This is a genomic window from Veillonella parvula (assembly GCF_032577575.1).
Taxonomy (GTDB): Bacteria; Bacillota; Negativicutes; order Veillonellales; family Veillonellaceae; genus Veillonella.
Genome location: NZ_JAWFVO010000003.1, coordinates 230,686 through 288,356, shown reverse-complemented (window position 1 = coordinate 288,356; position 57,671 = coordinate 230,686). Strand labels below are relative to the sequence as shown.

Sequence of the window (57,671 nt, the reverse complement as noted above, 5' to 3'; positions counted from 1 at the left end):
CCCTATGAAGCACCGCCGTAAGTCCATAAGCAAGCGCCAGAATTCCAACGATAACTAATAGCCACAACAAAAAGAACCGCAAAAATTCTCCTTTAGACGCGCGGCCATCTGAATTCATAAATTTGTGGCCTACCACATAAAGAAATGTATCCTTATAACTCAACTGATAATGCGCCAGCGGATAGATAATATCCCCTTCCGGTGCAATTCTCTCAACCTCCACCGCAGTCGTATACTGCCCGCAATGCGGACAGAACATGGCCGCCTCGTCACAATATTGACGGCAGGATTCACAATAACGTTTCATATGTAATACCTTCTATCTCAAAACTCTCTCTCTATATAGCTTCAACAAGATCTTTACGGTATAAATTGGCCTATAGCTTTAGCAAAACCTTCACGGTATAAATTAACCCCACCGTTAGCGGGATGTCTAAGACCGATGGCTGAAAGACCGAATCGCCCCATCGTGTCCGCCGATTTTTGACCGACAGCGAGCACGAGCGACTTCGGTCCACCTAATTCGGTATGCAATGCCAGCAGTCTTTTCGTATATTCCCAACCTAGCTGCTGCTCCGACTCGGTCGGTGTCCGATTAGTGAGCGGTTCGTCCGCCTTATGAGGATGAAAGGGAAATATATTCCACAACAGTGCATCGTACGGATCGATTCCCTGTTCAATGATGGCACTCCATACTACCGTATCCGTAGGTTCGTTGAACCCTTGTTCCTGTTGAGTCCGTTTCAGCATTGGACTCACAGGGGAGCTAGTTCTTTGTAATGTAACAGGCGTTATCTGATGCGCCCGAATTGTTTTATGCTTATCCAACAACATGCGCTCACAGGTAATGGCAATGCCCGAAAAACGCCCGCCTTGATATCCGACAGCCTCTGCCACTACAAAGATTTTGGAGCGTCCCAACCGCGGCAGCAAATACGCCGTCAAATTGTTACGACGCACCTGCGCCGCATCAAAGTCAGACCGAACAATTTCGAGGTCGGAATTCACCTCACCCCACGGATTGTGAACAAGCTCGCCTCTATATTGACCGAGCCAGTCTACAAACTGCTGTACTTTTGCTACCCGATCCGCATCAAACGAGGCCATATATTCATCAAAAGACAGCGTTTTTTCTTCCTCTGGTGCAAATAAGGACATAGGATTTCCCCCAATTTATACTACCGAACCATATAATTAATAATGCTGTATATCATGATTATCAAGCTTTTATATACTGTATTTATACACTAAAACCTATAGTAATACAATCCATATATTACGATGCCCAATCATGATATGTGATACTATATCCGATAATCACGCACTACCTAAAATGTTGCTGTTACTATATTTATAATAGCACCCATTTCTGAAAGTTTGATGCAAAATTAATATTCAAAATATCCACATACAACGGAATATAAAAAACTGTAATTTCAAAGCGACTTAAGATTCTCTACCATCAAAGCCTCATATAACAACCTTGATGGTAATGAATGATTCTACTATCTTTGAAACTACAGTTTTTGTCAGACTTCTGTTGCTATTAATATATACAATATCACAATTATATATAAAACTCGATTTTGTCTTCTTTGGCGAGTTGGAATTGTTCAAATATGTGGTTTCGAATATTGACGAAGGACGCCGAGGTCCGGTCCGTCCTATCGATGAGATTGACGGGGATAATGGTTTGCACCCGTCCCGGATTAGCAGCGAGCACTACGACGCGATCCGCAAGAACCACCGCCTCTTCGATATCATGCGTAACGAATACGACCGTTTTACCCTCTTCACGGCAGATACGGGAGATTTCATCCTGTAAATTGATGCGTGTCAACGCATCGAGGGCCCCTAGCGGTTCATCCATGAAGATAATGTCCGGATCGACCGCCAACGCCCGCGCAATGGATACACGTTGCTGCATCCCACCGGACAACTCCGCCGGATAGCGATTGCGCGCATGGTCGAGCCCCACCATTTTCACGTATTTGTCGATGATAGCAGGTCGCTCTTCCTTAGGCACATTCTTACTTTCAAGGCCCAGTTCAATATTACTTTCCACCGTTCGCCACGGTAGCAGTCCGTAATTTTGAAAGACCGTTACATACCGCAGTTGAGGTGCTTTCACCTCCGCGCCGTCGATGGTAATAGAGCCCGAAGTAACGAGCTCAAAGCCGGCCATAGCATTTAAAAGCGTGCTTTTACCGGACCCGGAAGGACCTAAAAGGCAAATAAATTCACCTCGTTCAATGTCCAGATTAATATTTTCAAGGATGGTGAGCGGTTCTCCATCTTTCATAAATTCCTTGTGTGCATTGCGCACCGAAATGTAACCCATGCGTCCACCTCCTATTTCTCAATGCCCCAACGTCTATAAATCCATTTTTCGATGAGGGACACGCCCCAATCGAGCAAAAGTCCTACAAAGCCAATCGTCAAAATCGCCACCATCAGAAGATCGTTACGCAAATTGTTCCGCATATCGATGATGAGGAATCCAAGACCCGTCTGAGAGCCTACCATTTCCCCCGTCACCAGGAAGATCCACGCCGTGCCGAGCGCGATGTGAAGGCCCGATGCAATACCGGGAAACACGGCGGGCAATACAATTTTAAATAACAGTTCCGGCTGTTTGATGCCAAAATTTCGAGCCACCTTGATATATACGGGATCGATATTCTGAATCGCGGACACCGTGGACAATAGAACCGGGAAAAACGCCGCAATAAAGATGATAACGATGGCCGGCGCCTGTCCGATACCGAAAAACAGTACGATAAACGGCAACCATGCCACCGGTGAAATAGGACGAATCACCTGAACGATGGGATTTATATAGTTCCAAATGCCTTTATACCAGCCTAAAATAAGGCCTAAAAACACGCCGGCTACGACGGAAATGACATAGCCTATGAAAAAGCGCACCAAACTGTCCGCAACATCCTTGAATAACACACCGTCTCCGATGAGCTCCCCAAAGCCGAGCAACACTTTGTACGGCGTCGGCAACAAGGCTTCGTTAAATCCGCCGAGGCGAACAACCAGCTCCCAAATTAGCCACGCTGCGATAAATGAGCCCGGCACATATGTATATTTCTTCATGGTCCCCCTCCTATGGTAACAATGTTTGATCTACAAACTCTGAATAGCTCGGCACGTTTTTGATTAAATCAATATGTGTCATGTGATGCACGAGCGCATTGTAACGCTCCTCTGTAAGGGCTAAATCTTTAAACCCAATCACTTTGAGGGAACGTTCAATAACAGGATCCTTAAACTTCATGTATTTTAAGGAAATCTCCTTTTGCGCCTCCGGATGCTCGTCTAAATACGTACCTGCATCGAGATAAGCTTTTGTGAAAGCCTTCGCCAAATCGTGGTGTTCATCGACGAATTGACCGTTGAATACGAGGGCGCAGCAAATATTGTCATGCCATAAGTGATCAGGGTCTTCAAAGACCTTCCCAGCTCCCATTTCTATAGCAAGAGAACCGAAAGGCTCCGCCACGCTATAGCCAGCGATTTGACCGACCGACAATGCGGACGGCATTTCGGGAGGACTCATCTCCACTATCTGTACGTCCTTCTCGCTAAGACCCGCCCGTTCAAGCATGAGGTCTACAAGGATTTTTTGAGTTGATTGCTTATGAGGGATAGCAAAGGATTTGCCTTTTAAATCCTGTACAGAGTTAATATTGTTATTTACAACGATAATGTTACCTTCCGTATGACCTAATGCCGCTGCGCGCACATCAATTCCCTGTTCACGAGCCTTTACACCGAGCTCAACGAGAACGGCTGCAGCGTCTACTTTACCGGTGTTGAGCGCATCCATGAGTTCCGGCCAGGAACCGTATTTAACAAGCTCTACATGAACGGGACCATCTGCTGTCTCCAGTTCCTTCATAGCAAATACGGGTAGCGCATGCGTAATCGGTAAATACGCAACGCGCACGGTTTTTAATTCTTGGGCGGTCTTTGGTTTACTGTGTTCATGATAACCATACGCTAGCCCACTTACTATCAACAGCACGATAGCAATGAATAGATACCAAAATTTCTTCATAATGTCCCCTCTTTCTACCTCACAACAAGGGGCGTTTATGACTCATATCATTTTCCGCATTTTTCTATACCTTAGATGAAATCAGGCTTTAGAACACCTCGTCTTCTAAACTTAATATAACCTACTATATCAATATGTATTAATTATGTCAATAAATCATATTAATATTGTAGGTATTATTATTTATGTACGAAAAATGTCAATATAGACAAGATCCTATTCATTTAAATAAGCATTTTAATATAAAAGGCAAATAAATAGATAGTATATATAGGATCAACACCAGTAAACTTTCAGATAACATAAAACCGCAAGATTTTAATTAACCAAAAACAGCAAACAACTAATTAACGAAAAGTGGTAAGGTGCTAATTAACAAAAAAACAGATAGTATTCGTTGTGATATGTACCCCCTTTACTAGACAACCAGTAAAGGGGATACATATCATTGGATACTACCTGTTTTTAATGTTTATTAAGTTTTCACAATTATTTGAATAGAGTCTTTTTATTTAATACGTAAACTTCAGATGTACCTGCTTCACTAGACTCAGATACATGTGGATAAATGGAGGACTGATGGAAATGCTTAATTTCCCCTTTTGAAACGATTAACATAAGTGGCTTACCAGATTCGATAATCTTGTTAAATTCCTCTTCACTTACTTGTTCCATAAGATATTTTTTCTGCCATTCAGCGCTACGTTTTTTTAATTTATCTCGATCATCCCAGCGACTTTCATCACCATTAATCTTGATAACCTTATGACCCGTATAATACACAACAGCCGTACTATAGCCGTTATAGTAATAGACATCCCCTTCATAGGAATCCACTACTGGAACAACATCAATATTACTACGTTGCTTAACGAATGGCTCTAAACCTTCCATAACAACTATAGAAGATATAACCATCGTACCAAGGACAATAATTGTAACTAAACGATATCCTCTTTTCGTATACCATGTATAGAACATAGCCAATATTGCCATAGCAACCACGACATAGAGCAAACAATAAAAACCCCATGGTGCGAAGAAAGAACCTGCTACATAAGCAATCCACAAAAGCAACGTCGGCCCCATAATAATCCATTTTAAGGCTCTAGATTTGCCTTTGCGAATAAGTTTCATAACGCCCAAAGCACCGATAGCACTAAATGGGACTAAGCTAACAAAGGTATATAGAGGGTATTTTGTTGCCATCAAGGTGTAGAATAGCACAATTCCAACACCCCAAGTCATATTATAGATAAACCCTGTATGACGTTGTTTAAAACCATCGATTATACCGTAAATAACAGCACCCGTCCACGGCATAGAAGCACCAAGGAAGATAGCGAGATAATACCACCACACATTATCTTCTGGATGCTCCGATTGAGTAGCGCGAGTCACATTGTGAAGCCCTAAGAAGCCATTGATAAAGTCTTGACCATGAACACTGTACATGTACACATACCACGGCAAACAAACTACACAAAAAGCTAAAATGCCACGCCAATCGAAGATGGCTTTCACCATAGACCAAGAACGATTAATACCTGCAAAAACAAGTAAAATCATACCAGGCAACACAATGGCTACCGGACCTTTAGTGAGTACGCCTAACGCTGCGAATACATAGGCTACAATCATGGCATACGGTTTCTGTTCTACCAGTCCCTTGTAGGAGTAAATCATGACCATCAACGTCGTATAGAGGAGCACCATATCCGTAATAACGCCATGTGCTACGGTCCAGAACATGAGAGATGTGCCTAGAACGGATGCCCCAATGAGACCAAGTGCCCACTTACCGCTCATGGTACGCGTAGATTGATACATGGTCGCCACCGACAAAGCACCAAAAATAGCACTCGGTAGGCGCACCACCCAATCAGCAATTCCAAAGATTTTAAAGCCAAGAGCAATGAGCCAATAAATCATGATGGGTTTATCGTACCAATAAGTACCATAAATCTGCGGAGATAGCCAATCACCTGAAAGAACCATTTCCTTTGCTGTTAACGCATAATTAGATTCAACGGGATCTGTAACAGGCAACATATTATTGCCAAACATATAAAACACTAGCCACACAATAAATACGACTGGTGTTAATCGAGAGAGTTTCATAAGGGCCTCCTTATCGACGATTACGATAGTATCTAAAGCCCAGTACTACAGCTATAATGACAAATACAACAATCATAACAATCAAGAACTCATGATTGTACTCGATAAGGTCTTGCCAATTTTCACCAAGCACCTTGCCTAAGTAAACGAGCAAAATCGTCCAAGGAATCGTACCGAGTACCGTCCAGATGATGAAATGCCACATGGGATAGCGTGCCATTCCTGCAGGGAAGGAGATAAAGGTACGAACACCAGGTAAAAGTCGACCAAAAAATACAGCTACACCGCCATATTTATTAAACATCTTTTCTGCCAGTTCAAATTTATGTTCATTAAAGAATATATATTTACCATATTTCAATAATAAAGGGCGCCCACCATGCTCACCCATCCAGTAGGATACCATAGAACCAACAATACCTGCTAAGATACCTACCACCATTGTTGTATGCATATCAAATATGCCTTGAGCTATCAAATACCCCGCAAAACCAAGTACGATTTCACTTGGAATAGGCACGTTAGCATTTTCTAGAACCATTGCAATAAACATGGCCGTATAGCCATATGTTTCCATAAACGAAATAATATATTCCACTATTTTACCTCATTAAAAATCCCCATCCGGGTTCTATAATGTACTTATTCTGGTACATCATTTCGTGAAAGTTTCACCCAACCATTTAGTACACTATATATTTTACCATAATAAAGAGACCCTCACCACAGGTGGGGTCTCTTTAAGGTATAAACAGTATGCAATTTTCGAAATAGCTTTTTTGCTATTGTGTACATTTCAGTAAAAACAGCTAACAATTAACTAGTATATAGCATTTAAGTTCCTCTATTTAAGCAAGACCATATGGTACACATATAGGACATGTTTCTTCACTGCGAGGACTTTGTAAAATATCCGCTTTAATACCGAACCACTCTGCTAAATTCTCTGGGGTCATCATCATATGCGGAGTTCCATCACCTACAATAGCTCCCTCTTTAATAGCAATAATGCGGTCACTATAGCGCAAAGCTAGATTCAAATCATGGAGCACCATAACGACCATAATATTTCGTTCCCGCTGTGTGCGTTTAACTAGCTCCATCAACTCAATTTGATGGCGACTATCGAGATAGGTAGTCGGTTCATCGAGGAGTAGAATATTCGGTTCTTGCGCCAAACTTAATGAAAGCCATACGCGCTGCCGTTCACCGCCGGATAGTTCCCCTATTTGCCGATACCGATATTTCCATACATCTGTGCATTTCATCGCCTGCTCCACAGCAGCTAAATCCGCATCAGATAGTTCCTTAAAAATCGATACATACGGATTTCGTCCGGATCGAACCAACTGCTCAACTAACATTCCTTCAGGGGCGGTCGTAATTTGCGGTAACAAAGCTATATGACGCGCTAATTCCTTTGTATTCCACGAATGTAAAGATTTTTCATCTAACGATATAGTCCCTTGTTTTATCTTGATAAGCCGCGCCAAAGCTTTCAAAAACGTTGATTTTCCCGAACCATTTGGACCAATAATAGATATTATTTCCGGTTTATCAAAGACGATAGATTGATTCTCCAGTATCAATCGTTTTCCATAACCTACCGTTATATTGTCGACTATTAACACACTCATCTTCGCCCCACCCCTTTCAATAGATACAAGAAGAATGGAGCACCCAAGAAGCTCATCAGTACGCCTACAGGAATTTCACCGGGCGCAATCATCATGCGCGCCAATGTATCTGCATAAACAATTAATATGCCACCAAAGACCATAGACGTAGGAATCAAGTAACGATAATCCACACCTACGATGAGGCGCGCCACATGAGGCACGATAAGGCCTACAAATCCCAACATCCCCGACACACTCACTGCTGATGCGGCTAACAAAGAGGCTAATACGAGCAACAAAAGTCGGCATCTTTCAACATGCACACCCAAGGTGCGTGCCGTATCATCGCCTAAACTAAGCAATGTAAGCCATCTGATAGATATCATAGATCCAATAATGCCTATAGCCGTATAAGGCCAGATCATCATCACATCGTCCCAACTGCGCCCTACAAAACCACCTGCCATCCAGCTCACCGTTCCTTGAACACGATCTGGATAAAAAACGGACAAAATCGTATTAAACCCGCCGAAGAAAGCCGCTACAGCCACACCGGCTAAGATAAGGCGCAACGGATTAAGTCCACCTTGCCAAGAAATACCGTAAACCAAAAACGATGCCACTAATGCACCAACAAAAGCACCAATAGGAACAAGCATAACGTAAGTAGGCATGAGAATCATGATGATCATAGCCGCCAAAGCACCACCAGAGGTAATGCCAATAATGCCAGGATCCGCCAAAGGATTTCGCAAGATACCTTGTAAAATCACGCCAGCTAAGGCAAGATTCATGCCCGCTAAGAATCCCACTACAACACGTGGTAAGCGTATAGTCATGATAATTTGACCAATTTTTGATGTATCGCCACCCGTTATGATTTGGTATAATTCGCCCCAAGTTAATGGAACGGCACCCAATTTCATACTCAGCAACACACCTGCTATTAACAGAATCAGCGCAGCCACAAAAACGCGTAAGCCACGACGTTCCTGCACATTAATGAGATTGTCCATATAACACCTTTTCCGCATATAATAACACTTGATCCATTCGGGCAGTCGGCACCGACGCAAACAACGGACCCGGCAAGACCTCTATATTCCCATTAGCAATAGCAGGTACATTCTGCCATGCCGGCGTTTTAAAAGCCTTTTTAAAAGCTGCTATATCTTTCTCACCGCTACTGCCATGATTAATCAAGATAACCTTGTCACAATCAAGAACGGCCATCGTCTCCAGATTAAGCGGAATATATCCATCCAAAGCATTCTCCGATACATCCTGCGGCAAATATACATCAGCCACATTTTTTGCCCCTAATCTTTGGAAAATATCTCCCACATATGTTTTACTGGAGGCTAGTTGGTAACTCGTAGGCGTCCCAAAAACGATGAGGACACGCGGTGCAGACTCATCTTTATGACGCTGTATGATTTCCGTTAGGATATCATTATATTTCTGGACCAACGCAGCCGCCTCCCTATCATGACCAGTCATGGTGCCCACATGTCGAATATGGTCCATGATGTCATCATAATTGGAGGACAAGTGGTAAAAGCTAGGAATATGATTCGCATTAAAAGCTTTGCGCAACGCCGTTTGAAACGGCATGGCAATGCCGATAACGAGATTCGGGTCGGACATAATAATTCGTTCAATACTTGGAGATACAGCACTATTCATATTCGGATACTGTGCAATTTTAGCCTGCACATCTGCCGGTAATTCCCTTGAATTTACTACGCCTACGGGGCTAACACCTAAAGTGATAAGCAATTCACTATCCGCCGAAGAAATAGATACTACACGACTTGCTATGTTTGGCAACGACACAATTTGCTTCGTATCATCTTCAATCTGAATAGCACCAGCCTCGCTGAATACCTCTCGCTTGCCTTCAAAACTTGTAGCCGTAGTGAAAACCCCCACAACAGTAACAATCCCCAATAAACATAATAATGGCTTATTGATAATGATCACCTCGCAGATTACTTATGCAAGCTAAACCTCATACATTATAGTTTCAAATTAATGCCACTATATTACATACACCAATACATATGCATGTATTTCATTCATACATTAAAGCCTCAGCATTTCATGCGTACATTAATATCTCACTATTACATACGCAAGTTAAGGCCCATGCGATAAGTAGCGCCATGAATATCCCGTAAGTCTTGTTTTTCGCCAAATATATTTTCAACCCCTACATACATGGATGCATTATCATTCAACTGACGAGTCACCATAACATTCCAAGTTTGAATGTTTTTCTTCTTCGGAATGCTGAGACGTGGGTTAACAACGATAGCATCAATGCCATCAAGGTAGTTAATATAATAATTACCCCAGAACGCGCCAGTCCAGCGACCTTGATGATAATTAACACCACCACTGAATACATGACGACCACGGTTTAACAGACGATTATGGGTAACGTCATTCTTCGCATCCAAATAAGTATAGTTACCGAATACATCCCATTTATCATTGAGTCTATGATTTACAGATAATTCCACACCTTGCAATACAGCACGAGGTAAATTGGAATACGAAACATAAATACGGCGATTCGCCATATCAATACGATTGGCACCGCTTTCAATATAATTTTTAATAACATTGTGGAAATAGGACGCCTTAACATTTGTCCGTTTCCAATCTTTTTCGACAGAGAAATCAAAGTTATAAGAGCTTTCAGGTTTCAAATTAGGATTACCTTGCAAATATATATCGAAAGCCCCTAATCGCCCTCTTGGCACATTAGATGCCATAAGCCAATGATGATACATTTCCGTCATACCAGGTGTGGAGTAGCCTGCACCATAGTTCATTTTAAAGCGAAGACTATCATTTGCTTTATAGGTAACACCAATCTTAGGCGACCAATGGCTATCAAATGCATTTGACGTATCGTAGCGAACAGCAGGAATAATTACCCATTTACGACTAGGTTTCCATTGATGTTGCACAAAGTAACTACCGTAATTAATGGTTGCCTTACCCGCAGTATCTGTAATGCCTTCTCGAGTTCTTGACCATGCTATGGAGCCATTATTAATACGCGTACTAATCGCTTCTTGACGGCGGAATTGAACGCCATAAGTCAAGAGATTCTTCTTATCGATTGATGTATTAACCTGTGCGTCTGTAATCCATTCTTTATTATAATATTCATCCCAAATGGATAGTTTTTTTATGCCACCCGTGCGCTTATATTGATCATAGGTGTCTTTGTAATGATTGTAGTAAGACTGCACCATAAGCGATGACCGACCGCGACGACCATTCCAACGAAGACCTGTGCTTGTAGTAGTCGTATTTTTATCAACCGATTGAGTTAATGAACTACCTTTTTTCGTATTCATATCCAAGTCTTCAGTTTCTCGATCTATAAAGAAGAAAAATTTATCTCTTTTTCCCGCTTGATAAGATACGTCAAAATGAAGCGGTATCCGATCACCATGATAATTATTATCCGAGCCAGAATCATTATTACCCGCTATATTCCTGCGAATACCTGCACCAATCGATCCGTTCCACTTTCCTTTTTGCCCACTACGAGCCAATACATTGAAGTTATATCCTGTCGCACTCGATGCATCACGTCGGGAAATTTCAGTATTAACCTCTACACTTGGCTTTCTAGATTGCTTTGTAATAATATTAATAACCCCACCATTCGCCTCAGAACCATAAAGGGCACTCGACGGTCCACGAGTTATTTCGATGCGTTCCACATTATCCATGCCTTGGCGAAGCCAGCCCATGGCGTTAGCTCTCGTTTTCGTCAATTCTCCCGTAACACGTCGTCCATCAATAAGAATTAATGTATGACGAGATTCGGCACCACGCATCGTAATATTTTGTCCACCGTGGGCATCGGTGCTGAAAGCAACGCCTGGCACACTTTGTAAGGCTTGCTCTAAATTACGATATTGGCGATCTTTAATTTCCTCTTGTGAAATAATCGTTGTCGCAATTGGCACATCGCGAACTAAAGCCTCCGTACGAGTAGCCGTAACCGTAATATCTTTCATGCGTCTTGACTGCTCATTACTCACAGTATTTTGAGATTCATTCACACTATCTACACTTGTAGAACTATTATTTTCTGCACCTACCACACCTGCAACAGACGTTAGACATACAACACACAATAGTGCTGCCCATGACTTTTTCATCACACACCTCCAGAAAATATATTAGGGCTCTAATAGTATAAAACGATATCTAATCTCAATTATATATTCATCAGGAATAACTATCAATATTATTTTATGTTATCAAAGTAATATATATACATATAAAAAAACTAGTATCCATAAAGATACTAGTTTTTCATTATACTTATAAATTATAATGAATTGTGATATCTGCATATTGTTGTGTACCTGTAGAATTTTCAGCACCGCCCACACTATAAGCATATTCCCTAGCATGTTCTGATAACATAGGGTCATCAGAATTAAGAATTTCCACACTGGCAACACTACCACCTGGGGCAAAATAAATCCTTAGTGTCACATCACCTTGAATCCCCATAGTGTATGCATCTGTAGGGTAATTACTATTAATTGCACTTTGTAAATTACTCCAATACCCATCATAGCTAAATACGCCGCCACCGCCGACATCTGCTTCAGTACCTCCGGTACTTTCACGATCGCTAAGCCCTTCTCCACTTCCTGTTGATGCATACCCAATTCCAGGACCTTCAGGCCCGACAAGTCCACTCCCCGTATTGCTACCGACAGAAGATTGTTTAATAGTACCTGTTTCACCAGCACGCGCTTGTTGACTAGACGGACTTACATCACTTTTTGTAGGAACAGCAGAGTTCCCATTTTGTCCTCCGTGACCGGCTCCACCGTTATCAGGTTGAACTTTATTATTTTCCAATTCTTTTTGGTATTGAAGTTCATGAACCTTCTCTTCTTTAATCTGCTCTTTAATTTCTTCTACTTGTTTCTCCGCTTCCTGTTCCGTTAGAAAATTAATTTGCAAAGATCCGATCATTTGAGATTCGATGTAATCAGAAAAGGAAATAAAAGCAACACCAACCGTAATAATACTGATAATAGTAGCAATAACAAAGGCTTTTTTATAGGTCATATGTGGATATTTCCACACATCTACATATTTTTTCGGCATAGCATCACCTATTTATTAACAGTGGCAATACTAATACTTGCAGCGCCGGCTACTTTCATATCATCCATTAACTCCACGACCTTGCCATAGCTCAAATCCTTATCGGCACGAATAAGGAAATTTTGATTTTTATTCTCTCCAATCTTGGCTTTCACAGAGCTAATAAGCTGTTCTTTCGTCACATACCCATCATCTATCATCAGCTGCCCAGATTTTTCAAAATCAATTAAAACCGGGCGCAACTCAGCGGACTGCTGCGTTTTCGTTTTTGGCAGCATAATAGATAAGGATTGTTGTGGAATTGTATATATGGTGCTAATCATAAAAAATACGAGCAAGAAAAAGATGATATCAATCATAGGAATAACCATTAAAGTAGGCTTTTCTCCCTCCATACGACTCATTCGTTTCATGCAGCATGCCCCCGATCATAAGAATCTAAAACACGAGAAAATGAATCTTCTAAACGAGATATCGTCATGCGTACATGATGGGTAAATGCAGCATGGAAACATAATGCTACAATAGCCACGCAAAGCCCGGAAGCAGTTGCGACAAGGGCTTCCCCCACACCACCGGTAATAGCAGTAGGTACCGCACCGTCAGCACCGAATACCTGAAAGGCACCAATCATACCCGTTACAGTACCAAGTAAGCCTAATAATGGTGCTATCGTAATAATGGTAGAGAGCCAATCAAGGCCACGAGAAGCGTGCGTATAAACATGAGCCACCATATCCTCCATTTTGGATTGCAATACATTACGATTCTGACACTGTCCAAGCACGCGAGGTAGATTATACGAAATATTAGCTGTATATTTAGATCCTAAGGTAGTTAATAAGGATTGCCAGTTCATTTCGCTCTCTTCTAATGCATCATTCAGAGCAAACATTTCCCGCTTCAATTGTCGATAATAAGCTATACGTTCAATCGCTATAGCTACGGCAATGATAAGGGCCACTAGTAATGGCCACATAACAAATCCACCATGTAAGAATAATTCCCAAGCCTCTTTCATCGTAAACCTCCTTTATTAACAGCTTAATTCTATAAACTTATTTTCTCCCCTACTAAACTAGTTTTAAATAAATCAAGTTACATTAAAACGATAATTAAAATCACTTAATAAGTCTACCATATCATACTATATTTTCCAACATCATATAAATACCAGTCATTATAAAGGATATTATAAATTATAAATCTGAAATAAATTTGAACTTACGTCTCAATTGCAACGCAAAAAGAGACCTTGCTTTGATCAAGGTCTCTTTTTATTAAATTATATTTCCACTAACAAAATCACATCGTACATAATCAGTACTATTGCAATTCAGTAGTTTGTGTCTTTACTTCACGAGCCGTAGTAAATGCTGCTAATTCTGCATCACCAGCACCAAGAATGACTTTGTTAGCCACTAACGCATTAGCCGCTGTTTTAGCATCTTGTAAAGTAATTCCAGCACGAGGAGCACTAATTGTGACTGATGTGCTTTTACCACCGACCGTAGAAAATGTAAGATATACAACGCGTTTTTCCGCCATGTGGGCGCCTCCTTTCACGTTTCATAAACAAGTTCATCGAATCTAAATAGACTATATAAACAAGTTAAATTACAAATATGCCTATCTTCGATTCATATCAATAAGGATGGGAATGTGTGGACTTGCTATTTCTACACCTTTTTACGACTATATAAGAATGTACGAAACCAGCAATTAAAAATGTGTTTGGATCACCTAAAACAAAATGGTAGAAAACCTACACTTAATGTCCTAAGGATACTTCATTGACGCGGACCACGTCGGACAAGCTGTGGTCATACAAGGCTGCCAGCGCATTACCAACGGTTTTCACATGATCGTCAGACGCTTCTTCCGCAACACGAGTATAGGTTACGTCTTTGTACTTCGGCGCATCTTCGGTACCGATGTTAAAACGCAACACCAATTTAGTGCGTTTAATATTGGCCATCGTATCACCTCCTTTCACCCTCTTATATTCCTGAGGCCCTCATTCGACAACCCTCTTACCGTTATTTAAGGTACTTATGGTGAAAGTAGCTGAACTCTGACTGTAATACTATAAATTGAAATAGAAAAAGACCTCTACCTAATGTTATCTAGAAGTTTATCAATCTAGATAACACCGGTAAAGGTCTATAAAGTGCTCTTACTACGAGTACTATCCATATACATATTATTCGGTTTTCAAAGCCAACATAAAGTCATATGCTTTAACAGCGGCTTCAGTGTCCACAAAATGTAGAGGATTTAACATACGACAGAATTTAAAAAGATATTCATGTTTACCCAGAATGTCTTTTATATGTAGAACGGTCTCACGGGCTGTACAAGCTGAGCTATAGCCATTCATCATAGCATATAGATAACATATAGGTAAATTATCCTCTCGGAAAAAACTGTGAACAAAGACGAGTAAATCCCAGCCTTGCGGTGTTAACTCAGGCCAACGACGGCTATTTTCCCAATCTAGCAGAGTAATCTTATCTTCTTCTGGCTCATAAGTAATGTCTCGCATGGCAGGACGACCATGGCTTAAACCATAATCATGCAAGCGACCCAATGTCTTGCCAAACATATAAAAAATATGACTTAACATATCTTGCAAACTATCATCCTCTGGATGTTGAGCAGGCAATTGGCTATAATATGTTAACGTTTTGCCACAATCTTCTGTAACAAAATAATGTTCTCTAAAACCAGCAATAACAGGAGCTACTGGTAATTGCGTATTCACAAAAGAAATCTTGTAAAACTCATAATCAAAAGAAGCTCTAGGTGCGGGCTTAATCCAACTAGAGCGATGGTTACTTATATCCTGTTTTACAAAGTACTGTTTGTTGTTAAAATCCACAGAAAAAACACGATGTTCTGTCTCTTGATCAATCATTCGATCGATATATTCTAATAGCATATCATTCATTATTTTCCCCCCGTATATACACTCTATAATGCTAATCACCCTCTCAAAGCATAATAACTAGTATTTCCAATATAATATCTCCCAAATTTATATTGTATAGTCTAGTATATATAGCATTATAATAATTTATGAATTACAACATATTAGCTATTACTCATATAAGTGTATACAATTTGTGTACTTATTATACTACAATTATCAATCGATATCAAAATCAAATTTATTTATAAAGTTAGTATTTTACTGTATTTATTTTACATTTATCGGTTTATATATATTTCACGATTAATATTTCAGTACACTTAAATCCAAATCTATTACCATTAACATTACTGGAGCTCTATTTATAAAAAAGAAAAATCCCCTAGCCTAAGCTAGGGGATTCTTCTGGTAATTATGATAATAGGTTTAGATTCAGACTACTATATAGACCAACTCTGATCATGTCTAAATCAAACGAATTAACCTACAAATTTTGTCACTGCCGCAGTATCAGTTAAGTGACGTTTAGGCATACCCATTTCAGCAGGAGAAATGCCAAGAGCAAGACCTACTAATTGGGACATGTGCAAGATTGGCATATCTTTGCCACCGCCAACAACTTCTTTAGCTTCTTTTTGGAACATATCAAGTTGCATTTGGCAAAGTGGGCAAGGAGTAACTACGCAATCTGCACCTTCTGTTGCCGCATCTTTATTGATAGAGCCAGTCATTTGCATTACGGAATCATGCGCAGGGTATACAGCATGGAAACCGCAGCAATCAAGTTTACGGGAGAAGTCGATTGGTGTAGCACCGATAGCAGAGATCAAATCTGCTAAGGATGTAGGCATTTGATAATCTTCGAAGCCCAATTCAGTTTGAGGGCGAAGAATATGGCAGCCATAGTATTCAGCTACACGTAAACCAGTTAACGGTTTAACAACTTTAGCTTTCAATTTGTCCAAACCGTAGTCGCGGATCAATACCCATAAGAAATGAGTAATATCAGTTGTACCGCGGTATTGTTTACCGATTTGAGCTAATTTTTTGTTAACTTCGTTCTTTTCTTTTTCGTTTGCATCAAGTTCATTTTTAGCTTCACGAAGCATCAAAGTACAAGTATTACATACAGTTAAAAGGTTTAAACCCTTTTCTTCTGCCAATGCAATGTTACGTGCATTTGTAGCGAGTGTAACTTCTGGAGCGATATCTTGAACGTGGGAAGCGCCGCAGCAAGTCCAGCCGTCAAGTTCTTCCAACTCAATACCTAATTTTTTAGCTACAGCAACTGTTGCTAAGTAATCTTCTTTGGCAGCGCTTTCAAGAACGCAACCTGGGAAAAATGCGTATTTCATTATTTGCTTACCTCCTCAGCTGCTTTCATGAGTCTGCGAACACCATCAATACCGTTTACAGGTTTTTGAGGTACTACAAGTTCAAATGGGTTGATTTTGCTGTGTTTCCACAAACGCAATGCATAGAATGCTTGTTTAGCGGAATCTACAACACCATCAGATTTCAAGCTCATAGAAACTTCTTTCAAGCGACCAGTTTTGTAAAGGTCCTCTTTGAAAGCAACTGCATGGCGAACGCCTTTGCTGTTAGTAAGACCAGCTTTTGTAGCTTCTTTACGCAAGTTGGAAATGTCTTGAGCAGGTTTTAAGTGTTTAGGGCAACGGGAGATACAGTTCATGCAGTGAACGCATTTCCAAAGGCCATTGTCGAATGCAGGTTGAATGTGAGCCATAGGTGCATCATCACGGCTATCCAATACGAAACGGTTAGCTTTTGTGAATACATATGGTTCCAAGAAGTCGTCTTCGCGAGCAGTCAATTTGTTACATTCAGACGCACAGCAACCGCAAAGGATACATTCTGTACCAGCAACGAATTTTTTGAAGTCAGCTGGAGTTTGGCGAACGATTTTGTCCCCTTCGTTGAATTCAGCTTTAAGGAAAATCCAAGGAGCAACTGTTTTCAAACGATCAACTTTGGATTCCCAATCAACAACTAGGTCACGGATAACACGGAAGTTGCCGATTGGAGCGATTGTCAATTCGTCTGTGCCATAACGTTCTGTTAATTCATCGATTTTAGATTCACAGCCGAGCATCGCTTCGCCATTTACACGAATGGAGCAAGCGCCGCAAACTGCGGAACGGCAAGCTGCCAAGAATGTCAATGTTGGATCTTGAGTATCTTTAATTTTTTGAAGGCCCCAGAGGATTGTACGGTCAGGTTCGTAATCGAATTTGAAAGTCTGTACAAACGCGCGACCTTGTTGGTAACGGTGAATATGGTAGGTGATTTGTCTCATCTTAGTACTTCCTTTCTTGTGGTTCGTATTTAGTGAACACTACGTCGCGTTCTGTTAATTCGTATTGACCGTCAGCACCTAATTTGATCAAGGAATGTTTTAAGTATCTTTCATCATTACGTTTAGGATGGTCTTCACGAATATGAGCACCACGAGATTCACGGCGGTGTAAAGCGCCCATAGCAATAGCTTTTGCTACTGTTAACATGGAGCCAATTTCACAATAGTTTACGAATGCCATGTTGTAAGTACGTTCAGGGTCACCTACATAACAAGTTTTATAATCTTCAATCAATTGTTCGATTTCTTTTAATGCTTCAGTAATACCTTCTTCATTACGGAAGATACCTACTTTATTCCACATTGCATCAGCCAATGCATCGCGGATTTCTACAACCGGACGACCGCCTTCACGGGATGTTACTTCTGTGAAACGAGCTTCCCAAGCTTTTGCAGCTGCAGCAAGTTCCGCATCTACGTTAGGTTGTTCATGTGTTTCAGCATAATCAGCTGCGCCAGCACCGGATACTTTACCGAATACTACACCGTCTGCCAAGGAGTTACCACCCAAGCGGTTCGCACCGTGGATGGAGATACAAGATGCTTCGCCAGAAGCGAACAAACCAGGCAATTCACATGCACAAGTTTTGTAATCCACTACGTCGATACCGCCCATTGTATAGTGACATGTAGGACGAATAGGTACCGGTTGAGTCAATGGATCGCAATGTTCGAAGCACATAGCTAAGTCGCGGATACCATGAAGTTTTTCGATAATAACTTCAGGGCCCAAGTGACGAAGGTCAGCTACTACATATGCGTTAAGGCCAGAACCGAAGCCACGACCTGCAGCGATTTCATCTTCGATCGCTTTCGCTACAACGTCACGAGATGCCAATTCCATTTTGTTAGGCGCATATTTTTTCATGAAACGTTCGCCTTCAGCGTTAAGAAGGTAACCACCTTCACCACGAACCGCTTCGGACATCAAGATACCAGTACGACCAAGACCAGTTGGATGGAATTGGATCATTTCCATATCTTTCAAGCCGTTACCAGCGCGGAATGCTGCTGCCATACCATCGCCTGTGGAAAGGAATGGGTTTGTAGTACGAGTCCAGAAGATACGGCCTGCACCACCAGTAGACAAGATAATAGCTTTCGCTTTAATTTGTTCTACTTTACCTTCTTTCATGTTCCAAACTACAGCGCCACCAACGTGACCTTCTGCAGATTTAACAAGATCTAAAAGATACCATTCTTGTAAGAAGTGTACGCCTTCTTTCAAGCATTGTTCGTAAGTTGTGTGCAAAATAACGTGACCAGTTTTATCCGCAGAGTAGCAAGTACGTGGATAGGATTGACCACCGAAGTTACGTTGCGCAATTTTATTCTCTTCAGTACGGGAGAATGGAGCACCCATGTGGTCCATTTCAAGTACGCCTTCTGGACAACGAGAGCAGAAGAATTCGATTGCATCTTGGTCGCCAAGATAGTCAGAACCTTTTACAGTATCGAAAGTATGAGTTTCAACTGTATCTTCAGCTGCAACGTTGTTCAAACATGCATTTACACCGCCTTGCGCCATTGCTGTTGCAGAGCGAGTTGGGAAAATTTTAGTAATAAGAGCTACTTTTAAGCCTTTGCGACGACCTACTTCAAGAGCCGCACGCATGCCGGCGCCACCGCTACCTACTACTAGAACATCAAACTGTTCCATAATGACCTCCTCATAACTACCTATTAATAAGAAACCTGTTAGACTATCTCATTTCAAAAACTTATAAAAATTTTTGATAACCTAATCATTTTTCTTTCAAGAAAAACCCCATACTTATGCGATTTTTCTTATTTCTTTACCTATAATTATAGAGAGCATTTCAGGTCATGTCTAAACCCTATTATGCATAATTAATTTTGATTAATCTAATTGATAATTTATTTCACTTAGCATTTTTAGGGTAAAAAGAGGAGTCAAAAAATTACCTATATGAATAATTTTTACAAGAAGTTAAGGATTTTACGAAAGTAGTTCGGTTCCGAAATTTTTCTACTTTTTTATTTCCTTTGATATCTATATAATTCGCATAGATACTAGCTTTTTAATTGTCGCTAACCGTTCATAATAATTAATATCCATTAAATTCCTACCAAATCTACCTCGAATTTAATTATCGAAAATTATCGTATTTATCCGTTCATAACAAGCATTTATTTCTGTGATAATAATTATCATAAGTTTTTTTAGTGATTTATCGCACATCATCTAAAATCGATAAAATCATTCTCATCTATGCGCATACGGCAATCTTCGATATAGTTAAATTTTATTCATTAGCAGAATTCATTAAGTTTCTGTCTTCCACCATTTTTAAGGCTTTTAAAGATGAAGAAAAGTCTTGTAAACTCGCATGTACATTCATCTTTTGCTCATTACTATTGTATAAGGTATGATAATAGATAAATAAGTTATATAATATTATATATATAGTCACCTTATATGGTGTTGTAGCTTTCAAAAAAAGGAAGTTTATATATATATAATGACTATAATTAATGTAGTTGGAGAGCTATATTTTTAAATCATACATAAGGAGAACAGAGAATGAAAATTTTACTTGTAGAAGACGAAGAAATGCTGAATGGTATCACGGCTAAATATTTACGTGCAGAGAATATGACAGTTGATACATGCTTCAACGGGCAACAAGCGATCGATTACGTTAACACATCCAGCTATGACGTTATCGTAATGGATATTATGATGCCAATCCTCGATGGTATCAGTGCTCTTGCACAAATGCGTAACGACGGTAATACAACACCGGTATTGCTTTTAACAGCAAAAGATTCCTTACAAGATAAAGTTACAGGCCTTAACACTGGCGCGGATGATTACCTTGTAAAACCTTTCGATCTTGAAGAGTTAACTGCTCGTATTTATGCATTGGCTCGTCGTAATGCGCGTCATGCACAAAACGATATCCATGTAGGTCCACTTACCATCAATGTTCCTCAACGTACAGTTAAACGCGACGGCGAAACAATTACATTGACTGCAAAAGAATTCGACCTATTATTCTATTTAGCAAGTAACGAAAATATCGTATTATCTCGTCAACAAATCCTTGACCATGTTTGGGAATACGATTATGAAAGCTACTCTAACCTTATCGACGTATACATTAAAGATTTGCGTAAGAAAATTGATACTGATGAAAATGTAAAACTCATTCAAACGGTTCGTGGAGTAGGGTATGTCCTCAAAACAGAAAACTAATGATCCTCACCGAGATCTAGATACCATGTCTGGGGCAGCCACCGATTTATTTAATCGGCTGCCCCTAACCTTTAAAATTATGTCGTGGTATACCATCTTTTTGCTTATCATTTTGATGGTTGCATCCGCATGGATTTACGCATATACACATGAATCCGATAACAAAGAAGTGCGCGAGCGCTTACAGCAGCAAGCGATGATTATGGCTACGGATATCCGCAAGTTTAAACCGTACCAAGATAACACATTCTTCTTTGTATCAACTCAAGACGGCTATATTATTAAAGGCGCCTTGCCGGATGGGTTTCCAAACCAAACAATCCTTTCCTTAGGTCAAGTTGGTGAAATTGCTGCTGGTGATGATACCTTCTACTACTACGATACTCCGGTCAACGAACCGAACTATCGTGGTATTTTGCGTGCTGTTACAAAAGTAAAAACAGCCTCTAAAAAGACGGAAAACCTTTTATACAGCTTACTATTAGGGAATATCATTTTCTTACTAATTTCCTCCCTAGGCGGTTATCTTTTCATCAAAAAAGGACTTAAACCGGTCCGAACTTTAACAAAAACAGCTAAAGTCATCGGTAAGAACAACGACTTGAGCCGTCGTATCGACATTCCAGCTCGCACGGCAAGAGATGAAATCTACGAACTAACTACAACATTTAACCGTATGATTTCAGGTCTTGAGGATTCTTCCAATCGTGAAAGACAATTTAGTTCTGACGTATCTCATGAGCTACGTACACCAATTGCCGTTATTAAAGCAGAAAGTGAATTTGCTTTAAAATACGGTCGTACAGAAGCAGATCTACGGGAAGGTTTAACACATATCTTAGAGCAAGCCAAGTTCATGACTAATCTTGTAAGCCAACTGCTTGATGTAGCCCGCCTTGAAAATGCACAAGGTCTAAGCTTTGCACCTGTCAATGTATCATTGATGTTATCCAATATGGTCCACGACTATACAAGACTTTGTACAGAAAATACAGATAAACAGATTACGATTACATCTCATATTGAGCCTAATTTACATATGAATGCTCACGAAGTATCATTACGTCGAGCTATCACAAACCTAGTGGACAATGCCATTAAGTTTACAAACTCTACTATTGATATTTCGGCTAAACTCGTAGGCAGAGACTTAGTCATTACCGTAACAGATAATGGTATTGGCATCGAACCTGAAGCTCTGGATCATATTTGGGATCGTATGTATCAGACGGAACAATCGCGAAACAAAAAATCTAATCACGGTATAGGTTTAGGCCTCTACTTTGTAAATAAAGTTATTAACTTACACCATGGTACAGTAACGGCCACGAGTGAACCACAAGTAAAAACTACATTTACAGTGCGATTGCCGTACAACACAACTGAAGAATAACACAAAAGGGACTGACCATTTGGTCAGTCCCTTTTCTATATTGATTTTAATCTTAAAAGCCCATAATGTAGAATTAATTAAACCATAATAAACTAGCATATAGAAGCTTTTTCTATATACTAGTTTTATGTATTTAGTTTTAAAGCAACTTATTATAGATAATTAACTTTAGCCTACAAATTGTTGCCAGAACGGCATATATACATATTCGAGAAATGTCCACACGAGTAGTCCCGCTACAGCACCAACGACGGCACCATTAATACGAATCCAACTGAGATCATCCTCCACCTTAGATTCGATAAAGTAAATAAATTTATCTGTACTAAGGCCGCCTAATACTTGACGTATGATAGTTTCAATGAGGTCATACCCTTGTTCAAGGACGTAATCCCCAATATCGTGTAAGGTTTTTTCAATACGATTTCTAAGATCTTCTGATTGACCGTATACATTCCATAATTCAAGAGCAATATTAACTAAAACCTGAGCCGGAGTTTCTCCGTTTTCATCCCCTACGAGCAATAGTTCTTCTATATAAGGGCATAAATGGTTTTCAATAACAGATTCCCAATCTTGTTCGCGAATCCAACGTTCCCACGCTTCATCAAGAGCATCGCAGACTTCATGGTTCTCTTCAATATTACGAATTGGTTCTACCCATTGTCGCAACCAAGCAGTTCGTTCGGGGCTATTGGGTCGCTTCCAGCTTTCCAGCATCGCATAGGCCTCTTGGACAATAGCCTCTGCCATTTCTTGATAGTTTACTACATCGGTAGCTTCGGACATAGAAATAAGGAAATCAGACCAGAACCCTTTTCGCTTTTTCTTATGTGCCTCTTCTGCTACGACAGCGGTAAGCCAGGTAACCATAGCCGGATGATTGATTCGTTCTTGAATCACGTTTAAAACTTGTACTACCATGCTTTCATAGCGATTATGCTCACATAAATCGAGTAATACATGTTTCAAAACGGGTACGAGAGAATGTTGTTGAAGCAATCCACGAATGCGTTTTGCCCCCCATTGTGCCCATTCTTCATTAGTTTGAGATTTCCATAAAAGGTGTAGTCCTTGATGAATCACAAGGCGTGCTGCTCGCTGTCCCTCAGGAGACAACAAGAACTTTTCAAACAATGGCACAAATTGCACATTTTTCAATAATACTTTACAACGCTCCTTGGTAAGCATCTTCGTCTCTACAAGTTTAATAACGCCATTAATGAGACGATCTTTATTGCGAGGAATTAGCGCTGTATGATATGGGAAACCTAGTGGCTTACGGAATAATGCTGTTACAGCAAACCAGTCAGCCACACTACCGATGAGGGCAGATTGGACAGCCCAGTACAACGGTTGATACCAACTTTCATAGCCAAAGAAAAATTGTCCTACAAAAGCAAAACAATACAATACGGCAGTCAAGCCTAAAATGCGATTAGCACGCTGTTTCAAGGTAAGGGATTTCAAATAACTAATCATTTGAGCACCCCCTCTACAATGATGGTCAAACCGTATAAGATGCCCCCAAGGACAGCCCCTATGAGGGAACCATTAATACGCACCATTTGAAGGTCATAGTACATTTTGCCACGAACAATTTGAGTGATTTCATCAGGCGAGTAACGAGATAACTCCTGACCTACCACACTGTCGATGAGGGGGTTCAATTTCTGCAACCACGGAATACTACGCAACAAGAAGAACCGCTCAAACGGCGCCTGCTTATCTGGATTCAACAAAATTTCGGTGCCGAGAACATTAAAGCGCTCCATAACGATGTCCATGAGGCGTTTCCAATCCAATGTATCCCCATCGATAAGTTTGCCTTCCCATTCTTCAAGAACCATTCTAATCCACTGATTTTTATGTTCTTCGATGAAAGCTTGCCACTCTGTATTAGTTTCCAAATTATTAAAAAAGCGAATTGCTTGGCCCCATACATAGCGTCCCAATGCAGAGTCAATAGATTCATTTTCCTTCAAGAATTGAACGGCTTTTTTCTGTACCGTTTCTACCAATCGTTCTGGTGAAAGTCCATCTCCACCAAAGGCGATAGCCAATTCGCGAAAGAAAGAATCCTTTGTATAAGTTTTCATAATGTCTAGCATGACGCGATACAAATACGGATATACTTGATTTGATGCGATAACACGCTGACATGTGCGGTTAAAATAAAGCCAAAACACGCTTGCTGTGTGACGTTCTAGCATACAACGGCCAAAGAGAATAACGAGGGGTGTTGCTTTCCAGTTTGTAACCCCCTTATAAATGGCCTTATTAATCTCTTGGCGCATCGGTTCAATATCCATATGAGATAAAACTTGATTGCCCACACCGTACAAGAGATTTCGAATTTGAACTTGTCCCACATCGCTCATGCCGTATTCAACGATACGGACCATAACGCGTTCTTTTTTGATAGCATAATACATCTGTGGCACGCGCAATAGCTCTTCGCTGAGCATAGTGCGGCCTATTTGAATTAATCGTTCCTTACTGCGCGGCAAGATTGCCGTTTTGAAAGGAATGCCTAAAGGCTTCGTAAAGAGAGCCGTTACTGCATACCAGTCCGCAAGGCCGCCTATCATAGCTGCCCCAGAGATATGCATGATAAAGGCCCAAAATATATCATGTCGCTGCGGATATGAAATTAAAAATATAATAGCCATGACAACCAACAGGGTGGTTGCCACTGGTTTGGTTTTCATCATCACTTGATCCTAACTTACTCAATTACGCATATAGACTGTTCCTATATAACGTAGTGACCTCGAGGTCTACGGACTTTCACACTTATATCTACAATCTAAAATGTAGCCTCATCGCCATCTTTTTGAGGTTCCCAAATCGGCACCTCCCCAAAGAGAGCTTTAAAGTACACAGACGGTGTCCATAATGGACCATTCAAATGCATTGGAATAAAGGCTTTATTCACCTGTACACGGCGCAAAAATTCAATACTACCCCACTCCATAGCGTCTTCCAAACGATTGTCGACAGGGAACATCGCTACATCTACGGACAAACCATCTAATTCCTTGAACTCACGCCAAGCCATACGCTTTGCATCCGCATTGTTTTCTGGCGTATCGCCAAGCCAATGCCACCAATTAAGGTCGCCTGCATGGAAGATAGAGTCAGAGTCGATATTCGCCGTATTTGTCTTTACGTAAAAAGAACCGCCTTCATCGGTGCTGCCATACATATGGATGCCTACATCATCTAATATCGCATCTTGGCCAGGACGCATGGTAATACATTTTTTTACCTTGCCCTCTAACGGCACATCTTGATGACAAATATAGCGCGTTTGAGGACCATCAAACTCCGTAATGGATGGGTTAAAGTGATCTCCATGAGTGTGGCTCACGAAGAACCAAAGTTCACGACCTCGTTTAGCCAACTGCCAAACAATATTATTAGGATCCTTATAATAATCAAACACATAGCAACGCTTACCATCCTCTACGAGGAATCCGCTATGCGCTAAAAAAGTAACATGTAACATTATTATCAATACCTCTAATTTATTGAGAATTTATATCATTCGTGTATTTTATTATACCATATTTTTCTTAATACATGGCATAAACAAAAGACCTTTCATACTTCGTACAAAGAACTCTATATAACACATGTAACGGATTATGAATACCTATATAAGATTATCATGATATGTATAGAGGACTTTTAACTCCTTCTTAAATCTATATAGTGCCACATATGTTTAATCGTAATAGGGCAGAAATGCCGCTGGCATTTCTTACATGCGGCCAGCGGCTTTCATATAGTCGATATATTGGTTGCCCCAATTTTCAAGGGATGCGAGAACTGTTTTAAAACCGGCCCCCACTTCGGTAAGACTATATTCAACCTTAGGTGGAATTGTACCATATACTTCACGATGTACAAGGCCATCATCCTCCATTTGACGCAACGCTCTTGTAAGAGTTGCTTGCGTGATTGGATATAATCTTCGCTCTAGTTCACGGAACCGCACAGGACCTTCAGATAATTCATGCATGATCAACAAAGACCATTTGCCGGCTAATAACTTTTGACTCGTTGCAAAAGGACAGCGGCCCACTAAATCATGAACATTTACGAGTTGCTCTGCCATTGTAATTCTCCTTATATATCTAACTTAAGTAGCTTGTTATAACAAAATTAATATCTATAGCTATGCTACTCTTTATCGCTATACTACAATTTCTATTTCGGTATTAGAAATATTTCCACTTAATGTAGTTCAAATCTTATCATAATTTTTTAGAATTGCAAGCACTTTATAGTATCTTTTTTTAGGGTACAAAAATTTTTGAAAAAATTTTAATCAGTAAACATCACAATTCTATCATTTTTGATAGTACCTATCTCAAATAATTCTACTATTCAAAATATTTGCACCAATATATAATAAACTGACTAACTAAATACAATTATCGGTTGGTAAATCAATAACTATTAGATTTAGTCATCAACATTTATAGCTAAACAATTGTATCAATTTTACAACATTAAACAGATTACACATTATCAATTGAAGGATTAGGTGATATTATGAAACGCATGCCAACATTATTCGTAGGCCATGGCAGTCCCATGATGGCCTTAGAACATACAGAAACAACAACTACTTTCAAAAATGTAGGACAAAATATAATCAACAACTATGGCAAACCAAAAGCCATACTTGCCATCTCCGCTCATTGGTATGCAGATGGCACTTACATTCAAAGCACAGAGAATCCAAAACAAATTTACGATATGTATGGATTCCCTCAAGAACTCTACGAAGTTGTATATCCTGCCAAAGGAGACAGCAATTTAACGAAAGAAGTACAAAAATTACTGGGTAACTCCGTTTCTATAAATGATACTTGGGGCATCGACCACGGCATGTGGACCGTATTAGTTCACATGTTCCCTGATGCATCAATTCCAGTTGTCCAACTATCTATCAACAAATACCTAAGCCCAAAAGAAGCCTATCAACTAGGAACAAAGCTTCAGTCATTACGCGATGAAGGCTATCTTATTATGGGCAGCGGTAATATCGTTCATAATCTAAGACGCATAGAATGGAACAGTCCATCCGGCACCTCCGCCACAATTGAGTTTGACCAATACATTTCTAAGGCAGTCTTAGGAAACGATATAGATGCTATTGTTAATTACACTCGACATCCTCAAGCAAGCTACGCAGCACCTACACCAGATCACTATCTGCCATTAATCTATATTATGGGTGCTAGTGAAAATGCAAAACCGACTATATTTAATCAAACCTATAGTTTGGGCTCCCTATCGATGACGGGATTTATCTTTGAGGATGAGCCTCAAAACATACTTTAAGCCCATAAAGATACCAAAAAATCTCCTAGGAAATTTTTATTTCCTATTCACATAATAACCTTACATTACTATATATAAACAAATATATATATATTTTTTATATACGCAAAAGAACCGCTAGGTACAAAAACTAGCGGTTCTTTTCTTTACCATATTAATGACTCTACTAAACGAGTTTTTTAATGAAAGCTTCCATTTCCATCGGTTTTACAACAGGCTCGAAGCGCCCTACCACATTACCTTTACGATCTATAACAAACTTAGTGAAGTTCCACTTTACCTCATCATCTCTTAGATAATTAGGATCGATGCCATTGAGATAATTTGTAAGCATTTCAGTTTTATCACTAGGTGGGAAACCTTGGAACGGTTGTTCTCGTATCATGTATTTAAAAAGGTCTAATGCACTTTCATCGCGTACATCTGCTTTCCCCATAACTGTAAAAGTGACACCGTAATTCAATTTGCAGAAGGATTGGATTTCGTTATTAGAACCAGGTTCTTCCTCTCCAAATTGATTGGAAGGAACCGCAATAATTTCTAATCCTTGCTCTTTATATTGCTTATAAAGAGCCTCTAGTCCCTCATATTGGTGAGTAAACCCACATTTACTCGCCGTATTAACAATGATAAGAACTTTACCTTCATAAGTTTGTAAGGATTGTAATTCCCCAGACTTAGTAGGCAGGGAGAATTGATATACAGACATGGAATCTCCTAATTTAAATTAAAATTCTCTATTATATTTATAACGCACATCATAATCAAAGGCAGCTGTTCTATCAGCCGCAGTTTTCTGCCATTCTGTAGGTGCCGTACCATCCTTATCAAGGAAGAATCCCGAGTCAAGATAGCGAATAATAATATAGTTAGAATCTTTTTGATCAAAGCCATTACCGCGGGAGAAGTCGATACCATGTCCGGTATTACGTGTTACGATAGCTTCCAACAAAGGCAACGTAATGGCATTCAACGTGATTTTCATATCACATTTGTCGAAAATCTTTTTGAAGAAGGAACTAGGTTTTTCTTCTTTATACACTAGTAGTTTACTAATTGTACCATTAGATGCACACACTACGCGACGAATCTCATTAATAGGAATCTCCACCTTGCCATTTGAGATAACACCGTTTTTAATAGTAATTTCTCGTTTCCCCATGTAGGAGTAATCTAGTGGCAATTGAAGAGTGTCTAAATTTGCAGGGAAGTCCGCTGTCAATTTATTTCGAGCAAATGCTGCAATGATTGCTTTGGTTTCACGAATATTATGACCAGTATTATAATCTGTACGGTCAGTATCTAAATCTTGACCTTCTATATTTTTCCAATTGTGGTCTCTAAATATAATCGAATAGTTACTATTTGAATTTAAATATCTTGTAAGATGAAGCTCATTTACATCATCAAAATCAATGTCAGTTATAACTTGTCCATTCGAATCTTTACAGAGTACACCATTGTAACTAACCGTCAATATACGATCCGTACTTTCAAATACAACAGGATTTGTGTCGAATACAGAAATCATAGCCCTCTCCTTTTCACGACTTCAAACATAACTACACCTGTATATATCAAGTGCATTTACTCAATATATTGATTAAATATATTAATCAAATATATTTAATTTAATCATACACCTTCTATATGTATTTACGCAAACCGCATATTTCACCATAATATAGCTACAAACTAATATAGCTACAAACTCATAATTTTTAAGAAAACAAAAGACACCAACCATTCGATTGGTGTCTTTACTACATACAAGGAGCCATTTTGCAATAGAGCCTTGTCGTTATACAGATGATATTATAATCTATTTCATGTCAAACAAAACAGAATTTTCTAAGAAAATATGTTCATGCAGGCCTTCTTCTAAGGCTTTCATGGTCTTAAATACATAGACATAAGTAGCACAGCCATCTGCTGGTGCTGTGTACTGGTTGGTCAATGCACTTAAGGATTCCAAAAGTACACCTGCAGCTTCGTGTTCAGCCCGAAGTTCATCAAAGTCTATTGGTTTACCCGCTTTAAACTCAGGAAAGTCTACATGTTCTTCATGCCGGAAATGAGGTACAAGAGCGGATTTGAGTTGCAAAAAGGTTTGATAAATCTTTGTCAATTCCTTACCATGATGGTCATAATGTACATTTAGTAGTTTTGCCAATCCTTGGTCAATTTCATCAATCATATTCAATTGTTCTCGATGATAGGTATGAACGATGTAGTCAATCAATTGATCTTTAGAATAACTAAGCACCTCTGCACGAGAAGATTTCTGAGCAACTTGTACATCATTTAACATAGCAATGTATGCATCCACATCTTTACCTGTTTCTGCAATAGCCTCTGCTAAAGAATGTCCACCACCACAGCAAAAATCAATTCCATCTTTTGCTAATACATCCATTAACTCTGGATTTACTTTAACCGCATCAGCTACGGTCATGGATTTATTAATAGTTCCAAAACTCATAAGATACACCTCCAATGGTTTACGCCGATCTATATTCTTATAGTGATACTATACGATCAACCATGGATTCTGTCTGTCGCAGTGGCTACGAATTTGAAAGTAACATGACAACAATGGTAATGCCGTAGAAAATAACATAAAGTAATGAATATAAAAATACATAGATATATATTGAACATACAAAAAGCTGGCCCCATAGAGCCAGCTTTCAGCATATCAAAACATGTACGACATATGTTTATATATAATTGTGTGAGTAACTATTAGATGCTTTCAACAGCAGCGATAGCCGCAACATCTACAACGTCTTGAGCGGAGCAACCACGAGAAAGGTCATGGATAGGTTTAGCCAAACCTTGAATCAATGGACCAATAGCGTCAGCTCCAGCGAAGCGTTGAACCAATTTGTAACCAATATTAGCAGATTGAAGATCAGGGAAAATCAAGATGTTAGCTTTACCAGCTACATGAGAACCAGGAGCTTTCTTTTCTGCTACGGAAGGAACGATGGAAGCGTCCAATTGTAATTCGCCGTCGAATTTGAAGTCCACATTACGTTCTTTCAACATGTTAACAGCTTCTACTACTTTGTCTACTTCTGGAGTGGAAGCGGAACCTTTAGTGGAGAAGGACAACATGGATACGCGAGGATCAGCCATGCCAACAACTTTGCGAGCTTTTTCTACAGTGGATTCTGCAATATCAGCTAATTGTTCGCTAGTTGGGTTAGGCAATACGCCGCAGTCGGAGAAGATGAGCATGCCATCATCGCCATATTCTTTTTTATCTGTGAACATAACCATTGTGGAGGATACAGTTTTAAGACCTGGTTTAGTACCTACAACTTGTAATGCAGCGCGCAATACAGATGCAGTTGGAGTAGCAGAACCAGCAACCATGCCATCTACTGCGCCAAGACGAACAAGCATAGCGCCGAAGAATAAGCAGTCGCCTTTCATAGTTGCGTCAGCTTTTTCAGGAGTCATACCTTTTTTAGCGCGCAATTCTACGAATGTATCAACCATTTCTTGGTAACGATCGTAGTTAGCAGGATCGATGATTTCAGCGCCTTCGATAGAAACGCCAGCAGCTTTAGCCGCTTCAGCGATTTCAGCAGGATTACCTACTAATACAGGTGTGCAGAAACCTTCTTTTAAAATGATTTCAGTAGCTACCAAAACACGTTCATCTTGGTACTCTGGCAATACGATTTTTTTACCTAATGGTTTTACTTGGTTTTTCAAATTTTGAATTAAATCCACGATTTTTGCCTCCTTAACATTGGCATTACGCCATATCAATACTATTATTATAGCAAATTCAACCTATTGGTAAAAGTAAAAATTATTTCTTAACATATCATTCCTAGTATTATACTCTTTTTGTGAAAGTTGAAACTCATTCCAACTTTTCTCAATTTTAATTATCAACTTGGATTTCATTCCAACTTTTTATCATTTTAAATATAAGATTGGATTAGATTCCTAATTTTTTAATTTAAAACCTAACGCCTCAAATAAGTTTTATCTACGAACTACATACCAATAATTGAACTCTTTACACATACACGCTACAATAATAGAAACAAAATACGGATAGCCAAATGCCAATTTATATTCCTTATACACCCATTTAGGAGGGCTTATGGCAAATACTGAGACAACAATCAACGCCGTTATAAATCCAGAAAATAACGAAACGCCTATAGACATAGAGAAAACGATTAAAGCCTTGGAGCGAAATAAATTTGTAGTTCATTATTTTGAAACAGGCGCAGAAGCTATTTCCTATTTAAAAGGTCGTATTCAAAATAAACGTGTAGCCATCGGTGATTCTCACACCTTATTGGAGCTCAAGGTTCATGATGTCTTAGCCCAGGTCAACGATGATATAACAGATATTCAACGTCCCCTTCCTGGTGAAAGCTTCCGCGACACCGCATTGCGCACCATGGGACGTGATGTATTTCTCACCTCTGTAAATGCTCTTGCTCAAACGGGGGAAATGGTCAATATTGATGGTACGGGTAATCGTGTTGCCGCCTCACTCTTTGGCTCTCAAGAGGTATTTTTTGTGCTAGGCATCAACAAAATCACACCAGATTTAGCTTCCGCCATCTATCGTGCACGGAATGTGGCCGCTCCGCTCAATAGCAAAAAGAACAAAAAGAGCTCTCTCAATCCATGTTCTAGATTAGAAGAAAAATGCTATGACTGTGGTTCTCCAGATCGTATATGCAATGCATTAACGATTTACTATAAAAAGATGCGCAATATGCAAACCATGGAAGTCATCATCATTAATGAATCTTTAGGCTTCTAATAGCTTGAGGTCCATTCAAAAAATCTTGTACACTCATTTCTCCGAGTCCGTATACAACCCGATAAATTGTAGACCACCTCGGATCGATAGAACCACTTTCAAGATCACTAATATAAGATTGGGCTAGACCAGATTTATCTGCTAATTGATACTGGGTCATTCCCAATTGTCTGCGCCAAAGTAAAATCAATACGCCAAGTTTATGAATTTCTTGTCGAACTTGTAAGTCTTGACAACATACGATAGGATTCATGCCAACCTCTATCTACTTTCTCCCTCAACACATACTTATGCCTTTACTATACGGCTAGGCTCAGTCAGTGCCTAGTAGTAGTTGAAATGCAATAACACAAAAGCCTTAACAAAAACTAATGTCTAAATTAGTTTAGTTAAGGCTTTTTACTATGTAGATTACGTTTCGTAGGATTTCATCATTTCGTGGAATTTTAGTATATATAAAAATTATTATCATTAAAAATACAGTGAATAAATCAAAAAATACAGGTATTATCTATATATTACCATTTCTATACAGCATTCATACATTATGCATATACTTGATTTATAAAATCACCTAGTTCTATTAATACTACAAGAAGACTATACGATGTATAGTAAATACGCAATATTGTTAACATACATTGAGAAATAATAAGTCTATTAACAATACAAAAGGACTATACGGTTCAACTGTATAGTCCTTTCTATGTATTTATATAAGATTATTGAGTAATGCTTTCTTGTGCTTTTTTGATTTCCATGTATTTAACCATGCCATCAACAGCTTTTTTAGCTTCACGCATCGCTAATACTACAGTAGCTGGTTTATGTACAACGTCACCGCCTGCAAATACGCCTTTACGGTTAGTCATGCCATAAGGATCTTCTGCAGTAATGATGTAACCTTTTTCGTCTACTTGTAGGTTATTACCTTCCCCAACAAGACGAGCATTTGGTTTATGACCTGCAGCGATAATGATTTTATCTACAGGCATTACTTGGAAGTTACCAGTGCCGTGGATACCTGCACCATCTTCGTTAAGTGCCATCACTTCGTATTTAAAGCCTTCTACCTTATCTTTACCTTCTACGCCTACTGGAGAAGCGAACCATTGGAATTGAACACCTTCAGCGCGCGCTTCTTCGTATTCAGATAACAAAGCTGGCATTTGCTCTTGGCTACGGCGGTATGCTACAGTTACCGCTTTACAACCTAAACGCACGCATGTACGAGCTGCATCCATCGCTACGTTACCACCACCGATGATAATTACGCGATCGCCTTTTTTAACAGGAATTTGTTCTTCATCAAGCTCGCCATTTTCTACCAATTGTACATTCGTCAACAAATACATTGCTTGGAATACGCCATGCACTTCATCGTTTTCCATGCGCACTTCTTGAGGAATATGCGTACCAGTACCGATAAAGATAGAGTCAAAACCTTCAGCAAAGAGATCATCCAAAGTTTTATCTTGACCGATAAATGTATTGCATACGAATTTAACGCCTAAGCCTTCAAGACGAGCGATTTCACGACGTACAACGGCTTTAGACAAACGGAATTCTGGAATACCGAATAAGAGTACCCCACCTGGTTCAGATTGGCCTTCAAATACAGTTACATCATAACCAAGTTTAGCTATATCACCGGCTACGGACAAGCCTGCAGGGCCGGAACCTACGACAGCAACCTTACCAAGATCTTGTTTGATTTTCTTAGGTTTGCGAAGTTCATTGATGCTTTCAAAATCAGCAGCAAAGCGTTCCAATTTACCGATATTAATAGGCGGTTTTTTCGCCTTATTCATGATACAGTTGCCTTCACATTGATTTTCACGTGGGCATACGCGACCACAGATGGATGGTAAGTTTGTGCGTTCCGCCAAAATATCATTGGCCTCACCAAAGTTACCGCGTGCGATGGCTTGAATGAAACGAGGAATTTCGTTCTCAATAGGACAACCCATTTTACACAATGGTTTCGGACAATTCAGACAACGTTTCGCCTCGGCGAGCGCTTCCTCCATCGTATAATCCGCATCAAAATGTAGTGGTTTTAATTCGTTACTCATGGCACATGCCTCCTAACAAGGATCCAGTACTATACTTACAGCCTTGCATGCACCTAAGCATTCCGATGAGCCCTCTCACATAGGGATGCCGCCACATGCTGCTAACATTTATCTTTTGTAACCATTCGATAGACGTGTGGTCACTGGTCAGACTCACACTATTCTATAGTATATTCTAAAATGTGAAAGTCCCAACAGTCAAGCAAATCTAGCAGGTTTTGTATACGAATATAGCCCCTATACTTGCAAGGATTGCATAGAAAAAGAGATGAGCCACCCCTTTCCATAGTGATGTGTTAAGTTCTAAATTTAGCACTACCTTTACAAAGCAATTATGTAATTAATAACATAATTGTTTTAATATTATATGCAAGATTAAACTATATTAATGTTAATATTTACATATAACTTGATACATATACTGATATAATATGAATAGAGATTTACGACTTTTACACGCTAACCACAGCCAAATCTATTCTGAATTATGACTAATGCGAGGTTCCCCATGAACACAGCAGAGTTTACCGAAAAATACTATATTGACCGCCGAGGATCTCATTCCCGAAAATGGGACGGGCAGCATTTAAAATTTAATCGCACCGACTTATTGCCTCTATGGGTAGCAGATATGGATTTTATGCCGCCTCGGTGCATACAAGAGGCTATTTGTACCTATGTGAAAGCCAATACTTTAGGCTATACCATGACAAATCCCAATTACCTAAAGGCTGTCATTAGTTGGTACAAACGTCATCATAACTGCACAATCGTTAGCGACTGGCTTACTAGTGCCCCCAATGTTATTACAGCCATCATGTGGTGCATAGCAGCTTTCACAAAAACAAATGATGCCATCGCAGTGTTAAGCCCTGTGTATGGCGCATTCGACAGTAGCACCAGCGATGCGAAGCGGCAAATCATCGCCGTTCCAATGACGCGCAACGAAGATAATCGCTATGCCGTTGATTATGAAGCCTTTGAGGCCGCTATCATTAAACACGATGTAAAATTGTTTATTCACTGTAATCCACACAATCCAGTAGGCCACGTATGGACTGCAGAAGAAATGGATCGACTATTTAGTATCTGCCAGCAACATAAGGTCCTTATCATTAGTGATGAAATCCATCAGGACCTCATCACGGGACTTACACCATTTACATCTGCATTAACTGTGTCTAAAGGAGCGTATACAGACAGGCTCATCGCCATGTCCTCGTTGTCAAAATCGTTCAATATAGCTAGCCTGCACCACGCAGAGGTCATTATCCCTGACGAAGAACTGCGGAATCATTACAACGCCTTTAAAGCCCTTGTATACCATACAGATTCGGACGTTCTTGCCGAGGCAGCCATCACAGCTGCCTACACGCATCCAGAAGCAGAAGCATGGCTAACGGACCTACTCAATGTAGTGAAAGAAAACTATGATTATATGTGCAATAAACTACTTGCCAACTTGCCTGAACTTCGCATTAGCCCTATGGACGGCACCTATTTGGCTTGGATCGATTTTAGCGCTTATCTTAAACCAGAGGAAATGCATGATTTCTTTGAAAATAAATGCGGTATTGCACCAAGCTTTGGTGAATGGTTTGGTGGTGAAAGCTACGCAACCTTTGTGCGCTTGAACTTGGCCACAAGCCTTGAGAACATCAAAATTGCTACGGATGCTATCCTACAAAATATTTAAATATTTCAAACCTAAAATAATAGTTAACTTTCAATATCACTATATAATCAAAAGAGGCAGTCACAGCTGTTTATAAAACGTCTGTGACTGCCTCTTATTATATTTAAACCTACTTTTAGCTAATCATACGTTACTATTACCGACATCTAAAGCCTTTATTAGGAGTATTAAAGCAATTATTTATCAGGAGTATTTGAAATAATCGATTATTCGGAACGTTTGAAAAGCCTTTTAGCAGGGATATTTAAATAGCTTTTACTAAGAATGTTAAAAATCGTTTTTTACTAAGAATGTTTAAAATGGCCTTTTAGTAAAGATATTTAAAATAAAATTTACTAAGAACGTTTGAAATGGTCTTTTGCAAATTGCATGTCTTGCACTAACTCTAATGTACCAAGGTAATTATTGTTTTGGTCGCGCACCGCCATATAGTTTACATAGAATGGACGACCTACCTTTTCAAGCCATACCGCCACATTATCGCGTTCCCCTTTGCGGAAGGATTCAATAATACCGCGTACGATAGGCTCTATCTTTGGAGGATGGCAAGAGTATACATCGCGACCGATAGCTGTAGTAGGGCGTTTAAAGACCTTTTCACCATCGTTGAAGTAACGGTTAATGTCTTCGTGGTCAACGAAGGTTACTTCCATTGGCATTGTATTAAGCATGGCATTTAATTGATCCACAGTTAAGCTACCACCTATTAGAGCAATAGTATTATCATCGCCACTTGCTTTTGTTATTTGTGTAGCTAATGCGGCTTCAGCCTCTGTCCAAATAGTGCGTTTTACCCCAAGGATTTCTTCATACTGCGCTGTATCTTTGTAAATTTGATACCACTCTTCAGTACTAAAGTTCTCTGCACAGATTGGGAACAAAATATTTTGCTCTTTGTAGATCATCTCTTGAGCACGTGTGAGAAGACCATCAAACTCTTCGTACCAAGCATCATCAATAGACTTAGCACGAGCTAGACGACCAAAGCCATCGCGAATATCGTCATCAACAGTCCACATAACCATGGATGGACCAGAAATATCATAGGCTACTTTCAAATGAGGATATAAAAGGTCTCCCTTCTTAGCGTAGTGAATAGACACTTGGCGCACTTCGTTCACATCATCTACCGTAGCAGTCTTATCGGCCACCTTAACCTTTGTAGCTTCAATCAATGCATCGAGAGCCTTGTTTTCTTCTGTTAATCGATTGAGTGGATGACCTACTGTTTCGACTAGCGTTACTACGCTTTGACTTTTTTCTTGTGCTTCTAGTACAGCCTCAACCTTAGCGTGTTCAGACTCCATTTGTTCATGGATAGTGGAGCCGTGGAACAAGGCAGAGTGAAGGTCACATAATTGTTGAACCTCTGCTAGTGGTGTGCCTTCACGCATAAGGCCTTGTTCAGCTTTCATGATTTCACTAGCCTCAACATGGGCGAATTGACTAGCAAAGTCTTCACGAACCGCACCAAGGTCTTCACCTGTGCCTAAACGTTTCAAGAAGCCTTTGAGCTGCTCTACTCGTTCGCTATCTTGAACTGTATCTTCAGCCTTAGTTTCGGAATCTTCATCAGTATTAGCTGTCGCTGTAGTAGATACTGGTTCACTGTTTTCTACTGCATTTGCTACAACTGTACTAGATGCTACGTTAGCAGATGTATCCGTAACATTAGACTTTGTAGCCGTTGCAGTAGGCGCTACGCCAGGATGACCCGCAGTTTCCGCATCATCACCAGATAGATTTGGCATTTCACCTTCTAAGGTAAAGCCAGCTTTCATGAAAGCGCCCACGATATCGATCATGGATACGCCTTTCATCTTAGCCCCTTTCGGGATGGTCATGATTTTACCAACAGAGTTCAACATCACCTTGTTTGTGATTTCGCTGAACCCTAATTCTTTCATAATATCTGCTACTTCAGGATATTCTTTTACCAAATCATATACAGATTTGGATAGATCTAATTTCTTTTCCATTTTGAGCCCCTCATGTCAAAATCTTTATAAAATACTTACTAATATTAATGAGCCCCTATACGTAAAAATCTCGCATATAAGACTATCTATTTACTGTAAAAGGTCTATATATAATGACCTATGAATCTATGATAAACGATATCGATTAGAAAATCTGTATCCGTGGCAATACTTTTGAAAGTAATTCAAAAATTTTCAAAATGTCATGTAACGCTTTACCAATAGTAACTCTTTACCAATAAAATAAATTATACGCTTATACGCTCGAAAACAGTAAAAAAAGATAAAAATAACGGATAGATGATTATCCATCCCACCTCATACATGAAGGGAGACACATCAACTATCCGTTATATATTTAAATTACTTGTCTATTACTGTTACTGTTACTGTTTCTGTTTCTGTTTCTGTTTCTGTTTCTGTTTCTGTTTCTGTTTCTGTTTCTGTTTCTGTTTCTGTTTCTGTTTCTAACAAGTGTACCACTTAATCATGATGTGGTTTCAATGCTTTTTCGTAGTTTTCAGAAACTTTGTCCCAATTAATAACTCGGAAGAATTCCTTGATATAGTCTGGGCGACGGTTTTGGTAGTGCAAATAGTATGCATGTTCCCAAACATCTAAGCATAGAATTGCTTTTTTACCTTCCAATAAAGGATTATCTTGGTTCGCAGAGGATGTCACTTCTAGCTTGCCATCTTTGTTAACTACAAGCCAAGCCCAACCAGAGCCAAAACGTGTAGCTGCCGCAGTAGAGAAGCTTTCAACAAAAGCATCGTAGCCACCAAGTTCAGCATCGATAGCCTCTTTCAAAGGACCTTGCAATTTAGAAGTATCTGGTTTTGTCATGATGTCCCAGAACATGGTGTGGTTCTTGTGACCGCCACCATTGTTGATAACTGCTTGACGGATATCTTCAGGCACATTAGCAATATCGCCGAGAATACAGTCTACACAACCATACGGAAGATCAGGGTATTTCGCGATAGCAGCGTTCAAATTATTAACATAGGCTTGATGATGCTTGTCATGATGCAATTTCATTGTTTCAGCATCGATAACAGGCTCAAGGTAATCATAAGCATACGGTAATGGTGCCAGTTCGAAAGGTTTCATAGTAGTCCTCCTTAAATTTAGGGCATAGAACAATGCTAACTATTTCGTATCATCGTTCTTGTGAAAGCGATTCGATGCACCTGCATCGGTAATATAGAATCAATCTACTAGCATAGCATATATACTTCAAGAAGAGACTGATTATCCTAACGTAACCAGAAGTTAGGATATAATCTTTTAGCTAACAAATTGATATGAATTATCATTCTTTATCTAATTGTACACATTATATAGAAAAACGTCAATATAAAAGACGAACATAAAAAGGCCATAGGAACTCCTACAGCCTTTAATTAGTTAATTGTTATGTGACTTTTGATCAGCAAAAACACATAGTTTTATATAAATTTAATCTACAAATTAGTCAATAATGCACTGACACATTCTCATCGTTGTTAATGCCGCTTGATGGGACTCCTCTGTTACGCCAGCACAGCAATTCGAATCAATATGAATAGGAATCTCTGGCAAGCCTGCTTTCAACAAGATTGCATTGGAAACAACACAAATATCCGTGCATAAGCCGATGAGAGTAATAGACTCGATAGGATTAACGGTATTCATCCCCTCTAGTCGATTCACCAATTCAAAAGATGCGAAATTGGGTTTATCCACAAAGGATACGGGGCTCATAATTTTACGGTTCTCCGCCGCCTCGATCAAGCCGTCTACAATATGCCATCCCTCGGTATTTTTCACGCAATGTGGCACTGGTAAAAGCTTCCCTTCTTGACGCTCCAAGTAATCCCTATCATGTGTATCGCGAGTAAAGATAATAGGACCATCAAAGCTTTCAATTTTCTTACGCACATTATCTACGATTAACTGTGCTTGCGATGAGCCAAGTGCACCATCGACAAAATCATTTTGCATATCGATTACTACCAGAACCTTTTGCATAGCTCCTCCTGTATATAGCTACAAAATAAAGTATTTATTTCCAATCAATATTAGTTATACTCTTTATTCTTTATAACATCAATAGTATCTACCAACTCTATAAATTGTTATCAAGTTTTTATCAAAGTATTATCAATGAGTCATCGAAGCCCACCTCATACTTTACAGATAAGTAGATATATGACGGACTTCTATTCTTCTGCTATAGCATGTCGTACCCGATTTGGCTCATTATGTGCTAGTTTCCCTGCCGCTGCTGCCGCTACGGCACCTACCAAATCATCGAGAAATGTATTACAATGCCCGCCCTCTTCACTATCTAATTTTTTGATGATACCTGGCTTCACCTTGTCTAAATATCCATAATTTGTAAAGCCAATGGATCCATACAAATTAACGATGGAAAAGGCTAAAATTTCATCAATACCATATAGGCTTTCATCATTGGCCACTATGCGTTGTAATGGTTGAGATAATTTATTTTGCTCTGTCAACTTATCCAGCTCTATGCCCGTAATAATTGCATTATGTACCTCCCGTTTAGATAGTACAGAAGCCACGCTATTGCTACACTCTTCAAGTTTTAAATTCGGCATATATGGTTTTTGTACGTAAAAAACGAGTTCTGCAATGTCCTCTAATGTGACTCCCCGTTCAGCGAGAAGCTCGTAAGTATATCTCTCTAAGTCTTTTGTATCCTCCATAAGTCCTCCTTTATCATTTCTTTAGATTATTATCAGATAACATGACAATACTAACGGGAATCGTTACAACGAGCGCTTCATCAGTATCAACACGTTTAGTATCCCAAGCCGCTTCTTTAGCAGCTTCCTCAAAGATAGGGTACGCTTCACGATCTAGTTTCCAATTATTAGGACCCGCTTCAACAGCCACAATATTGCCCTCATCGTCCGTCTTAATCTCTATAGGAATGATTAATGTTCCATCTGCACTCGTTTCAAAAGCCTCTGGTGGAATGATCACATTATAAGAAATCTGTTGTTGCAATTCATAATTACGCTTGTCCGCAGGCTTTACCTCTGCAGCTATAGAACTAATAGGACTCATCGCAGACACTAATAAAGCCAACAATATAACACGGTTAACCATAGTTTCCTCTCATCTAAATACTCTCATACTATATGCATTATAAGTTGATTATACCACGAAAAAATCCCTACCGAATTTTTATCGGTAGGGATTTCTTAGATTAGATTTTCTTAACCATTTCGGATTTCAATGCCATCGCACCGAAGCCATCAATTTTACAATCGATATCGTGACCATCACTTGCATCGGTGAGGAGGCGAATATTTTTTACGCGCGTACCTTGTTTCAATACGCCCGCGCCTTTTACTTTGAGGTCTTTTACAACAACAACTGTATCGCCATCATCAAGCTCGTTGCCATTAGCATCGCGAATGATACCCGCTTCAGCTGCAGCTTGTGCATCAGCCGCTGTCCATTCGTTGCCACACATAGGGCAGATAAACATATGGCCGTCTTCGTATGTGTACTCATCGCCACACTTAGGGCAGTTAGGTAAATTTGCCATTTAGATCTCCTTTTTCACTACATAATGAAAGTATTATACCATATGATAACTATGATTATAAAAGTCTTATAGATGGTTCCATGATGATACATTTAAGCATTCCCAAACACTATTGTAAGCCAAATTCAAAATTCACCATTACAGTTGTCGCTTTCTCAACACCAATATTACCTACATTCCATACTATATTTTAGCAGTCTGAACTAATTCAAAATATACCGTGTCATTAGATAGATGCTGATAAGGATTTAATTCAACAGAAATAACATTTCCTTGAGCATCCGTATTTATAATCAACTGAACTCTATACATTCCATTGCCCATCTTTTTCATGACTTCTGGAGGAATATATACCTGTTCTTGTATTTTACCAAAAAATGAAGAAGGTACACCGTCATATAGTTCTAAATCATCAGCAAATGCATTAATAGGACTCAAAACAACTAATAGTAAAAATAGACATAAAACTCTAATCATAAACTTTCACCAATTACAATACACTATACACAACTCACAACATAATAATTTCTATAAAGGTATCTTCTAACAAAAAAGCCAACTAACGTGAGTTAGGAAAAAAAATAAACCTAACGTTTAAGACTAAGTACGGCAATACTTAGACACGTTAGGTTTATCAAATTCACAATTTCTTTGATGAGCCTAACGCCTAGAACACGTTAATTGGCTCTTTTGTACTTATAGTATAGTCTGAATTCTAAAGACTGTCAATTTACTATCCAAGTCGTTTACGCAATATCGCATAGAGTATTATGCTAATAATAACGCTCATAACAGCTTGAATAGTATTAGTTAAAATACTTGCAATCGCTACGCCTGGGTCGAATACAAAGTATTCGGCGATAAAGTAGCCAGCTACGATAACAATACCGCCTACGATAGTTGCTACCAAGGCAGAGGTAGTTGTCTTATTCTTATAGACAGTACCGACAAGATAGCCTTCAATGCCTTTCACAACGAAGGTGATGGGTACAAAGACTGCATAGCCGAGGAATAAATCAGCTAGCGCCGGGCCGAGAGCACCAATATAGGCGCCATATTTTCGACCTAATAATAGAGCTGACGTCATAATAACGACATCTCCTACATTGAAATAGCCGCGAATGCCAGGTACTGGAATTTTCGTGTACATGGTAAACAATGTTGCGAGGGCAATCAATACGGCTGTGAGTACTAACGCGGACGTAGTACTACGGGTTTGAACGTGTTGCATAGCGTCCTCCTTATAAAAAAATAGACATGTGACTATATCCATCACATGTCTATACTATATACCTTTATAGTAACACCTGCAAATAAAAGAAATTAACAATACTTCCTTAGCAAATTCTATTGTCATTTACTTTCAGAATAAATACTCTTCACTAGACTTTAACTTAATATAGATACCATTTTACTATATAAATTGCTTCAATCTGACGATGATTAAATAGAAAGGAACTAGCCATGAATATTTTAATCATTTACACCTATCCTAATCATCAAAGTTTTAATGACGCTATTCTGAAAGTAGTGCAACAGAATCTTTCAAAAGACCACAATGTGAACACCTTGGATTTATATGAGGAGCAGTTCGATCCTATATTGCGATTTGATGATACGCACAAACGTCGAGATTTAAGCACTGTGCCGGACATGGAAACCTATCGCAATCTGATTACTTGGGCAGACCATATCATCTTTATCTACCCAATTTGGTGGAGCGGTATGCCCGCAATGCTCAAAGGCTTTATTGATCGCGTATTTACAGCAGGCTTTGCCTATTCATACGGCAAAAGAGGCCTTATAGGTCATTTACAAGGGAAATCAGCCTGGATTATCACCACACATAACACTCCCGTCTTTTTGACGCCGTTTATTCAGGACTATGGCAAGGTATTAAAAAATCAGGTTCTGAAATCCTGTGGCATTAAACCTGTTACACATACCCAGTTGACGGGCACAGAAAACAGTTCGGACGAAAAACGCCGGCGTTTCTTAGATAAAATCGCTAAGATCGCCAGCAGTATTTAACATTTCTAGTATACTATGATTTTTTACCAAAGATTACTTGGTTACCAAAATCACAAATAAATTTACATTAGACTGCTTACAGTTTGCGCTAAGTCAAAAACAAACTGTATACGAAAACCTTCCCAATTACATAGATATTACTCTTCAAATCTCTCTTCTACATTGTAGAGAACCTCACAATCACACCCGCCACCTTCGTTAATAATCCAGGCTAGTACACTTTCAACATCTACGCTCTGCTTTTCCAAAAATTCTCTTGTGAAAGTCAAACTATGATCGCAACCATCATTTGTCTCTAATTTCTCATCTACATAGTCAAAGAGATTCCAAAATAGCTCTTCATCCATAGGCAGATTATCTTTAAACGATTGCCTTTGCTCATCAGCATAAGCCTTTAGCAATTCCTTTTTACGCGCTTTGTCCATTATAACCACCTTTTTAACAAATCGAAACTACTGCGTGGCCCTTCGCTTCTAGCACTTTTTTATAGAACACCTTCATCTGCTCGAAGTCATGGAGAAGCTCATCTATGATTTCCTCCTCTTCTTCGTCATAGTCCCAAATATTTGGGTATAATTCAGCCTCTTTACAGGCTTTCATATCGAAAGATTCGAGTGCTTGATCCATATCAAACTGCTCTAGAGCCGCTACGATATCAGCTATTTGAGAATGTTCCGTATAGGCCATATAGTCTGATAAATCCTCTATAGACGTTACACCAAGCACAGCTTGACTAAGTGGATTATCATCTATTCTATGATCAGTACTCACACCAGTAAGCACGAAGTGAAGGACATCCCACATCTTATCGATGTCGAGCAATAACTCGTCCTCATCGCTCCACTCTTCAACGGTTTCAAAAAGATCCTTCTTTGATGAGCCTAACCCTTTGAGTTCTTTTAAGCTTTCATCACTTATACAATTATAATTTGCAATGAGTCCCATACTCTAAAACCTCCCTAGATACTCAGTAATCTAAAACTTACATAGTTACTTAGGAATCTATAATCTCCATAAATGCCGAATAATTCGAAGCCTCCACTGATAGTTAGTTCTCTATCTCTGTCAACAATTCTAGCAACGTAACCTCATATTTGTTATTTTTGTCTAACAATGGCTTACATAATAGAAGCACTTGTAAAGAATAGTAGTAGAAGCTAAAGAACAGATCATCCGGAAATACCTCTTCTTCCTCATATCTAAGAACATCTTCATCTTCATCATATTCTTCAGGCCAAAGATACTCTTCGTTGAGCATATCCTCAAAGTTCGATAATTGATCTACATGTTCTAGCATAAGACCATCTCTAATGCACTCAGCAATAATGATGAATAACTCAGTTAATTCGTCTACTAAATACTTTGCTACCTCATTATGACCTTGTTCTTCAACGGCTTTTTTAAAAATACGTAATAGAAAAATCAACGCAAAGGGCGTAGCATGCCATAAAGTCGATTGATGCTCAATGTTTTGGGCCAGCTCTTCACCTGCCGCATCAATGGCATCAACGTCCTTCATATCCCACAACACCTCAAGATGAGCAGGAAAATCTGTAGCACGGCCGTAAGTTGTGGTCAAACGATGCCAGGGTATATCACTGACTTTCACAGTTTCTATATATGTTTGAGTTGTTGCATTCATCGCATCTACTCCCTTTTTTAGCGCAATAATTATTGGTGAACAATATCTTTCACCAATTCATTAGTATCTATCAGGCGAATTCTACCTCTTCTAGGCTCATCTGTAATCTCGGTGTAGATATCGTCCAATGTGCCTGCCGGTGCTAGTTTCCACAGCTTGCACGGATACAGTTCAACAGCCCCAATGATTTCTAAATGGTCTAGCAATAGGCCTAGATCTTTATGATTAAACCAACAGTCGGTATCGATACCGAAATTTGTATTATCTTTACGACAGGAAATTTGACTATTTAAAAAATCATCCATACTAGGTTTGTGCGCTTGTAAAAGTCTTGTACAGGCCAAATGGTACTCGATTTTCCGCGGTGATTGATCCACGTCAGATACAAAAATAGCTCCATACTCATTTTCAAACTTAACAGCTAATACGTCGCCCACCTTAAAATGAGGTTCTCGCTTTGTTTTAGATTTACGAACCTTTAGAGGCTTTGGATTTTCACTTTGTAGTTGTACGGCTAATGTATCTAACACCTTTTGCCGTTGTTTGAGCGCCTTACTATCAATTTCTAGCCAAAACTCATGAGCGCCCTTCGCGATTATGTCTAATGCTTTCTCTTTGATATCCTGCGGCAGATGACCTATCTTCCACAGCGAATAGGCTACGGCAGTCCAATAAATTTCTGTATAGAATTCGTCAGTACAAAAATTCTGTTCTTCAGCCAGAATTTCTGAAACAATGGTATCAATACTGATACCATCTCTATAGCGCTCAACAATCAAATTATAAATATCATGGCCATCATCACTATCTATGATTTTTACTCCATCAATAGCCATATAATTCTCCTTTTAAACAATACGTCTAGAAAAACAGATTATGTGATTCTGTAACGGTTCCATCATCTTCATGGAAATAACAAATATATAAAGGAGCTCGATGTGCAGCGTCATAGAATTTTTGTAATTCAGCAGCCACATTTGCTTCTAAAGGCATGCCTAGCACCTGAACAACGGTTTCCCATACATCCATTTCTGTATAAGAAGCGATTTGATCATGTCGCTCATTGGCATAGGCTTCGAGAGTAGATATGTCCGTATATTGGCTGGCGTCACAATAATCATGCCAGCAAATGCTATACACCAACAAATGGATTAAATCATCTACACTTTCAGCTATACGACCACATTCCCCCTCGCTACTCATATATCCGATAGAGCCATCCTCTAATTGATGATATTCGCCACCGGCACCATCACGAGCAAAAGCTACTCCGTCCACGGAAAAGGTACATCGCCCCTCTACCTCATCACGTTTTGTAGGTTCATCGAGTAAAAAGAAATCAAATAGAGCATCAAAATTTGCTACCAAGTTAGAATCTTCACACAATAGTTTTAAATAATCCATATTCTTCCCTCTTATTGATTCTCTCATCTCTCTATTTCATCTATTATTTTCTCGTAATTCTAATAATGCAGAAACTTCATCCATGTCGAGATTAAACATATTACTTTCAAGATCAATTGGCTCAAAATAGTAGCGAACCGTATCCGCCCCAAATTCATCGTCTAATTTGGACCATTCTGTCCCTGAAAGCACGGTAAATCCGAGCGTATCGTTTCCAAGGCTTTCAGCAAGCCAGCGTACCTCATAATCAGGTTTAACGAAGTCGTTGAAATATTTGATGGTAACGTCCCGATCTTTCTCATCACCGTAAGGAATTAAGAGTTCTTTATCGCCTTTTTGTAGCATAATATCGTCACCATAGGGCTTGCCATTACTAACGGTTTGAATATCGATAGGCTCATCTATCATATCATTGAAATAACGCACCACATCTTCGTCATCCTCGCGCCAATCAATCCAGATGATAGCTTCGGAATCAAATAAATCATCTAAATCCATATCATGACTGAAGAAATCTTTGACTAATGTATACATATCTTCCATAGTCTCTCTCCTGCATATCACTTATATCTTTAGGTAGAATACAACACCAGTATCACCACTTTAAAACAACTCTATAAGGTTTCATAAATCATATCTTGTTGAGCCGTAAAGTTTTCATCAAAAGGAACCAAAACATATAGATGTCCTGCTGGGGATTCTCCCACATCATAGCCTAGTGCAAATGCATCGTAACAACCTGATTTATCCAGCATTATATCCGTTAGCGTTAGTACAACAGACTCTTCTTGCGGTATTCCCTTTTGTATGAGCCCCTTCGCCAGTTGGTCTAATTCATCTAATTGGACATATAATTGCTCCCATATTGATAGTGAAAGTACATCATCCTCAGTATAACCGGTACAACTAATATTAAGTTTTTTAAAGGCTTGTCCTACAGTCTCTAAACGATTAGTGCCCAATCGGCAAGATACAAAGTAAACACCATAAGGTTCTTCAAACCAGCTTTCAACATTCCATAATGTCATTAATTCCGATTTTCTCATTAGGACTCTCCATTAATTGATTATCCTGCAATATCTGCATCAACAGGGTTCCCATCCGCATCAATATGAGCCATGATACAGTGCCCCCAGAAAATATCATCATCGTCATAATAGACCTCTATGGAGCCATCGTTACGAAACGCCAATTCACCCATCGTAATACGCTTAGCAAATACGTCTGACGTAATCGGATCTTGATCGTCATTATCGAGCCAATCATTAGCAAGGTCTAGCAATTTTTCACTAATATATGTACTAATTCGTTGTTCAAATGCTTTGAAGTTATTGATTTTATTGAAAGCAGCCAATGCTACGGTACAGCTTTCATTAGAGCCCTCATCCACATCAAGGGTGAATGCATAATCATCAATTCTCGCTGTGTAATATTGATACTCTCGATTTAACAGGAAATCGCCCTTGTCGGTATGAAGGTATTTAGGGCTTTTCAAATAAGCCGACAAAGCCTCCAACTCGCTATGTTTATCATGTTCCTCTAACACCTCAAGCACATAATAGCGATTATTCCAAGAAGGACGCATATAACCCAAGTCCTCTATAGGTTTTGCTTTCTTAACCAATAATTTGTAAACGCCATGGGGCTCAAAACTATACCCCCAACCATTATCAAAACCTTCAATAATCCACGTCAAAATGCCTTCGCTACGGTCAAGCACGCCAGTTCGAGTATCTAAGATAGCATCGGTAGACACTAGTGGTCTATGGTACTTCTCTAAATAAGGACTAGCCCCATTTACATCACTGCGCGGCAATGCATAGATTTCAAACTCTTCCGATTCAAACTCTGCTTCATATTCTGGTAAACGTACAATACTCATATGACTCTCTCCTATTCATCACAAGCGTTCAGCTACATCGATTCTATGTAATAGTTCTTTTCCTAGTTCTTTGGCTGTTTTGAATTCCTCATTTGAAAGCACCATAAGTACAAAGCTATCGGTTCCGATGTCCATGCCTGCTAACGTATAGTTTTCCCATTTAGAATTAAGATCAGCACACCAGTCCATAATAACTTGATCTTCATCTAATGCTGATAGGTCAATAATTAGATCTTCGCCGGTATCTAAAGACTTGTTACGTATTAATTTCTGTACATAATAAATAAAATCCTCTAATTCACATTTACAGCTTAGCTCTACAGCATATCCTTTAGCTACTAGTTTCTCATAGAAATTCCACCAACTATCTTCTAATTCTTCCATGGAGCGCAACTTAGCCTTGGTCATAAACGATTTAGCTTGTTTAGCATCGCCTAGCAACAACGTTGCTAACTCTGTAAATATAGGTCGCATCTGATTGATATCTAGATACGCTGCTTCTACACCCAAACTACAATCAGGTACTCTGCGTTTTTTCACAAAGGCCCGCATCATCTTCACTGCATCAGGATAACTTACATCAGCCATACGATACGTCTTACCATCTATGTCTAAGAATATATCGACTGCATCTGGTGTTTTTCCTACACGCGCTTTCATCGCAGTGCAACCATCGATGGCATGAGGTGGATACAATTCTATATACATGAAAAATCCATCATGCATAGCCTTTAGAGTATTATCTATTCCTACTATATTAAAACCATTTCGATTATAATCAGGGCACTTCAAACGCCATTCTTCGTAATCATCAAACAGTTTTTCTTGAATCCAATTGTAAAAGCTCATATACACTCTCCCCTATACACTGTTGCTTACATATAATGTCTAACTGAATATGTAACTAAATATGTAACTGAATATATATCTTAATTATATCATTATTAAGGAATACTTATCATAAAACTTATGTTTAATTAGCATATGAATAATTTTTGATAAAAGCAGGTTTTCAAACCTATTCTGCTCTATAGAAACGGTGTTTTAAATTTCAAAACTTAAAAAGAGCCAAGAATTAAATCTTGGCTCCTAAAAAGGCATAATACTAAAAAACATATGCTCATTAATTATTTTTTTGGTGCGCCTAACCGGAATCGAACCAGTGACACGCAGTTTAGGAAACTGCTGCTCTATCCTACTGAGCTATAGACGCATGTATACTTTATTATATCGTTTTTAATAAAGTATACGCAAGGCGTCCTTATTGTTGTAGGTATTGGTTATTTACTTGTTTTTGTTCTTCTGGGCTGAGGTTTTGGTAGCCTTTAGCTAATGCACTTACCCAAGATCCGTAAGCAGGGTTTGGGAATACCACAAAGGTAGTACCAAAGTCTTCTTTATGAGCATCGATGATGCTATTTCTTTCAGCTAGTGTCTTACCTTTTGTGCCGATTGGGAAATCACCGGCGTTATCGCCCATATATACAATGACATAATATTTTTTAGCAATCATATCAAAGCGAGGTTGTTTGTCAGAGTCTTTTTCGAATAGTAGTACATGGTCTTTATCAACAGATGGAAAGCCTAATTCTTTAAAGTTCTGTATCGTTACATCAAGGTTTACTGGGGCGTAACGGTTTGATACGTAGAAAATTTCTACCCCTTGTTTATGTACTTCATTTAGGAATTCAACAGCGCCAGGCATGGCTTGCGATTTGCCTTGATACACGGCTTGACGCCACCAAGGAGCATCAAAACGGCCATTACCATTTACAATGCTTTCACCCATCAACTTGGTATTATCCACTACGGTTTCGTCCGCATCAAGAACGATAGCTAAAGGTTTTCTTTGATGAGATGGATCAGTAACGGCCATCTTAACGGCATTCATTGCCACATTATACCCTTGATACGCCAACGCTCTGTACTCTGCAGAGGTACGCATCCATAGCAAGCCCATCGTTTCAGTTTCGGCTTGGTACTGTTGCTTTTGATTGAGGGCTTCCTGTGCCGCTACATCATTAGCTACTACATTATTAGTTACTGTATTATTTGTTGTAGCACTAACTCCATCATTCTTAACTGCTGTAACAGTAACAGGCTGAGCTGGTTGAGCCTGCGTTACAACAGCAGCAGAAACAGGGCTATTTGTTTTTACCTTAGTCGGAGAATCCGCTTGTACCACAGGCCCCATACAAAGGCTTCCTCCAATACAAGCCACCGCCACATACCATGCCAAACTACTAGATTTCATAACTGCCTCCTATTCACATGTAACATTTCGTGTAAATTCAACACATCATATAATTCTACATAGTTATACTAAAATCCTTTTAAAATTTGTATATTTTTAACACAGCAAAAGAGCCCTTGCTACACATCATTGATGACTCTTAATTTAGATGTGCTTAGCAAAGGCCCTTTAAAGGATTTTATTTGTTTTTGTTTATAAGATAATTGGTGTCAGTGTATAAAAATTTTGTGTGAATTTAGATTTTTTATAGATTTGTTTTTATATAAGTGTAAGAGAGTTATTAGTTAAGAAAGTTCTTTTCAATCGTTAGTATTATTTAGATAAACTATTTTAATGTTGCTTAAATAATATCTTTAGTCTTATTTCACATCACTAAAATCAATGTCCATGCCCAATGCTTTGGCAACGCCTTCACCATAAGCTGGATCACATTGGTAGCAATGTTTTGCATGACGTTCTTTGATGAAATCAGGTACACCATTCATAGCCGCTGCCGTATTGTCAAACAAGGCTTGTTGTTGTTCAGGGCTCATGAGGCGGAACAATTTACCTGGTTGTGTAAAGAAGTCAGAGTCGTCTTCATAGAAGTCATATTGGTAGGCTGCACCAGATACGTCGAGAGGAGGATTTTTGAATTCCGGTTGTTCAGCCCATTCACCAAAGCTATTTGGTGCGTAGCCAATTGTAGACCCATGGTTTCCATCTATACGTCCTTGACCATCGCGATGATAGATATTTACAGGACATTTAGCGGCATTAACAGGGATTTGATAATAATTTGCCCCTAGACGATAGCGTTGCGCATCCGCATAGGAGAACAAACGACCTTGTAGCATTCTGTCAGGAGAGAAAGAGATACCAGGAACGATAGTTGTTGGTGCAAATGCAGCTTGTTCTACATCTTGGAAATAATTTTCTGGGTTGCGGTTAAGTTCCATCACACCAACTTCGATTAATGGGAATTCGTCATGATACCATACTTTTGTTAAATCGAATGGATTGTATGGCATATTGTTAGCTTGTTCTTCGGTCATCACTTGGATGCATAATTTCCATTTAGGGAAATCGCCTCTTTCAATAGCCTCAAAGAGGTCACGTTGATGACTTTCACGGTCACTAGCTACCACATTAGCCGCCTCAGCGTCAGAAAGATTTTCAATCGGTTGTTGGCAAACCCAATGGAATTTAACCCATACGCGCTCATCGTTTTCGTTAATAAGACTGTATGTATGACTGCCAAAACCATGCATTGTGCGGTAGGATTTAGGAATACCACGGTCACTCATGACGATTGTTACTTGGTGGATCGCCTCTGGCAAGCTAGTCCAGAAATCCCAGTTTGCTGTCGCATCGCGAAGATTTGTTTTCGGATTCCGTTTTACAGCGCGGTTCAAATCAGGGAATTGCAATGGATCGCGGATAAAGAATACAGGTGTATTGTTACCTACGAGGTCCCAGTTTCCTTCTTCCGTATAAAATTTTACGGCAAAGCCACGAATGTCGCGTTCTGCATCGGCCGCACCACGCTCACCGGCAACGGTGGAGAAACGTACGAATAACGGCGTTTGCTTGCCTACTTCAGAGAAAATTTTTGCTTTCGTATATTTTGTAATATCGTTAGTGACTGTGAAAGTACCAAATGCACCGGATCCTTTAGCATGCATGCGGCGTTCAGGAATCACTTCGCGCTCAAAATGCGCTAATTTCTCCATGAGCCAAACATCTTGCATCAATACAGGACCACGTTTACCTGCTGTAGCAGAGTTGCGATTATCTGGTACGGGAGCGCCAAAGGCGGTTGTTAGTTTCTTTTCATTATTCATGTTACAAACTCCTACTTAGAGATCAAAATTAAAGTAATTTACTTTACATAATTTTTAAATCATATATCTCAATTACGATAAAATTATTAATGGATAATTATTATCCATTAATATGTAATTAGAATAGCACAAATTTTTTAACATAACAACCCTAAACCTTTATAAATTTTGTATACACGATATCATTTATAATTTTAAAATGAGAATTTCAATGTTATATATTTAAATTCTGTTAAGATATACCTACAAAAATACGCAAAACAAAAAACACCTTGTTTCTACTAACTTGTAGATCACAAGGTGTTTTCATTCAATTTATGCCGGACGACTCCAATCAACTTGTACGTCGATCGCTTCCCACATACGTGTTAAAGCTAACTTAAGATTATCCAAAGATTCTAATGGTTTTACGGTCAATCGTTCATACGTATCAAGACCTGTAGCATGCTCAATAGCATGTTCATTATTCAAGTAAGCGATTACCTTATCAACCCACTCTTGTTCAGGTAAATCTACGGACACTGTTTTTGTTTCTGTATCATAGGACAAGAAACCATTGCTGTTTACGCCATAATGAATGGCCACACGAAATAAACTCATATCTATACCTCTCTTGCGGTAATTTATTAACACTACACCCATATTGTAACACGAACAATTATATTAGCGAAAGTATTCAATATAATCTTTATAAGTCCTTTTTGATGGTCTTTTTAGGTCCTTCAATAGATGCGTGTGTATCTGCAATTATAGACCGATTAGCCGCTTTAGTCGAGCCTGCATCAACTTTAGTAGATACCCCATCCTCTTGACCAAGCTGTGCATCTACGGCCGCTTTCAACTCTGACCGTTTTCTGCGTATTCCATTGTCTCCGTGAAAGCGCTGCCATAATGCGCCACTCATAACAGCAGTCTCACCAAATTTAGACTCTAACGAATCTAACACACTAGCAAGCTTGTCCTCTGTTTCATCCTGTGGGGAATCAAAGAGACTATCCTGCATAGGAACCTCCTCATCGAGGCCACTCACAGTAAGACCTAATAGTCGTATAGGGCCAGGCGGATCCATACAGGTAATCCCTTTAGAACTACTACATTTAAAATTCGTAGACTTTACCTTTGTAGTGGCCCCTAACGGTTCCGTATCTTTCTTAGACTCTTTAGGCCGCTTACTCGTCTTATCCTGCATCAATTTATTCCACAAGATCAATGCTGTTTCGAAAAATACATGTTCCTGGTCTGATGGTGTATCTAGCCGCTTCTGCCGTGATACGGTGGTAAAATCATCATACCGAACCTTAATAGATACAGTATGTCCATGAAGGTTACGCCTCCGAAGCCGTTTCGATAGACGGTTTGCAAAGTACCTAAATTCTAATTCAATAGCACGGCCATCGGTGAGGTCTTCTTCGTAAGTTTCCTCAGCTCCAATTGATTGTATCTTGCGATCTGTTTCAACAGGTCTATCGTCGATACCATTCGCCAGTTCCCATATGCGCTTTGCCTGATTTCCCACAAGAGGAATTAAAGTACTTTCATCAGGCAAAGACTGAATATGACGTATCAGATGAAAGCCACCAGCTTTCAAAATTTTCTCTGTCCGAGGGCCAACACCCCAAATACGTTTAATAGGCAAAGGAGCTAGCACCTCTTTTTCACGACCGTATGGGATGACCACAAGACCATCTGGCTTATCTAAATCAGAGGCTAATTTAGCAAGAAATTTATTGGGTGCTAAGCCTGCAGAGATAATAAGTCCTGTTTTCTCGAATACACGATCTTTAATGGCTTGTCCTAGTGCTTTAGGACCACTATACATGGTAGACATGCCGCTCACTTCAAGAAAGGCTTCATCAATAGATAAAGGCTCAATATAAGGGGTGAATTCTTTCATGATGGAAAAAATTTGGTTCGACACTTCTTTATATCGATCCATCCGAGGATATACATAGATGCCATCAGGACAGAGTTTCTTAGCCCTCGAGATTGGCATCGCAGAGTGAACACCAAATTTTCGAGCCTCATAGGAACAGGTAGCTACAACACCACGTGAAGAAAGACCACCCACGATTACGGGGTGGCCTTTATACTCTGGATGATCCAGTTGTTCTATGGACGCGAAGAATGCATCCATATCAACATGCATAATCCAACGTCTCATTGTTACGCTTCTTTTTCGTGCTCAGAAATGCGGCAGTATTTAATTTGCGCGCAAATGCACTCATCTTTAGTTTTGTATAATTGAGGGAGAATATCTAAAATATCCGCAAATGTAGCTTCATTAATGGAGTAACGCGTCCATAAACCATTACGTTGAGAGTTAACTACACCTGCATCAATTAAGATTTTCATGTGGTAACTCAACGTAGATTGAGACAAATTGAAGCTCGCTAAAATATCGGCTGCACATAATTCATTGCAAGACAACATATCGATGATGTGTAATCTTGTTTCATCGCTTAATGCCTTAAAAATCGTCGCTAAACGTTCGTAAGAAACTTCAACCATATCTTTAACTCCTCAGATCCTTATCAAAAAATATCAATCTACTTCTTGGTACTATTATATACTATTTCTTAATGTAAATCTATTTTTTTCTTTATATTTGTATCTTAATAATTTATTATGAATACAAAAAAATTATAAATAAGTAAATTTCGCCTCATTATAAACTAATTTAAGCACGTAGCTATTTGTATAAAATGAATATTTTAAACAAATTTTTATTTGATAGATTTATTTGGATATACATTTCCCTGTATATATAACAATTACACTCTATTATTTGTTATATATTTCTCGATATGCTCACACTTTAATAACTATATAGCATACTTCGATATACCGCACTACTGTAGCAACCTAAAGGATTAGATATAAGGATCCACGTTTGTATTCTGCATCCATTCAATACAAAAGACCCCTCTGTGAGGGGTCTAATCTGTATAATTCTATAAATCGATTGCATAGCAAAAAATGTTAAAATATATAACACTCTATCAATGCTACCAAATGCAAATTTTCTATTATATCAAATTAGTATAGCTTAGAATACATTTACTAGATCGATAGTTTGGCTGCGGTTAGGACCAACAGATACAATGCCTAAAGGCACGCCTGTTACTTCTGCAATACGTTCTACATATTTACGAGCATTTTCAGGCAATTTATCATATTCACGGATACCAGAAATATCTGTTTCCCAACCTGGCAATGTTTCGTAAACTGCTTCGCAGGCTTCAAGATCTTTTAAGTTAGCTGGAAACCCTTCTACGTCTTTACCATTCAATTTGTAACCTACGCAGATCTTCAATTCTTTAAAGGTATCAAGAATATCCAACCGTGTAATAGCTAAGTAATCAAGGCTATTAAGACCTGCTGCGTATTTTACAACCATGAGGTCTAACCAACCACAACGACGAGGACGACCCGTTACAGTACCGAACTCATGACCAAGTTCACGGAGATTATCCCCAGTTTCGTTAAGAAGCTCTGTAGGGAATGGACCTGCACCAACACGTGTTGCATACGCTTTTACAACGCCAAAGATGTTTTTCAAGTAGTTAGGCCCCACACCAGCGCCTGTGGAAGCGCCACCTGCGATTGGATGAGAGGATGTTACAAATGGATAAGTACCATGATCAAGGTCGAGCATAGTAGCTTGAGCACCTTCGAACAATACCTTTTTATCCTCTTTTACAGCTTTAAGAACAGCCGCATTAGTATCTGTTACATAAGGTTTCAAGGCTTCAGCGTATTTGATGTAATCCGCTAAGATTTCATCGTAGCTAACAGGTTCAGCATCGTATACCTTAGTAAGCATTTTATTTTTGAACTCTACATTGTACGCTAATTTTTGTTTAAATGTTTCCATATCATACAAATCGCAGATACGGATACCAATACGATTGATTTTATCAGCGTAGCAAGGACCAATACCATTTTTAGTAGTACCGATTTTAGCATCCCCTTTAGATGCTTCTTCCGCAGTATCTAGAGCGATATGGTATGGCATGATTACATGTGCACGGTCGGATACTTGAAGGGATTTAGCAGATCTGCCTTGCTTTTCAAGACCTTCAATCTCTTGTAGCAGAACTTTAGGGTCGATAACAACACCAGTACCCACGATATTTTGCTTGTTATCGTATAAGATACCACTTGGTAACAGGCGAAGTGCAAACGCTTTGTCATCTACTACAACAGTATGACCTGCATTATTACCACCTTGACTGCGCACTACAACATCCGCACGTTCTGCAAT

59 protein-coding genes and 1 tRNA gene (2 of these 60 only partly in view) are annotated in these 57,671 nt (G+C 39.3%); 6 read left to right on the top strand and 54 right to left on the bottom strand.

What is annotated here, in order from left to right; genetic code table 11:
- The 20 genes from E7K77_RS07150 to E7K77_RS07055 form a co-directional block, all read right to left on the bottom strand.
- Positions 1 to 307 carry the beginning of a DUF805 domain-containing protein gene (locus tag E7K77_RS07150; protein WP_058948253.1) on the bottom strand. Its footprint begins 770 nt before the window's first position, so 307 of the gene's 1,077 nt are visible here — the first part of the coding sequence; its start codon is at positions 305 to 307; its stop codon lies beyond the left edge, outside the window.
- A gap of 53 nt (positions 308 to 360) precedes the next feature.
- Positions 361 to 1,158 (bottom strand): uracil-DNA glycosylase, encoded by a 798-nt coding sequence (locus E7K77_RS07145; RefSeq protein WP_120054997.1) that lies wholly within the window; start codon positions 1,156 to 1,158, stop codon positions 361 to 363.
- A gap of 409 nt (positions 1,159 to 1,567) precedes the next feature.
- The gene (locus E7K77_RS07140; protein ID WP_004698211.1) at positions 1,568 to 2,341 is read right to left on the bottom strand and encodes an ABC transporter ATP-binding protein; all 774 of its coding nucleotides are present in this window, start codon (positions 2,339 to 2,341) and stop codon (positions 1,568 to 1,570) included.
- 11 nt (positions 2,342 to 2,352) lie between these two features.
- Positions 2,353 to 3,105: an ABC transporter permease gene (locus E7K77_RS07135; protein ID WP_060919135.1), complete on the bottom strand. Its 753-nt coding sequence runs from the start codon at positions 3,103 to 3,105 to the stop codon at positions 2,353 to 2,355.
- Between the two features lie 10 nt (positions 3,106 to 3,115).
- Positions 3,116 to 4,069 (bottom strand): ABC transporter substrate-binding protein, encoded by a 954-nt coding sequence (locus E7K77_RS07130; protein ID WP_123138168.1) that lies wholly within the window; start codon positions 4,067 to 4,069, stop codon positions 3,116 to 3,118.
- 489 nt (positions 4,070 to 4,558) lie between these two features.
- Entirely contained in the window at positions 4,559 to 6,190 is a 1,632-nt protein-coding gene (locus E7K77_RS07125; protein ID WP_325306168.1) for an ArnT family glycosyltransferase, read from the bottom strand.
- A gap of 10 nt (positions 6,191 to 6,200) precedes the next feature.
- A complete protein-coding gene (locus tag E7K77_RS07120) occupies positions 6,201 to 6,788 on the bottom strand; it encodes a DedA family protein (protein WP_060919138.1) in 588 nt (195 codons plus the stop codon).
- A 250-nt stretch (positions 6,789 to 7,038) separates the two neighbouring features.
- On the bottom strand, positions 7,039 to 7,827 hold the full coding sequence (locus E7K77_RS07115; protein ID WP_060919139.1) for an ABC transporter ATP-binding protein: 789 nt from the start codon (positions 7,825 to 7,827) through the stop codon (positions 7,039 to 7,041).
- On the bottom strand, positions 7,824 to 8,825 hold the full coding sequence (locus E7K77_RS07110; protein ID WP_004694675.1) for a FecCD family ABC transporter permease: 1,002 nt from the start codon (positions 8,823 to 8,825) through the stop codon (positions 7,824 to 7,826). Before E7K77_RS07110 ends, E7K77_RS07115 begins: the two co-directional genes overlap by 4 nt.
- Positions 8,809 to 9,741 carry an ABC transporter substrate-binding protein gene (locus E7K77_RS07105; RefSeq protein ID WP_325306169.1) on the bottom strand — a complete coding sequence of 311 codons (933 nt, stop codon included), beginning with the start codon at positions 9,739 to 9,741 and terminating at the stop codon, positions 8,809 to 8,811. Before E7K77_RS07105 ends, E7K77_RS07110 begins: the two co-directional genes overlap by 17 nt.
- A 194-nt stretch (positions 9,742 to 9,935) precedes the next feature.
- A complete protein-coding gene (locus E7K77_RS07100) occupies positions 9,936 to 11,999 on the bottom strand; it encodes a TonB-dependent receptor plug domain-containing protein (RefSeq protein WP_325306170.1) in 2,064 nt (687 codons plus the stop codon).
- A 166-nt stretch (positions 12,000 to 12,165) separates the two neighbouring features.
- Positions 12,166 to 12,969, bottom strand: coding sequence for a cell envelope integrity protein TolA (locus tag E7K77_RS07095; protein WP_325306171.1), 804 nt, complete (start codon positions 12,967 to 12,969; stop codon positions 12,166 to 12,168).
- An 8-nt stretch (positions 12,970 to 12,977) separates the two neighbouring features.
- A complete protein-coding gene (locus tag E7K77_RS07090) occupies positions 12,978 to 13,382 on the bottom strand; it encodes an ExbD/TolR family protein (RefSeq protein WP_004698134.1) in 405 nt (134 codons plus the stop codon).
- Positions 13,379 to 13,990: a MotA/TolQ/ExbB proton channel family protein gene (locus tag E7K77_RS07085; protein ID WP_004698154.1), complete on the bottom strand. Its 612-nt coding sequence runs from the start codon at positions 13,988 to 13,990 to the stop codon at positions 13,379 to 13,381. The genes E7K77_RS07090 and E7K77_RS07085 overlap by 4 nt, the downstream gene beginning before the upstream one ends.
- A gap of 305 nt (positions 13,991 to 14,295) precedes the next feature.
- Positions 14,296 to 14,517, bottom strand: a complete 222-nt coding sequence (locus tag E7K77_RS07080; protein WP_004694662.1) for a DUF2922 domain-containing protein — start codon at positions 14,515 to 14,517, stop codon at positions 14,296 to 14,298.
- Positions 14,518 to 14,740: 223 nt separating this feature from the next.
- Positions 14,741 to 14,947, bottom strand: coding sequence for a DUF1659 domain-containing protein (locus E7K77_RS07075; protein ID WP_004698290.1), 207 nt, complete (start codon positions 14,945 to 14,947; stop codon positions 14,741 to 14,743).
- A gap of 225 nt (positions 14,948 to 15,172) precedes the next feature.
- Entirely contained in the window at positions 15,173 to 15,919 is a 747-nt protein-coding gene (locus E7K77_RS07070; protein ID WP_004698107.1) for a hypothetical protein, read from the bottom strand.
- Between the two features lie 461 nt (positions 15,920 to 16,380).
- Positions 16,381 to 17,256 carry a CoB--CoM heterodisulfide reductase iron-sulfur subunit B family protein gene (locus tag E7K77_RS07065; RefSeq protein WP_004698224.1) on the bottom strand — a complete coding sequence of 292 codons (876 nt, stop codon included), beginning with the start codon at positions 17,254 to 17,256 and terminating at the stop codon, positions 16,381 to 16,383.
- On the bottom strand, positions 17,256 to 18,218 hold the full coding sequence (locus E7K77_RS07060) for a succinate dehydrogenase/fumarate reductase iron-sulfur subunit (RefSeq protein ID WP_008714753.1): 963 nt from the start codon (positions 18,216 to 18,218) through the stop codon (positions 17,256 to 17,258). Before E7K77_RS07060 ends, E7K77_RS07065 begins: the two co-directional genes overlap by 1 nt.
- A 1-nt stretch (position 18,219) precedes the next feature.
- Positions 18,220 to 19,938: an FAD-binding protein gene (locus E7K77_RS07055; protein WP_128114460.1), complete on the bottom strand. Its 1,719-nt coding sequence runs from the start codon at positions 19,936 to 19,938 to the stop codon at positions 18,220 to 18,222.
- Between the two features lie 885 nt (positions 19,939 to 20,823).
- Here E7K77_RS07055 and E7K77_RS07050 point away from each other — a divergent pair.
- On the top strand, positions 20,824 to 21,498 hold the full coding sequence (locus E7K77_RS07050; protein WP_004698139.1) for a response regulator transcription factor: 675 nt from the start codon (positions 20,824 to 20,826) through the stop codon (positions 21,496 to 21,498).
- Entirely contained in the window at positions 21,476 to 22,891 is a 1,416-nt protein-coding gene (locus E7K77_RS07045; RefSeq protein WP_038150483.1) for a sensor histidine kinase, read from the top strand. The genes E7K77_RS07050 and E7K77_RS07045 overlap by 23 nt, the downstream gene beginning before the upstream one ends.
- Positions 22,892 to 23,059: 168 nt before the next feature.
- Here the strand turns inward: E7K77_RS07045 and E7K77_RS07040 are convergent, their stop codons facing one another.
- The 4 genes from E7K77_RS07040 to E7K77_RS07025 form a co-directional block, all read right to left on the bottom strand.
- Complete coding sequence (locus tag E7K77_RS07040) at positions 23,060 to 24,373, bottom strand: DUF445 domain-containing protein (protein ID WP_325306175.1); 1,314 nt, start codon at positions 24,371 to 24,373, stop codon at positions 23,060 to 23,062.
- Positions 24,370 to 25,605 (bottom strand): DUF445 family protein, encoded by a 1,236-nt coding sequence (locus E7K77_RS07035; RefSeq protein ID WP_038125662.1) that lies wholly within the window; start codon positions 25,603 to 25,605, stop codon positions 24,370 to 24,372. The genes E7K77_RS07040 and E7K77_RS07035 overlap by 4 nt, the downstream gene beginning before the upstream one ends.
- A 95-nt stretch (positions 25,606 to 25,700) precedes the next feature.
- Complete coding sequence (locus E7K77_RS07030) at positions 25,701 to 26,402, bottom strand: MBL fold metallo-hydrolase (protein WP_038125661.1); 702 nt, start codon at positions 26,400 to 26,402, stop codon at positions 25,701 to 25,703.
- Between the two features lie 255 nt (positions 26,403 to 26,657).
- On the bottom strand, positions 26,658 to 27,014 hold the full coding sequence (locus tag E7K77_RS07025; RefSeq protein WP_008714741.1) for a winged helix-turn-helix transcriptional regulator: 357 nt from the start codon (positions 27,012 to 27,014) through the stop codon (positions 26,658 to 26,660).
- Between the two features lie 440 nt (positions 27,015 to 27,454).
- Between E7K77_RS07025 and ygiD the strand changes: the two genes are divergently transcribed.
- Entirely contained in the window at positions 27,455 to 28,249 is a 795-nt protein-coding gene (gene ygiD / locus E7K77_RS07020; RefSeq protein WP_325306177.1) for a 4,5-DOPA dioxygenase extradiol, read from the top strand.
- 166 nt (positions 28,250 to 28,415) lie between these two features.
- Here ygiD and E7K77_RS07015 read toward each other — a convergent pair whose 3' ends face one another.
- The 4 genes from E7K77_RS07015 to pta all read right to left on the bottom strand — a co-directional run bounded on the left by E7K77_RS07015 (position 28,416) and on the right by pta (position 31,993).
- Positions 28,416 to 28,958: a glutathione peroxidase gene (locus tag E7K77_RS07015; protein ID WP_287526051.1), complete on the bottom strand. Its 543-nt coding sequence runs from the start codon at positions 28,956 to 28,958 to the stop codon at positions 28,416 to 28,418.
- Positions 28,959 to 28,976: 18 nt separating this feature from the next.
- Positions 28,977 to 29,780, bottom strand: a complete 804-nt coding sequence (locus tag E7K77_RS07010) for a hypothetical protein (protein ID WP_325306178.1) — start codon at positions 29,778 to 29,780, stop codon at positions 28,977 to 28,979.
- 291 nt (positions 29,781 to 30,071) lie between these two features.
- A complete protein-coding gene (locus tag E7K77_RS07005; RefSeq protein ID WP_316059582.1) occupies positions 30,072 to 30,731 on the bottom strand; it encodes a DUF542 domain-containing protein in 660 nt (219 codons plus the stop codon).
- A gap of 263 nt (positions 30,732 to 30,994) precedes the next feature.
- Complete coding sequence (pta, locus tag E7K77_RS07000) at positions 30,995 to 31,993, bottom strand: phosphate acetyltransferase (RefSeq protein WP_004698157.1); 999 nt, start codon at positions 31,991 to 31,993, stop codon at positions 30,995 to 30,997.
- 382 nt (positions 31,994 to 32,375) lie between these two features.
- On the opposite strand from pta, the gene E7K77_RS06995 reads away from it, so the two are divergent.
- Positions 32,376 to 33,053 carry a lactate utilization protein gene (locus E7K77_RS06995; RefSeq protein ID WP_004698255.1) on the top strand — a complete coding sequence of 226 codons (678 nt, stop codon included), beginning with the start codon at positions 32,376 to 32,378 and terminating at the stop codon, positions 33,051 to 33,053.
- Here E7K77_RS06995 and E7K77_RS06990 read toward each other — a convergent pair.
- The gene (locus tag E7K77_RS06990; protein ID WP_004698196.1) at positions 33,031 to 33,306 is read right to left on the bottom strand and encodes a helix-turn-helix domain-containing protein; all 276 of its coding nucleotides are present in this window, start codon (positions 33,304 to 33,306) and stop codon (positions 33,031 to 33,033) included. The two genes, E7K77_RS06995 and E7K77_RS06990, sit on opposite strands and share 23 nt — an antisense overlap.
- A gap of 469 nt (positions 33,307 to 33,775) precedes the next feature.
- Positions 33,776 to 35,128, bottom strand: a complete 1,353-nt coding sequence (locus tag E7K77_RS06985; RefSeq protein ID WP_195213355.1) for an NAD(P)-dependent oxidoreductase — start codon at positions 35,126 to 35,128, stop codon at positions 33,776 to 33,778.
- 508 nt (positions 35,129 to 35,636) lie between these two features.
- Here E7K77_RS06985 and E7K77_RS06980 point away from each other — a divergent pair.
- On the top strand, positions 35,637 to 36,824 hold the full coding sequence (locus tag E7K77_RS06980; RefSeq protein WP_325306180.1) for a MalY/PatB family protein: 1,188 nt from the start codon (positions 35,637 to 35,639) through the stop codon (positions 36,822 to 36,824).
- A gap of 335 nt (positions 36,825 to 37,159) precedes the next feature.
- On the opposite strand, the gene E7K77_RS06975 is transcribed toward E7K77_RS06980, so the two are convergent.
- The 8 genes from E7K77_RS06975 to E7K77_RS06940 form a co-directional block, all read right to left on the bottom strand.
- Positions 37,160 to 38,803: a DUF438 domain-containing protein gene (locus tag E7K77_RS06975; RefSeq protein ID WP_008714724.1), complete on the bottom strand. Its 1,644-nt coding sequence runs from the start codon at positions 38,801 to 38,803 to the stop codon at positions 37,160 to 37,162.
- 483 nt (positions 38,804 to 39,286) lie between these two features.
- Positions 39,287 to 39,916: a superoxide dismutase gene (locus E7K77_RS06970; RefSeq protein ID WP_120055033.1), complete on the bottom strand. Its 630-nt coding sequence runs from the start codon at positions 39,914 to 39,916 to the stop codon at positions 39,287 to 39,289.
- A gap of 360 nt (positions 39,917 to 40,276) precedes the next feature.
- Positions 40,277 to 40,816: a cysteine hydrolase family protein gene (locus E7K77_RS06965; protein ID WP_077707785.1), complete on the bottom strand. Its 540-nt coding sequence runs from the start codon at positions 40,814 to 40,816 to the stop codon at positions 40,277 to 40,279.
- A gap of 191 nt (positions 40,817 to 41,007) precedes the next feature.
- Complete coding sequence (locus E7K77_RS06960; protein ID WP_278606547.1) at positions 41,008 to 41,520, bottom strand: phosphatidylglycerophosphatase A family protein; 513 nt, start codon at positions 41,518 to 41,520, stop codon at positions 41,008 to 41,010.
- A gap of 13 nt (positions 41,521 to 41,533) precedes the next feature.
- A complete protein-coding gene (locus E7K77_RS06955) occupies positions 41,534 to 41,926 on the bottom strand; it encodes a hypothetical protein (RefSeq protein ID WP_325306182.1) in 393 nt (130 codons plus the stop codon).
- A 100-nt stretch (positions 41,927 to 42,026) separates the two neighbouring features.
- Complete coding sequence (locus E7K77_RS06950; protein WP_325306183.1) at positions 42,027 to 42,371, bottom strand: zinc ribbon domain-containing protein YjdM; 345 nt, start codon at positions 42,369 to 42,371, stop codon at positions 42,027 to 42,029.
- Positions 42,372 to 42,554: 183 nt separating this feature from the next.
- Positions 42,555 to 42,848, bottom strand: a complete 294-nt coding sequence (locus tag E7K77_RS06945; protein WP_325306184.1) for a succinylarginine dihydrolase — start codon at positions 42,846 to 42,848, stop codon at positions 42,555 to 42,557.
- A gap of 256 nt (positions 42,849 to 43,104) precedes the next feature.
- The gene (locus E7K77_RS06940; protein ID WP_287521142.1) at positions 43,105 to 43,602 is read right to left on the bottom strand and encodes an ECF transporter S component; all 498 of its coding nucleotides are present in this window, start codon (positions 43,600 to 43,602) and stop codon (positions 43,105 to 43,107) included.
- 233 nt (positions 43,603 to 43,835) lie between these two features.
- Here E7K77_RS06940 and E7K77_RS06935 point away from each other — a divergent pair, with 233 nt between their 5' ends.
- The gene (locus tag E7K77_RS06935) at positions 43,836 to 44,402 is read left to right on the top strand and encodes an NAD(P)H-dependent oxidoreductase (RefSeq protein WP_287531298.1); all 567 of its coding nucleotides are present in this window, start codon (positions 43,836 to 43,838) and stop codon (positions 44,400 to 44,402) included.
- 137 nt (positions 44,403 to 44,539) lie between these two features.
- On the opposite strand, the gene E7K77_RS06930 is transcribed toward E7K77_RS06935, so the two are convergent.
- The 16 genes from E7K77_RS06930 to E7K77_RS06855 all read right to left on the bottom strand — a co-directional run.
- Positions 44,540 to 44,827: a DUF2695 domain-containing protein gene (locus E7K77_RS06930; RefSeq protein WP_077707788.1), complete on the bottom strand. Its 288-nt coding sequence runs from the start codon at positions 44,825 to 44,827 to the stop codon at positions 44,540 to 44,542.
- A gap of 13 nt (positions 44,828 to 44,840) precedes the next feature.
- Entirely contained in the window at positions 44,841 to 45,347 is a 507-nt protein-coding gene (locus tag E7K77_RS06925; protein WP_077707789.1) for a YfbM family protein, read from the bottom strand.
- Between the two features lie 103 nt (positions 45,348 to 45,450).
- The gene (locus E7K77_RS06920) at positions 45,451 to 46,044 is read right to left on the bottom strand and encodes a hypothetical protein (protein ID WP_325306185.1); all 594 of its coding nucleotides are present in this window, start codon (positions 46,042 to 46,044) and stop codon (positions 45,451 to 45,453) included.
- Positions 46,045 to 46,073: 29 nt separating this feature from the next.
- Positions 46,074 to 46,880, bottom strand: a complete 807-nt coding sequence (locus tag E7K77_RS06915; RefSeq protein WP_120055053.1) for a hypothetical protein — start codon at positions 46,878 to 46,880, stop codon at positions 46,074 to 46,076.
- A gap of 25 nt (positions 46,881 to 46,905) precedes the next feature.
- On the bottom strand, positions 46,906 to 47,448 hold the full coding sequence (locus E7K77_RS06910; protein WP_325306186.1) for a hypothetical protein: 543 nt from the start codon (positions 47,446 to 47,448) through the stop codon (positions 46,906 to 46,908).
- 36 nt (positions 47,449 to 47,484) lie between these two features.
- On the bottom strand, positions 47,485 to 47,991 hold the full coding sequence (locus E7K77_RS06905; RefSeq protein ID WP_325306187.1) for a hypothetical protein: 507 nt from the start codon (positions 47,989 to 47,991) through the stop codon (positions 47,485 to 47,487).
- A 71-nt stretch (positions 47,992 to 48,062) separates the two neighbouring features.
- Complete coding sequence (locus E7K77_RS06900) at positions 48,063 to 48,494, bottom strand: hypothetical protein (RefSeq protein ID WP_325306188.1); 432 nt, start codon at positions 48,492 to 48,494, stop codon at positions 48,063 to 48,065.
- Between the two features lie 20 nt (positions 48,495 to 48,514).
- Positions 48,515 to 49,330 (bottom strand): DUF2262 domain-containing protein, encoded by an 816-nt coding sequence (locus tag E7K77_RS06895; RefSeq protein ID WP_004698141.1) that lies wholly within the window; start codon positions 49,328 to 49,330, stop codon positions 48,515 to 48,517.
- A gap of 18 nt (positions 49,331 to 49,348) precedes the next feature.
- Positions 49,349 to 50,179, bottom strand: a complete 831-nt coding sequence (locus E7K77_RS06890) for a DUF6630 family protein (protein WP_004698153.1) — start codon at positions 50,177 to 50,179, stop codon at positions 49,349 to 49,351.
- A 287-nt stretch (positions 50,180 to 50,466) separates the two neighbouring features.
- Positions 50,467 to 50,543, bottom strand: a tRNA-Arg gene (locus tag E7K77_RS06885).
- A gap of 48 nt (positions 50,544 to 50,591) precedes the next feature.
- Entirely contained in the window at positions 50,592 to 51,584 is a 993-nt protein-coding gene (locus E7K77_RS06880) for a 5'-nucleotidase, lipoprotein e(P4) family (protein WP_287521326.1), read from the bottom strand.
- Positions 51,585 to 51,943: 359 nt separating this feature from the next.
- Entirely contained in the window at positions 51,944 to 53,407 is a 1,464-nt protein-coding gene (locus E7K77_RS06875) for a catalase (RefSeq protein WP_316597990.1), read from the bottom strand.
- A gap of 315 nt (positions 53,408 to 53,722) precedes the next feature.
- Complete coding sequence (locus E7K77_RS06870) at positions 53,723 to 54,007, bottom strand: hypothetical protein (protein ID WP_004694573.1); 285 nt, start codon at positions 54,005 to 54,007, stop codon at positions 53,723 to 53,725.
- 88 nt (positions 54,008 to 54,095) lie between these two features.
- Entirely contained in the window at positions 54,096 to 55,568 is a 1,473-nt protein-coding gene (dinB, locus tag E7K77_RS06865; RefSeq protein WP_287551412.1) for a DNA polymerase IV, read from the bottom strand.
- Positions 55,569 to 55,570: 2 nt separating this feature from the next.
- Positions 55,571 to 55,915: an ArsR/SmtB family transcription factor gene (locus E7K77_RS06860; RefSeq protein WP_004694570.1), complete on the bottom strand. Its 345-nt coding sequence runs from the start codon at positions 55,913 to 55,915 to the stop codon at positions 55,571 to 55,573.
- Positions 55,916 to 56,453: 538 nt separating this feature from the next.
- Positions 56,454 to 57,671, bottom strand: the 3' portion of a protein-coding gene (locus E7K77_RS06855; RefSeq protein ID WP_004694568.1) for an adenylosuccinate synthase. It continues 66 nt past the right edge of the window; only the last 1,218 of its 1,284 coding nucleotides appear in the window; its start codon lies off the right edge, out of view; it ends in the stop codon at positions 56,454 to 56,456.

Coding starts and splice junctions, on each gene's coding strand:
- E7K77_RS07035 (WP_038125662.1), bottom strand. CDS start 25,605: ATGATGAAAACCAAACCAGTGGCAACCACCCTGTTGGTTGTCATGGCT.
- E7K77_RS07080 (WP_004694662.1), bottom strand. CDS start 14,517: ATGGCGGAAAAACGCGTTGTATATCTTACATTTTCTACGGTCGGTGGT.
- E7K77_RS06985 (WP_195213355.1), bottom strand. CDS start 35,128: ATGAGTAACGAATTAAAACCACTACATTTTGATGCGGATTATACGATG.
- E7K77_RS06965 (WP_077707785.1), bottom strand. CDS start 40,816: ATGCAAAAGGTTCTGGTAGTAATCGATATGCAAAATGATTTTGTCGAT.
- E7K77_RS06915 (WP_120055053.1), bottom strand. CDS start 46,880: ATGGCTATTGATGGAGTAAAAATCATAGATAGTGATGATGGCCATGAT.
- E7K77_RS06950 (WP_325306183.1), bottom strand. CDS start 42,371: ATGGCAAATTTACCTAACTGCCCTAAGTGTGGCGATGAGTACACATAC.
- E7K77_RS07075 (WP_004698290.1), bottom strand. CDS start 14,947: ATGGCCAATATTAAACGCACTAAATTGGTGTTGCGTTTTAACATCGGT.
- E7K77_RS07140 (WP_004698211.1), bottom strand. CDS start 2,341: ATGGGTTACATTTCGGTGCGCAATGCACACAAGGAATTTATGAAAGAT.
- E7K77_RS06955 (WP_325306182.1), bottom strand. CDS start 41,926: ATGGTTAACCGTGTTATATTGTTGGCTTTATTAGTGTCTGCGATGAGT.
- dinB (WP_287551412.1), bottom strand. CDS start 55,568: ATGAGACGTTGGATTATGCATGTTGATATGGATGCATTCTTCGCGTCC.
- E7K77_RS06930 (WP_077707788.1), bottom strand. CDS start 44,827: ATGGACAAAGCGCGTAAAAAGGAATTGCTAAAGGCTTATGCTGATGAG.
- E7K77_RS07130 (WP_123138168.1), bottom strand. CDS start 4,069: ATGAAGAAATTTTGGTATCTATTCATTGCTATCGTGCTGTTGATAGTA.
- E7K77_RS06990 (WP_004698196.1), bottom strand. CDS start 33,306: ATGAATCCTATCGTATGTTGTCAAGACTTACAAGTTCGACAAGAAATT.
- E7K77_RS07110 (WP_004694675.1), bottom strand. CDS start 8,825: ATGGACAATCTCATTAATGTGCAGGAACGTCGTGGCTTACGCGTTTTT.
- E7K77_RS07145 (WP_120054997.1), bottom strand. CDS start 1,158: ATGTCCTTATTTGCACCAGAGGAAGAAAAAACGCTGTCTTTTGATGAA.
- E7K77_RS06960 (WP_278606547.1), bottom strand. CDS start 41,520: ATGGAGGATACAAAAGACTTAGAGAGATATACTTACGAGCTTCTCGCT.
- E7K77_RS06975 (WP_008714724.1), bottom strand. CDS start 38,803: ATGGAAAAGAAATTAGATCTATCCAAATCTGTATATGATTTGGTAAAA.
- E7K77_RS06925 (WP_077707789.1), bottom strand. CDS start 45,347: ATGGGACTCATTGCAAATTATAATTGTATAAGTGATGAAAGCTTAAAA.
- E7K77_RS07010 (WP_325306178.1), bottom strand. CDS start 29,780: ATGATTTCTGTATTCGACACAAATCCTGTTGTATTTGAAAGTACGGAT.
- E7K77_RS07100 (WP_325306170.1), bottom strand. CDS start 11,999: ATGAAAAAGTCATGGGCAGCACTATTGTGTGTTGTATGTCTAACGTCT.
- E7K77_RS06900 (WP_325306188.1), bottom strand. CDS start 48,494: ATGAGAAAATCGGAATTAATGACATTATGGAATGTTGAAAGCTGGTTT.
- ygiD (WP_325306177.1), top strand. CDS start 27,455: ATGAAACGCATGCCAACATTATTCGTAGGCCATGGCAGTCCCATGATG.
- E7K77_RS07085 (WP_004698154.1), bottom strand. CDS start 13,990: ATGAAAGAGGCTTGGGAATTATTCTTACATGGTGGATTTGTTATGTGG.
- E7K77_RS07095 (WP_325306171.1), bottom strand. CDS start 12,969: ATGCCGAAAAAATATGTAGATGTGTGGAAATATCCACATATGACCTAT.
- E7K77_RS07045 (WP_038150483.1), top strand. CDS start 21,476: ATGTCCTCAAAACAGAAAACTAATGATCCTCACCGAGATCTAGATACC.
- E7K77_RS07015 (WP_287526051.1), bottom strand. CDS start 28,958: ATGTCTGTATATCAATTCTCCCTGCCTACTAAGTCTGGGGAATTACAA.
- E7K77_RS06935 (WP_287531298.1), top strand. CDS start 43,836: ATGAATATTTTAATCATTTACACCTATCCTAATCATCAAAGTTTTAAT.
- E7K77_RS07090 (WP_004698134.1), bottom strand. CDS start 13,382: ATGAAACGAATGAGTCGTATGGAGGGAGAAAAGCCTACTTTAATGGTT.
- E7K77_RS07030 (WP_038125661.1), bottom strand. CDS start 26,402: ATGTTACATGTTACTTTTTTAGCGCATAGCGGATTCCTCGTAGAGGAT.
- E7K77_RS06945 (WP_325306184.1), bottom strand. CDS start 42,848: ATGATTAGAGTTTTATGTCTATTTTTACTATTAGTTGTTTTGAGTCCT.
- E7K77_RS06905 (WP_325306187.1), bottom strand. CDS start 47,991: ATGGAAGATATGTATACATTAGTCAAAGATTTCTTCAGTCATGATATG.
- E7K77_RS06860 (WP_004694570.1), bottom strand. CDS start 55,915: ATGGTTGAAGTTTCTTACGAACGTTTAGCGACGATTTTTAAGGCATTA.
- E7K77_RS06970 (WP_120055033.1), bottom strand. CDS start 39,916: ATGAAACCTTTCGAACTGGCACCATTACCGTATGCTTATGATTACCTT.
- E7K77_RS07125 (WP_325306168.1), bottom strand. CDS start 6,190: ATGAAACTCTCTCGATTAACACCAGTCGTATTTATTGTGTGGCTAGTG.
- E7K77_RS07005 (WP_316059582.1), bottom strand. CDS start 30,731: ATGAGTTTTGGAACTATTAATAAATCCATGACCGTAGCTGATGCGGTT.
- E7K77_RS07060 (WP_008714753.1), bottom strand. CDS start 18,218: ATGAGACAAATCACCTACCATATTCACCGTTACCAACAAGGTCGCGCG.
- E7K77_RS06880 (WP_287521326.1), bottom strand. CDS start 51,584: ATGAAATCTAGTAGTTTGGCATGGTATGTGGCGGTGGCTTGTATTGGA.
- E7K77_RS07040 (WP_325306175.1), bottom strand. CDS start 24,373: ATGATTAGTTATTTGAAATCCCTTACCTTGAAACAGCGTGCTAATCGC.
- E7K77_RS06870 (WP_004694573.1), bottom strand. CDS start 54,007: ATGAGTTTATTTCGTGTGGCCATTCATTATGGCGTAAACAGCAATGGT.
- E7K77_RS06920 (WP_325306185.1), bottom strand. CDS start 46,044: ATGAATGCAACAACTCAAACATATATAGAAACTGTGAAAGTCAGTGAT.
- E7K77_RS07055 (WP_128114460.1), bottom strand. CDS start 19,938: ATGGAACAGTTTGATGTTCTAGTAGTAGGTAGCGGTGGCGCCGGCATG.
- E7K77_RS07115 (WP_060919139.1), bottom strand. CDS start 7,827: ATGAGTGTGTTAATAGTCGACAATATAACGGTAGGTTATGGAAAACGA.
- E7K77_RS06910 (WP_325306186.1), bottom strand. CDS start 47,448: ATGGATTATTTAAAACTATTGTGTGAAGATTCTAACTTGGTAGCAAAT.
- E7K77_RS07070 (WP_004698107.1), bottom strand. CDS start 15,919: ATGAATGATATGCTATTAGAATATATCGATCGAATGATTGATCAAGAG.
- E7K77_RS07025 (WP_008714741.1), bottom strand. CDS start 27,014: ATGGCAGAGCAACTCGTAAATGTTCATGATTTAGTGGGCCGCTGTCCT.
- E7K77_RS06890 (WP_004698153.1), bottom strand. CDS start 50,179: ATGAGCTTTTACAATTGGATTCAAGAAAAACTGTTTGATGATTACGAA.
- E7K77_RS06875 (WP_316597990.1), bottom strand. CDS start 53,407: ATGAATAATGAAAAGAAACTAACAACCGCCTTTGGCGCTCCCGTACCA.
- E7K77_RS06995 (WP_004698255.1), top strand. CDS start 32,376: ATGGCAAATACTGAGACAACAATCAACGCCGTTATAAATCCAGAAAAT.
- E7K77_RS07065 (WP_004698224.1), bottom strand. CDS start 17,256: ATGAAATACGCATTTTTCCCAGGTTGCGTTCTTGAAAGCGCTGCCAAA.
- E7K77_RS06940 (WP_287521142.1), bottom strand. CDS start 43,602: ATGCAACACGTTCAAACCCGTAGTACTACGTCCGCGTTAGTACTCACA.
- E7K77_RS06895 (WP_004698141.1), bottom strand. CDS start 49,330: ATGAGTATTGTACGTTTACCAGAATATGAAGCAGAGTTTGAATCGGAA.
- E7K77_RS07050 (WP_004698139.1), top strand. CDS start 20,824: ATGAAAATTTTACTTGTAGAAGACGAAGAAATGCTGAATGGTATCACG.
- E7K77_RS07135 (WP_060919135.1), bottom strand. CDS start 3,105: ATGAAGAAATATACATATGTGCCGGGCTCATTTATCGCAGCGTGGCTA.
- E7K77_RS06980 (WP_325306180.1), top strand. CDS start 35,637: ATGAACACAGCAGAGTTTACCGAAAAATACTATATTGACCGCCGAGGA.